This window comes from Arthrobacter sp. ISL-28 (assembly GCF_018613875.1).
Taxonomy (GTDB): domain Bacteria; phylum Actinomycetota; class Actinomycetes; order Actinomycetales; family Micrococcaceae; genus Arthrobacter.
This window is the reverse complement of sequence record NZ_JAGGPJ010000001.1, coordinates 102,415-158,043: the sequence shown is the minus strand read 5'-3', so window position 1 is coordinate 158,043 and position 55,629 is coordinate 102,415. Positions and strand designations below refer to the sequence as shown.

Annotated in this window: 57 protein-coding genes and 1 pseudogene (1 of these 58 only partly in view); 33 read left to right on the top strand and 25 right to left on the bottom strand. The window is 64.8% G+C overall.

What is annotated here, in order from left to right; all coding sequences use genetic code 11:
* Positions 1-35: 35 nt before the first annotated feature.
* Together J7E80_RS00765 and ligD are read left to right on the top strand one after the other, a co-directional pair.
* Complete coding sequence (locus J7E80_RS00765) at positions 36-1,409, top strand: 8-oxoguanine deaminase (protein ID WP_215049564.1); 1,374 nt, start codon at positions 36-38, stop codon at positions 1,407-1,409.
* 170 nt (positions 1,410-1,579) lie between these two features.
* Positions 1,580-2,824, top strand: a complete 1,245-nt coding sequence (gene ligD / locus J7E80_RS00760) for a non-homologous end-joining DNA ligase (protein WP_215049563.1) — start codon at positions 1,580-1,582, stop codon at positions 2,822-2,824.
* Positions 2,825-2,967: 143 nt separating this feature from the next.
* On the opposite strand, the gene J7E80_RS00755 is transcribed toward ligD, so the two are convergent.
* The gene (locus tag J7E80_RS00755; protein WP_215049562.1) at positions 2,968-3,156 is read right to left on the bottom strand and encodes a hypothetical protein; all 189 of its coding nucleotides are present in this window, start codon (positions 3,154-3,156) and stop codon (positions 2,968-2,970) included.
* A 374-nt stretch (positions 3,157-3,530) separates the two neighbouring features.
* Between J7E80_RS00755 and pucL the strand changes: the two genes are divergently transcribed.
* Both pucL and J7E80_RS00745 read left to right on the top strand, forming a co-directional pair.
* Complete coding sequence (gene pucL, locus J7E80_RS00750) at positions 3,531-4,439, top strand: factor-independent urate hydroxylase (RefSeq protein ID WP_215049561.1); 909 nt, start codon at positions 3,531-3,533, stop codon at positions 4,437-4,439.
* 168 nt (positions 4,440-4,607) lie between these two features.
* Positions 4,608-6,089 carry a nucleobase:cation symporter-2 family protein gene (locus J7E80_RS00745; RefSeq protein WP_215049560.1) on the top strand — a complete coding sequence of 494 codons (1,482 nt, stop codon included), beginning with the start codon at positions 4,608-4,610 and terminating at the stop codon, positions 6,087-6,089.
* A gap of 126 nt (positions 6,090-6,215) precedes the next feature.
* Here J7E80_RS00745 and J7E80_RS00740 read toward each other — a convergent pair whose 3' ends face one another.
* Entirely contained in the window at positions 6,216-6,971 is a 756-nt protein-coding gene (locus J7E80_RS00740; RefSeq protein WP_215049559.1) for an IclR family transcriptional regulator, read from the bottom strand.
* Between the two features lie 229 nt (positions 6,972-7,200).
* Here J7E80_RS00740 and J7E80_RS00735 point away from each other — a divergent pair, with 229 nt between their 5' ends.
* The 7 genes from J7E80_RS00735 (at position 7,201) to J7E80_RS00705 (ending at position 15,070) form a co-directional block, all read left to right on the top strand.
* Positions 7,201-8,670 carry an NAD-dependent malic enzyme gene (locus J7E80_RS00735; protein WP_251036262.1) on the top strand — a complete coding sequence of 490 codons (1,470 nt, stop codon included), beginning with the start codon at positions 7,201-7,203 and terminating at the stop codon, positions 8,668-8,670.
* Between the two features lie 25 nt (positions 8,671-8,695).
* Positions 8,696-10,294, top strand: coding sequence for a malate synthase A (aceB, locus tag J7E80_RS00730; protein WP_215049558.1), 1,599 nt, complete (start codon positions 8,696-8,698; stop codon positions 10,292-10,294).
* Between the two features lie 3 nt (positions 10,295-10,297).
* Positions 10,298-11,602: a DUF6986 family protein gene (locus tag J7E80_RS00725; protein WP_215049557.1), complete on the top strand. Its 1,305-nt coding sequence runs from the start codon at positions 10,298-10,300 to the stop codon at positions 11,600-11,602.
* Complete coding sequence (locus tag J7E80_RS00720; protein ID WP_215049556.1) at positions 11,599-12,411, top strand: bifunctional allantoicase/(S)-ureidoglycine aminohydrolase; 813 nt, start codon at positions 11,599-11,601, stop codon at positions 12,409-12,411. The genes J7E80_RS00725 and J7E80_RS00720 overlap by 4 nt, the downstream gene beginning before the upstream one ends.
* 303 nt (positions 12,412-12,714) lie before the next feature.
* Positions 12,715-13,842: a serine hydrolase gene (locus J7E80_RS00715; RefSeq protein WP_215049555.1), complete on the top strand. Its 1,128-nt coding sequence runs from the start codon at positions 12,715-12,717 to the stop codon at positions 13,840-13,842.
* Between the two features lie 43 nt (positions 13,843-13,885).
* Positions 13,886-14,242, top strand: coding sequence for a VOC family protein (locus J7E80_RS00710; RefSeq protein ID WP_215049554.1), 357 nt, complete (start codon positions 13,886-13,888; stop codon positions 14,240-14,242).
* Positions 14,243-14,272: 30 nt separating this feature from the next.
* Positions 14,273-15,070, top strand: coding sequence for an SDR family oxidoreductase (locus J7E80_RS00705; RefSeq protein ID WP_215049553.1), 798 nt, complete (start codon positions 14,273-14,275; stop codon positions 15,068-15,070).
* 53 nt (positions 15,071-15,123) lie between these two features.
* Here J7E80_RS00705 and J7E80_RS00700 read toward each other — a convergent pair whose 3' ends face one another.
* Positions 15,124-16,299, bottom strand: coding sequence for a zinc-dependent alcohol dehydrogenase (locus J7E80_RS00700; protein ID WP_215049552.1), 1,176 nt, complete (start codon positions 16,297-16,299; stop codon positions 15,124-15,126).
* 231 nt (positions 16,300-16,530) lie between these two features.
* Between J7E80_RS00700 and J7E80_RS00695 the strand changes: the two genes are divergently transcribed.
* Positions 16,531-16,818: a hypothetical protein gene (locus J7E80_RS00695; protein WP_215049551.1), complete on the top strand. Its 288-nt coding sequence runs from the start codon at positions 16,531-16,533 to the stop codon at positions 16,816-16,818.
* Positions 16,819-16,852: 34 nt separating this feature from the next.
* Here J7E80_RS00695 and J7E80_RS00690 read toward each other — a convergent pair whose 3' ends face one another.
* From J7E80_RS00690 to J7E80_RS00680, 3 genes are all read right to left on the bottom strand, one after another.
* On the bottom strand, positions 16,853-17,551 hold the full coding sequence (locus J7E80_RS00690; protein ID WP_215049550.1) for an HAD family hydrolase: 699 nt from the start codon (positions 17,549-17,551) through the stop codon (positions 16,853-16,855).
* Positions 17,552-17,563: 12 nt separating this feature from the next.
* Positions 17,564-17,860, bottom strand: coding sequence for a DUF1508 domain-containing protein (locus J7E80_RS00685; protein WP_215049549.1), 297 nt, complete (start codon positions 17,858-17,860; stop codon positions 17,564-17,566).
* Positions 17,861-17,956: 96 nt separating this feature from the next.
* A complete protein-coding gene (locus tag J7E80_RS00680) occupies positions 17,957-19,765 on the bottom strand; it encodes a glycoside hydrolase family 15 protein (protein ID WP_215049548.1) in 1,809 nt (602 codons plus the stop codon).
* A 144-nt stretch (positions 19,766-19,909) separates the two neighbouring features.
* Here J7E80_RS00680 and J7E80_RS00675 point away from each other — a divergent pair, with 144 nt between their 5' ends.
* The 3 genes from J7E80_RS00675 to J7E80_RS00665 all read left to right on the top strand — a co-directional run bounded on the left by J7E80_RS00675 (position 19,910) and on the right by J7E80_RS00665 (position 22,628).
* Complete coding sequence (locus tag J7E80_RS00675; RefSeq protein WP_215049585.1) at positions 19,910-20,641, top strand: ANTAR domain-containing response regulator; 732 nt, start codon at positions 19,910-19,912, stop codon at positions 20,639-20,641.
* Between the two features lie 104 nt (positions 20,642-20,745).
* Positions 20,746-21,477 (top strand): DUF72 domain-containing protein, encoded by a 732-nt coding sequence (locus tag J7E80_RS00670; RefSeq protein ID WP_215049547.1) that lies wholly within the window; start codon positions 20,746-20,748, stop codon positions 21,475-21,477.
* Between the two features lie 89 nt (positions 21,478-21,566).
* Positions 21,567-22,628, top strand: coding sequence for a phosphatase domain-containing protein (locus J7E80_RS00665; protein ID WP_215049546.1), 1,062 nt, complete (start codon positions 21,567-21,569; stop codon positions 22,626-22,628).
* 137 nt (positions 22,629-22,765) lie between these two features.
* Here J7E80_RS00665 and J7E80_RS00660 read toward each other — a convergent pair whose 3' ends face one another.
* Complete coding sequence (locus J7E80_RS00660) at positions 22,766-24,427, bottom strand: GH1 family beta-glucosidase (RefSeq protein WP_251036261.1); 1,662 nt, start codon at positions 24,425-24,427, stop codon at positions 22,766-22,768.
* A gap of 75 nt (positions 24,428-24,502) precedes the next feature.
* On the bottom strand, positions 24,503-24,895 hold the full coding sequence (locus tag J7E80_RS00655; protein ID WP_215049545.1) for a VOC family protein: 393 nt from the start codon (positions 24,893-24,895) through the stop codon (positions 24,503-24,505).
* A gap of 194 nt (positions 24,896-25,089) precedes the next feature.
* On the opposite strand from J7E80_RS00655, the gene J7E80_RS00650 reads away from it, so the two are divergent.
* Positions 25,090-26,568, top strand: a complete 1,479-nt coding sequence (locus J7E80_RS00650; RefSeq protein WP_215049544.1) for an ATP-binding protein — start codon at positions 25,090-25,092, stop codon at positions 26,566-26,568.
* A gap of 103 nt (positions 26,569-26,671) precedes the next feature.
* Here J7E80_RS00650 and J7E80_RS00645 read toward each other — a convergent pair whose 3' ends face one another.
* From J7E80_RS00645 to J7E80_RS00635, 3 genes are all read right to left on the bottom strand, one after another.
* Positions 26,672-27,061 carry a hypothetical protein gene (locus J7E80_RS00645; protein WP_215049543.1) on the bottom strand — a complete coding sequence of 130 codons (390 nt, stop codon included), beginning with the start codon at positions 27,059-27,061 and terminating at the stop codon, positions 26,672-26,674.
* Positions 27,058-27,531, bottom strand: a complete 474-nt coding sequence (locus tag J7E80_RS23535; protein WP_251036260.1) for a J domain-containing protein — start codon at positions 27,529-27,531, stop codon at positions 27,058-27,060. Before J7E80_RS23535 ends, J7E80_RS00645 begins: the two co-directional genes overlap by 4 nt.
* Before the next feature lie 136 nt (positions 27,532-27,667).
* Positions 27,668-28,090, bottom strand: a complete 423-nt coding sequence (locus J7E80_RS00635; protein WP_215049584.1) for an Hsp20/alpha crystallin family protein — start codon at positions 28,088-28,090, stop codon at positions 27,668-27,670.
* 139 nt (positions 28,091-28,229) lie between these two features.
* On the opposite strand from J7E80_RS00635, the gene J7E80_RS00630 reads away from it, so the two are divergent.
* Positions 28,230-28,541 (top strand): MerR family transcriptional regulator, encoded by a 312-nt coding sequence (locus J7E80_RS00630; protein WP_215049542.1) that lies wholly within the window; start codon positions 28,230-28,232, stop codon positions 28,539-28,541.
* A 29-nt stretch (positions 28,542-28,570) separates the two neighbouring features.
* On the opposite strand, the gene J7E80_RS00625 is transcribed toward J7E80_RS00630, so the two are convergent.
* Complete coding sequence (locus tag J7E80_RS00625; protein ID WP_215049541.1) at positions 28,571-28,876, bottom strand: MmcQ/YjbR family DNA-binding protein; 306 nt, start codon at positions 28,874-28,876, stop codon at positions 28,571-28,573.
* 203 nt (positions 28,877-29,079) lie between these two features.
* Between J7E80_RS00625 and J7E80_RS00620 the strand changes: the two genes are divergently transcribed.
* The 6 genes from J7E80_RS00620 (at position 29,080) to J7E80_RS00595 (ending at position 34,360) form a co-directional block, all read left to right on the top strand.
* On the top strand, positions 29,080-29,340 hold the full coding sequence (locus J7E80_RS00620) for a hypothetical protein (protein WP_215049540.1): 261 nt from the start codon (positions 29,080-29,082) through the stop codon (positions 29,338-29,340).
* A 252-nt stretch (positions 29,341-29,592) separates the two neighbouring features.
* Positions 29,593-29,790, top strand: a complete 198-nt coding sequence (locus tag J7E80_RS00615) for a hypothetical protein (protein WP_215049539.1) — start codon at positions 29,593-29,595, stop codon at positions 29,788-29,790.
* 267 nt (positions 29,791-30,057) lie between these two features.
* A complete protein-coding gene (chvE, locus tag J7E80_RS00610) occupies positions 30,058-31,182 on the top strand; it encodes a multiple monosaccharide ABC transporter substrate-binding protein (RefSeq protein ID WP_396020709.1) in 1,125 nt (374 codons plus the stop codon).
* A 99-nt stretch (positions 31,183-31,281) separates the two neighbouring features.
* A complete protein-coding gene (gene mmsA / locus J7E80_RS00605) occupies positions 31,282-32,811 on the top strand; it encodes a multiple monosaccharide ABC transporter ATP-binding protein (protein ID WP_215049538.1) in 1,530 nt (509 codons plus the stop codon).
* 5 nt (positions 32,812-32,816) lie between these two features.
* Positions 32,817-34,127, top strand: coding sequence for a multiple monosaccharide ABC transporter permease (gene mmsB, locus J7E80_RS00600; protein WP_215049537.1), 1,311 nt, complete (start codon positions 32,817-32,819; stop codon positions 34,125-34,127).
* 23 nt (positions 34,128-34,150) lie between these two features.
* Positions 34,151-34,360 (top strand): hypothetical protein, encoded by a 210-nt coding sequence (locus tag J7E80_RS00595; RefSeq protein WP_215049536.1) that lies wholly within the window; start codon positions 34,151-34,153, stop codon positions 34,358-34,360.
* Positions 34,361-34,467: 107 nt separating this feature from the next.
* On the opposite strand, the gene manD is transcribed toward J7E80_RS00595, so the two are convergent.
* The 7 genes from manD to J7E80_RS00560 form a co-directional block, all read right to left on the bottom strand.
* Positions 34,468-35,697: a D-mannonate dehydratase ManD gene (manD, locus tag J7E80_RS00590; RefSeq protein ID WP_215049535.1), complete on the bottom strand. Its 1,230-nt coding sequence runs from the start codon at positions 35,695-35,697 to the stop codon at positions 34,468-34,470.
* Between the two features lie 62 nt (positions 35,698-35,759).
* On the bottom strand, positions 35,760-36,773 hold the full coding sequence (locus J7E80_RS00585; protein ID WP_311380726.1) for a sugar kinase: 1,014 nt from the start codon (positions 36,771-36,773) through the stop codon (positions 35,760-35,762).
* A complete protein-coding gene (locus J7E80_RS00580; protein WP_251036258.1) occupies positions 36,770-37,468 on the bottom strand; it encodes a bifunctional 4-hydroxy-2-oxoglutarate aldolase/2-dehydro-3-deoxy-phosphogluconate aldolase in 699 nt (232 codons plus the stop codon). Before J7E80_RS00580 ends, J7E80_RS00585 begins: the two co-directional genes overlap by 4 nt.
* A 56-nt stretch (positions 37,469-37,524) precedes the next feature.
* Entirely contained in the window at positions 37,525-38,673 is a 1,149-nt protein-coding gene (gene dgoD / locus J7E80_RS00575) for a galactonate dehydratase (protein ID WP_215049534.1), read from the bottom strand.
* Between the two features lie 9 nt (positions 38,674-38,682).
* Positions 38,683-39,564, bottom strand: a complete 882-nt coding sequence (locus tag J7E80_RS00570; RefSeq protein ID WP_215049533.1) for a carbohydrate ABC transporter permease — start codon at positions 39,562-39,564, stop codon at positions 38,683-38,685.
* Positions 39,561-40,499 carry a carbohydrate ABC transporter permease gene (locus J7E80_RS00565; protein WP_251036257.1) on the bottom strand — a complete coding sequence of 313 codons (939 nt, stop codon included), beginning with the start codon at positions 40,497-40,499 and terminating at the stop codon, positions 39,561-39,563. The genes J7E80_RS00570 and J7E80_RS00565 overlap by 4 nt, the downstream gene beginning before the upstream one ends.
* 88 nt (positions 40,500-40,587) lie before the next feature.
* Positions 40,588-41,868: an ABC transporter substrate-binding protein gene (locus tag J7E80_RS00560; protein WP_215049532.1), complete on the bottom strand. Its 1,281-nt coding sequence runs from the start codon at positions 41,866-41,868 to the stop codon at positions 40,588-40,590.
* A gap of 133 nt (positions 41,869-42,001) precedes the next feature.
* Between J7E80_RS00560 and J7E80_RS00555 the strand changes: the two genes are divergently transcribed.
* The gene (locus J7E80_RS00555; protein ID WP_215049531.1) at positions 42,002-42,802 is read left to right on the top strand and encodes a FadR/GntR family transcriptional regulator; all 801 of its coding nucleotides are present in this window, start codon (positions 42,002-42,004) and stop codon (positions 42,800-42,802) included.
* Positions 42,803-42,839: 37 nt separating this feature from the next.
* Here the strand turns inward: J7E80_RS00555 and J7E80_RS00550 are convergent, their stop codons facing one another.
* Positions 42,840-43,712: an NAD(P)-dependent oxidoreductase gene (locus J7E80_RS00550; RefSeq protein ID WP_215049530.1), complete on the bottom strand. Its 873-nt coding sequence runs from the start codon at positions 43,710-43,712 to the stop codon at positions 42,840-42,842.
* 370 nt (positions 43,713-44,082) lie between these two features.
* Here J7E80_RS00550 and J7E80_RS00545 point away from each other — a divergent pair, with 370 nt between their 5' ends.
* Positions 44,083-44,826, top strand: a complete 744-nt coding sequence (locus tag J7E80_RS00545; protein WP_215049529.1) for a GAF and ANTAR domain-containing protein — start codon at positions 44,083-44,085, stop codon at positions 44,824-44,826.
* On the opposite strand, the pseudogene J7E80_RS24530 reads toward J7E80_RS00545, so the two are convergent.
* The 3 genes and pseudogenes from J7E80_RS24530 to J7E80_RS00530 form a co-directional block, all read right to left on the bottom strand.
* Positions 44,750-45,822, bottom strand: a pseudogene (locus tag J7E80_RS24530) (cation diffusion facilitator family transporter). The gene J7E80_RS00545 and the pseudogene J7E80_RS24530 sit on opposite strands and share 77 nt — an antisense overlap.
* On the bottom strand, positions 45,819-46,289 hold the full coding sequence (locus tag J7E80_RS00535; protein WP_215049528.1) for a transporter substrate-binding domain-containing protein: 471 nt from the start codon (positions 46,287-46,289) through the stop codon (positions 45,819-45,821). Before J7E80_RS00535 ends, J7E80_RS24530 begins: the two are co-directional and overlap by 4 nt.
* 160 nt (positions 46,290-46,449) lie before the next feature.
* On the bottom strand, positions 46,450-46,887 hold the full coding sequence (locus J7E80_RS00530; RefSeq protein ID WP_215049527.1) for an Hsp20/alpha crystallin family protein: 438 nt from the start codon (positions 46,885-46,887) through the stop codon (positions 46,450-46,452).
* Between the two features lie 394 nt (positions 46,888-47,281).
* On the opposite strand from J7E80_RS00530, the gene J7E80_RS00525 reads away from it, so the two are divergent.
* Positions 47,282-47,437, top strand: a complete 156-nt coding sequence (locus tag J7E80_RS00525) for a hypothetical protein (protein WP_215049526.1) — start codon at positions 47,282-47,284, stop codon at positions 47,435-47,437.
* 406 nt (positions 47,438-47,843) lie between these two features.
* The gene (locus tag J7E80_RS00520) at positions 47,844-48,398 is read left to right on the top strand and encodes a mucin-associated surface protein (RefSeq protein ID WP_215049525.1); all 555 of its coding nucleotides are present in this window, start codon (positions 47,844-47,846) and stop codon (positions 48,396-48,398) included.
* Between the two features lie 47 nt (positions 48,399-48,445).
* On the opposite strand, the gene J7E80_RS00515 is transcribed toward J7E80_RS00520, so the two are convergent.
* Positions 48,446-49,060 (bottom strand): TetR/AcrR family transcriptional regulator, encoded by a 615-nt coding sequence (locus J7E80_RS00515; RefSeq protein ID WP_215049579.1) that lies wholly within the window; start codon positions 49,058-49,060, stop codon positions 48,446-48,448.
* Between the two features lie 150 nt (positions 49,061-49,210).
* On the opposite strand from J7E80_RS00515, the gene J7E80_RS00510 reads away from it, so the two are divergent.
* From J7E80_RS00510 to J7E80_RS00490, 5 genes are all read left to right on the top strand, one after another.
* The gene (locus J7E80_RS00510; RefSeq protein ID WP_215049524.1) at positions 49,211-49,450 is read left to right on the top strand and encodes a hypothetical protein; all 240 of its coding nucleotides are present in this window, start codon (positions 49,211-49,213) and stop codon (positions 49,448-49,450) included.
* Between the two features lie 220 nt (positions 49,451-49,670).
* Complete coding sequence (locus J7E80_RS00505) at positions 49,671-50,174, top strand: sensor histidine kinase (protein ID WP_215049523.1); 504 nt, start codon at positions 49,671-49,673, stop codon at positions 50,172-50,174.
* Between the two features lie 87 nt (positions 50,175-50,261).
* Complete coding sequence (locus J7E80_RS00500; RefSeq protein WP_215049522.1) at positions 50,262-50,927, top strand: nucleoside/nucleotide kinase family protein; 666 nt, start codon at positions 50,262-50,264, stop codon at positions 50,925-50,927.
* Positions 50,928-51,041: 114 nt separating this feature from the next.
* Positions 51,042-52,247: a polysaccharide pyruvyl transferase family protein gene (locus J7E80_RS00495; RefSeq protein WP_215049521.1), complete on the top strand. Its 1,206-nt coding sequence runs from the start codon at positions 51,042-51,044 to the stop codon at positions 52,245-52,247.
* A gap of 6 nt (positions 52,248-52,253) precedes the next feature.
* Positions 52,254-54,308: a DUF6541 family protein gene (locus J7E80_RS00490; protein ID WP_215049520.1), complete on the top strand. Its 2,055-nt coding sequence runs from the start codon at positions 52,254-52,256 to the stop codon at positions 54,306-54,308.
* Here the strand turns inward: J7E80_RS00490 and J7E80_RS00485 are convergent.
* Positions 54,292-55,350 carry an LLM class flavin-dependent oxidoreductase gene (locus tag J7E80_RS00485; protein ID WP_215049519.1) on the bottom strand — a complete coding sequence of 353 codons (1,059 nt, stop codon included), beginning with the start codon at positions 55,348-55,350 and terminating at the stop codon, positions 54,292-54,294. The genes J7E80_RS00490 and J7E80_RS00485 overlap by 17 nt on opposite strands.
* A 165-nt stretch (positions 55,351-55,515) precedes the next feature.
* On the opposite strand from J7E80_RS00485, the gene J7E80_RS00480 reads away from it, so the two are divergent.
* Positions 55,516-55,629, top strand: the 5' portion of a protein-coding gene (locus tag J7E80_RS00480; RefSeq protein ID WP_215049518.1) for an alpha/beta fold hydrolase. It continues 723 nt past the right edge of the window; the window shows 114 of its 837 coding nt (coding positions 1-114); its start codon is at positions 55,516-55,518; its stop codon lies beyond the right edge, outside the window.

Below are 55,629 nucleotides of genomic sequence, written 5' to 3'. Positions count from 1 at the left end.
AATGCAATGGAACGCTCAGACAAAGGATCCCGCAAATGACCCAGACAGCCCCGCACTCCTCCGAATCCCGACTCTGGATCCGGAACCCGCTCGCTGCTTTCTCCGCCAACAGCCTTGACGCCTCCGGCGGCGTGGTTGTCAGCGCCGGCAGGATCGTGGAGGTACTCGCCGCCGGCCAGCAGCCCTCCGTACCTTGCCGGGAGATCTTCGATGCCGGCAACCACGTACTCCTGCCGGGCCTGATCAACACCCACCACCACTTCTATCAAACGCTCACCCGCGCCTGGGGGCCGACGGCGAACGCGCCGCTGTTCCCGTGGCTGCAGAACCTCTACCCCGTGTGGGCCGGCCTGACGCCGCGGGACCTCGAGCTGGCTGCCACGGTAGCCCTCGCCGAGCTCCTTCTCTCGGGCTGCACGACCGCAGCCGACCACCACTACCTCTTTCCGGCGGGCCTGGAGGATGCCGTCGACATCGAAGTCCAGGGCGTCCGCCGGATGGGCATGCGGGCCGTCCTGACGCGGGGCTCCATGACATTGGGCGAGAAGGACGGCGGGCTGCCACCGCAGGCGACGGTTCAGGCGCCCGAGACCATCCTTGCGGACAGCGAACGGCTGATCGAGCGGTATCACGAGCGAGGTGACGGCGCCATGATCCAGATTGCCCTGGCACCGTGTTCGCCCTTTTCGGTAACCAAGGAGATCATGGCCGAGAGTGCGCTGATGGCGGAGCGACTGGACGTTCGGCTACACACGCACCTCGCCGAGACCATCGACGAGGAAGACTTCTGCCGTGAAACATTTGGCTTGCGCACCGTCGACTACCTCGAGAGCGTGGGCTGGCTTGGTAACCGCACCTGGCTCGGACACGGCATCCACTTCACCAGCGAGGAGATCGCCCGGCTGGGCGCCGCGGGCACCGCCGTCGCGCATTGCCCCACCTCCAACATGCGGCTCGCGTCCGGCACCGCGCGCGTCCTGGAACTTGAGGACGCGGGAGTACCCGTGGGGCTGGGCGTTGACGGATCGGCGTCGAACGATGCGTCCAACATGATCCTCGAAGCGAGGCAGGCGCTGTACCTGCAGCGGCTCCGGTACGGGGCGCAAGTTCCCGTGGAGCGCGCACTCGGCTGGGCCACGCGGGGGTCGGCGGCGGTGCTGGGACGGCCCGACCTCGGCCAGCTGGCCCCCGGCATGCAGGCGGACCTGGCCCTGTTCAGGCTCGACGACCTGCGGTTTTCCGGCAGCCACGATCCCGTGGCCGCACTTCTGCTGTGCGCCGCGGACCGCGCCGACCGCGTGATGGTGGCCGGGCAGTGGCGGGTGGTGGACGGACAGATTCCCGGGCTGGACATCGCCGGGCTGATCGCGGCGCACTCAGCTGCCGCGCGGAGGCTCGTCGCGGGGTAGGCGTTCTTCCCACAGCCAGTCAGCATGCCCCATTTCGACGGTTCCCTGCGCACTCGACGTTCGGCGACGGCGAACCTGCAGGGAACCGTCGAAACGGCGCACCGCTTGCCGCCTTCGGATTCAGCGCAGCCGCTCTGGCTGGGACATGCGATCGTTGCTAGCGTGGCGGCATGAACCCGTCGAAGACCCCGGCCGAGATCCTCACCATTGCGGGCACTGAGGTCCGCATCTCGAGTCCGGACAAGGTGGTGTTCCCAGAGCCCGGGCTGACGAAGCTCGACCTTGTCCGCTACTACCTCGCGGTCGCGGAGGGTGCGCTGCGCGGCGCCGGCGGTAGACCCATGGTGCTCAAGCGCTTCCCGAAGGGAATCGACTCTGAGCCGTTCTTTCAGAAGCGCGTGCCCGAAAACCACCCCGACTTCATCGACACGACGACGCTGCACTACGCGTCGGGGACGTCGGCGGAGGAGGCCGTCATCCGGGATGCCGCAGGGCTGGCATGGGTGGTGAATCTTGGCTGCCTCGACCTCAACCCGCATCCCGTTCGGGCCGAGGACCTCGAGCACCCAGACGAGCTGCGGGTCGACCTCGATCCGATGCCGGGAGTGGACTGGTCCCAGATCGTCGACGTCGCGTATGTCGCGAGTGAAGTGCTCGACGACGTCGGGCTGGTGGGATGGCCGAAAACGAGCGGATCGCGGGGACTCCACATCCTGGTGCGCATCACCCCGCAGTGGACGTACCGCGACGTGCGGCTAGCCGCGGAGACCCTCGCCCGCGAGGTCGAGAACCGCGCTCCGGGCCTCGCCACGGCACGGTGGTGGAAGGAGGAGCGCGGCGAGAGTGTGTTCGTCGACTTCAACCAGAACGCAAAGGACCGCACGGTGGCATCAGCATATTCAGTCCGGCCCCTGCCCGATGCCCGGGTCTCTACGCCGCTCGCATGGGACGAGGTCCGCTCCACCCGGCCAGAACAGTTCACGGTGCGCACGGTGCCCGAGCGGTTCGCCGATCTGGGAGATCCTCACTCCGGGATCGACGACGCGGTCGGCACACTCGACGGACTCCTCGCCTTGGCTGCCGAGCTCGGCCCGGCCGAGAAACCGCCGCGCCGGGGAGACGGTTCGGGCCGCCGGCAGTCGGTGATGCCGCTCATCGAGGTGGCCCGCACAAGGACCAAGCCCGAGTCGCTCGCGGCCCTCGACGAGTGGAAGACCCGGCATTCGGACCTCGTCCCCGTCCTGCACCCAGCCGATGTGCTCGTCGACGGAATGCGCGGATCGAGCTCGCTCTGGTACAGGGTGCGCGTGAACTTGCAGCACGTCCCCGAGGCGGAGCGTCCGCCGCAGGAAGAGCTCATCGCTGATTACGACCCATGGGCCGGCAAGGAGTGGCCGGGGCGCCCGGGGTCCTGACACCGGTGCCACCCATGTGCAGGACACGTAAACGGCGTGGGGACACGGGAATTTCCGCGTCCCCACGCCGTGGCGTGTCATGACGAAAGTTGCGCGTCGCGGTCGCCGCCTAGTCGCGGGCGCCGCCTAGTCGCGGGCGCCGCCTAAGGGCGCCGGCGACCGAACACCGGAAGGCGGTGAATCCAGCGCGAGATGGGCCCCGGTGCATGGATCCGGTCCGCGGGAAGGTAGAAATCCGGATCCGCTCCGCCCCCGCTGGGGAGGTAGAACTCCGGGACTGAGGGGGCGGCTGTCTGGGCCGGTGCAACAGGGAACTGGTCCTTCGGGTACATCTGATCCTCCTTTTCGGAACGTCAACGTGTGCGGGCTTCCGCTGGTCTACTTTTCGTATAGCGGAATTGAATTATTGCTACGTGAAAAGCGTAGGGCATTGACACCAGGGCCGTCAATGGCCTGAGGGCACCCCGGTCACAATCGGGATTTTCAGAAAGTGATGTACACCACCGGCGGTCCTGGGCTACGCTTTTAACTAATTCGTGGCGCAAGTCACGTAACCTGGGAGCAGCAGGCAGGGTCGTAATGAGCTGGCATCAATGGATGCCGGCTCTTTTTTGTTGGGTCGGCTCCACCGGAAATGCGCACGAAATACGCGCTTAATTTCAATGATGGAACCTCGGTTCCAGACACCGGAAGTTGGGAACAGACCATGAACAACAAGATCGTCCTCGGCCACAACCAGTACGGCAAAGCCGAAGTCCGCGTCGTCAAGATCACCAGGGACACTGCCCGCCACGAGATCGAGGACCTGAACGTCACCTCGCAGCTGCGCGGAGACTTTGCCGCTGCCCACCTCGAAGGCGACAACAGCCACGTGGTGGCCACGGACACCCAGAAGAACACCATCTACGCCTTTGCCCGTGAAGGAGTCGGCTCGCCGGAGGCTTTCCTGCTGCGCCTCGCTGAACACTTCACGTCCAGCTTCGAGTGGGTCACTGGCGGCCGCTGGGAAGCCGAGTCCTACAGCTGGGACCGCATCCAGGCCCACGGCAGCGCGCATGACCACTCCTTCGTGCGCAATGGCCAGGAGGTCCGCACCGCGGTCCTGGTCCGCGACGGTGCCGCCACCCACCTCATCTCTGGCCTCAAGGACCTGACCGTCCTCAAGTCCACGCAGTCCGGTTTCGTGGGCTATCCCAAAGACAAATACACCACGCTGCCGGAGACCACTGACCGGATCCTCGCCACCGACGTTTCCGCCCGCTGGCGGTTCAAGGCAGGAACCGACTTCAACTCCCTCGACTTCAACAAGAATTACGAGGACGTCAAGGCACTCCTGCTCGAAGGCTTCACCGAGAAGTACTCGCACGCCCTGCAGCAGACGCTCTTCGACATGGGCGCCAAGGTCCTTGAGGCGCACGGCGAGATCGAGGAGATCAAGTTCTCCATGCCCAACAAGCACCACTTCCTCGTGGACCTCTCGCCGTTCGGCCTCGACAACCCCAACGAGGTCTTCTACGCCGCCGACCGGCCCTACGGCCTGATCGAGGCCACTGTCCAGCGCGACGACGCCGCCTCAGCCGAAATCGCTTGGGCAGGCATCGCCGGCTTCTGCTAAGCCATAACCACCCACAGCGGTTGAGCCTGCCGATATCTCAGAGGTCTCGACAGGCTCAATCACCGGTGATTGAGCCTGTCGAAATCACACCCAAAACGTTTGCCACACCTGTTAGCCAGACATTGTTAGCCAGACGAAGGCGTCTGCCATGAACCAAGAAAGTCTGCAATGAACATCAAGAAAAAATCCCGCCCTGCGGGAGTCCGCCCCGAAGACCAGAGGCTGCCCATCGGCAGTACCTTCGCTTACGGGTTCCAGCACGTCCTCACGATGTACGGCGGCATTATCGCCCCGCCGCTGATTATTGGCGCCGCCGCGGGCATGTCTTCGCAGGACATCGGCCTGCTGATAGCGGCCTGCCTCTTCGTCGGCGGCCTTGCCACGATTCTTCAGACTGTCGGCATCCGCTTCTTCGGATCCCAGCTGCCGCTGGTCCAGGGAGTGTCCTTTGCAGGCGTCTCCACCATGGTGGCGATTGTCCACGGCGGCGGTGGCATCCAGGCCGTCTTCGGCTCGGTAATCGTCGCCTCGCTGATTGGCCTACTCATCACCCCTCTGTTTTCCAAGATCATCCGCTTCTTTCCGCCCGTTGTGACGGGAACGGTCATCACGACCATCGGACTCACGCTGATGCCTGTGGCGGCCAACTGGGCGATGGGCGGCAACAGCAAGGCGCCGAACTACGGCAGCGTGGCCAACATCGGCCTGGCTGCGGCCACCATGGCGATCGTCCTGCTGCTGAGCAAGGTGGGCAACGCCGCCATCTCCCGGCTTTCTATCCTGCTGGCAATGGTCCTGGGCACGGTCATCGCCTTCATCTTTGGCATGGCTGACTTCTCCAAGGTGGGCCAGGGCGACGTCGTCGCGTTCCCCACCCCGTTTGCCTTCGGGCCGCCCACGTTCGAAATCGCTGCGATCATCTCCATGCTGATCGTCATCCTCGTGACCCTGACCGAGACCTCGGCGGACATCATCGCGGTCGGTGAGATCGTGGGCACCAAGGTGGACTCCAAGCGGATCGGCGACGGCCTGCGCGCCGACATGCTCTCCAGCGCCATCTCCCCGCTGTTCAACTCCTTTACGCAGAGCGCCTTTGCCCAGAACGTGGGACTCGTTGCAATCACGGGCGTCAAGAGCCGCTTCGTGGTCAGCGCCGGAGGCCTGATGCTGGTGATCCTCGGCCTGCTGCCGGTTCTTGGCCGCGTGGTCGCAGCGGTGCCGACTCCCGTCCTGGGCGGGGCCGGCGTCGTCCTCTTTGGAACTGTTGCCGCCAGCGGCATCCGCACGCTGTCCAAGGTGGAATACCGGAACAACATGAACCTGATCATCGTGGCGGCGTCCATCGGCTTCGGCATGATCCCGATTGCTGCCCCGGCGTTCTACGACGAGTTCCCGTCCTGGTTCGGCACCATCTTCCACTCGGGCATCAGCTCGGCCGCGGTCATGGCCATCCTGCTGAACCTGCTCTTCAACCACCTTAAGGCAGGCAACTCGGAGAACCAGTCCGTCTTTGTTGCCGGCACCGAGCGGGTGGTCCGGGAGGAGGACCTGCAGTGCCTGGCCGACGGCGACCGCTTCGAAGGCGGGAAGCTGATCGACTGCGACGGCAAGGAAGTCCCGGTCCGGGCGTCAACAACCTCCGAGCACTGACCCCCCGCCCGGCGCGAACAAGCAGGTAATTGCCCTCAAATCCGAGATTTGGGGGCATTACCTGCTTGTTCGCGCTGGAGTGAAGCGCCGTCGTGGAAGCGCTGGAGTGAAGAACGACGCCGGCCGCTAGTTTTGGTTGAACTCGTCCGAGATCGCCTGGGCTGCTTCGCGCAACAGCGGCACGGCGCGGTCGGCGAAGGACTGGTCCACGCGCGAGACCGGCCCGGAGACGGAAATGGCCGTGGGCGTAGGGGCATTCGGCACGGCCATTGCGAAGCAGCGGACGCCGAGCTCCTGCTCCTCCTCGTCGATGGAGTAGCCGCGCTCACGGATCCGGTTGAGGTCGGCGAGCAGGGAATCGATGTCGCCGATGCTCTTGGGTGTGGGGGTCGGCATGCCGGTCCGGTTCACGATCCCGCGGACCACCTCGTCGTCCAGCTGAGCCAGGATCGCCTTGCCCACGCCGGTGTCGTGGGTGTGCGCGCGGCGGCCCACTTCGGTGAACATGCGCATGGAGTGAAGGGACGGGACCTGGGCCACATAGATCACCATGTCCGAATCGAGCACGGCCATGTTGGACGTTTCCCCGAGCCGGTCCACGAGGGACTTCAGCTGTGGCCGCGCCAGGGCGCCAAGCTGCTTGTTGGCGCCCTCGCCCAGCCGGATCAGGCGTGGCCCCAGAGCGTAACGGCGGTTCGGCAGCTGGCGGATGTAGCCGAGCGTGACCAGGGTGCGGAGGAGGCGATGGATCGTGGGCAGGGGCAAGTCGGTGGAGGACGAGAGCTCGCTGAGCGTGACGTCTCCCCCGGCATCCGTGATGAGTTCCAAAAGTTCGAAGACGCGCTCAACGGACTGCACGCCTCCCGCGGCTTTTTCGGCCATTCCGTCGTCTCCTGCAGGGGGTAGATTCCGACAACTCTTATCCGCATTGTGAAAAAAACTGCTTAGAAAGCCTAAGTTACAGCACTGCGGGGGTCCGCGTCGATGCGCCCACGCCACATCCCCGCAGGGGCTTGTGTGTTTCCATGTAGTAGATAATAATATCCATAATACGAAAACAATCAGCGGCGCAAGCCATGCCCAGCGATGGGCGCAACCAGGAGGACATTCAATGGCGAACCCGAGCCCCGGAAATTCGATCACCCTGCGCGTGGAAGCGCCGTCCAGCTTCACGGCCACCAGCGAACTCGCCGCCGCAGTCGGCGCCGCGGGTGCAGCCATCACGGCGCTGGACGTCACCGAGTCCCACCACGAGACGCTGGTTGTGGACGTCACCTGCAACACCACGGACGACGACCACGCCAACCGCGTGAAGGATGCCCTGAACGCGCTCGACGGCTTCACGGTCCGGAATGTCTCGGACCGCACCTTCCTGATGCATCTGGGCGGCAAGCTCGAGGTCGTCCCCAAAGTAGCCTTGCGCAACCGCGACGATCTCTCCCGCGCCTACACCCCCGGCGTCGCGCGCGTCTGCCTCGCCATCGCCGAAAACCCCGACGCCGCCCGGAACCTCACGGTCAAGCGGAACACCATCGCCGTGGTCACCGACGGGTCCGCCGTCCTGGGGCTGGGCAACATTGGCCCGGCCGCCGCGCTTCCGGTCATGGAAGGCAAGGCCGCACTGTTCAAGCAGTTCGCCAATGTGGACGCCTGGCCGGTCTGCCTGGACACTCAGGACACCGAAGAAATTATCAAGATCGTCAAGGCCATCGCCCCGGTGTACGGCGGCGTGAACCTCGAGGATATCGCTGCCCCCCGCTGCTTCGAGATCGAGAACCGCCTGCGCGAGGAACTCGACATCCCGGTCTTCCACGATGACCAGCACGGCACCGCCATCGTCACCCTGGCGGCCCTGGTCAATGCCCTGCGCGTGGTGGGCAAGAAGCTGGAAGAGGTCCGGATCGTCGTCTCGGGCGTCGGCGCCGCGGGCTCGGCCATCATCCAGCTGCTCAAGGCCCAGGGCGCCCGGCACATCGTGGCCGCCGGCCGCTCCGGCGCCATCCACTCGGGCGAGCAGTACAACGATGAGCACCGCAGCTGGATTGCCGCCAACACCAACGAAGAAGCCTTCTCCGGAACCCTGCACGAAGCACTCCAGGGCGCAGACGTGTTCATTGGCGTGAGCGCCCCGCACGTGATCGGCGAGGAGCAGGTTGCTTCGATGGCCGAGGACGCGATTGTCTTCGCCATGGCCAACCCCACGCCGGAGATCGATCCCGTCATCGCGTCCAGGCATGCCGCCGTCGTGGCCACGGGACGCAGTGACTTCCCGAACCAGATCAACAATGTCCTGGCGTTCCCCGGCTTCTTCCGCGGGCTCCTGGATGCCGGGGCATCGGACATCACGCCCGAGATGCTGGTGGCCGCCGCCGAGGCGATCGCCAACCGCGTGGCTGACGATGAGCTCAATGCCAGCTACATTATCCCCAGCGTCTTCGACCCCCATGTGGCCGCAGACGTTGCGGCAGCTGTCGCCGCCGCGGCCCACGCTGCCGGTGGCCGCATGCCGGCGCCGGCGAGGGACACAATGGAAGCAGCAGCACCCGCTGCCGGCACCACAGCAGCCTTAGCCACCGCCTGATTCGCAGCCCTGGAAAGGACCAACAATGGCTATCACAGTCACAGACCCCCGGCCGATCGAGCGTGCGGAGGAGATTCTCACCCCCAAGGCGCTGGCTTTCGTGGAGGAACTCCACAAGCGCTTTGCCGGCACCCGCGCCGACCTCCTCAAGGCCCGGGCCGCCAAGCGCGAGCACGTGGCCAGGACCGGCAGCCTCGACTTCCTGCCGGACACCCAGGACGTGCGCGACGGCGACTGGAAGGTTGCGCCGGCACCGGCGGCCCTGCAGGACCGCCGGGTTGAAATGACGGGCCCAGCGTCCCCCGCCAAGATGGCCATCAACGCCCTGAACTCGGGTGCCAAGGTGTGGCTTGCGGACCTCGAGGACGCCAGCACCCCCACGTGGGCCAACGTCATCGACGCCATCCTGAACCTCCGCGATGCCGCCACGGGGACACTGAGCTACACGTCGCCGGAGGGCAAGGAATACCGGCTCCGCACCGACGCCCCGCTGGCCGTGGTGGTGGCCCGCCCCCGCGGCTGGCACATGGAGGAACGGCACCTGCTGATCGACGGCGAACCCGCCGTGGGTGCCCTCGTGGACTTCGGCCTGCACTTCTTCCACATCGCCAAGCAGCTGGTGCTCAACGGCCACGGTCCGTACTACTACCTGCCCAAGATGGAGAGCCACCTCGAGGCACGCCTGTGGAACGACGTCTTCGTGTTCGCCCAGGACTTCCTGGGCATCGGCCAGGGCACCATCCGCGCCACCGTGCTGATCGAGACCATTCCGGCAGCCTTCGAGATGGACGAGATCCTTTACGAGCTCCGCGACCACGCCTCCGGACTGAATGCCGGCCGGTGGGACTACCTGTTCAGCATCATCAAGTACTTCCGCGATGCCGGCGCCAGCTTTGTGCTGCCGGATCGCGCCACGGTGGCCATGACGGCACCCTTCATGCGCGCCTACACGGAACTGCTGGTCAAGACCTGCCACCACCGCGGCGCCTTCGCGATGGGCGGGATGGCCGCGGTCATCCCGAACCGGCGGGAACCCGAAGTCACGGCCCAGGCCTTCGAGAAGGTCCGCGCCGACAAGACCCGCGAGGCCAACGATGGCTTCGACGGCTCCTGGGTGGCCCACCCGGATCTCGTCCCGGTCTGCCGGGAAGTGTTCGATTCCGTCCTCGGCGACAAGCCGAACCAGCTGGACAAGCAGCGGCCGGAAGTCTCCGTGACCGCCCGGCAGCTGCTGGACATCGCCTCCGCCGACGGGCAGGTCACGGAGGCCGGCCTGCGCCTGAACCTGTACGTCGCCGTGGCCTACACGGCCGTGTGGATCTCGGGCAACGGTGCTGTGGCCATCCACAACCTCATGGAGGATGCCGCCACCGCGGAAATCTCCCGCTCGCAGGTGTGGCAGCAGATCCGCAACGAGGTGGTCCTCGCGGACACCGGCAACACCGTGACGCGTGAACTGGTGACCAGGATCCTGGCCGAGGAGACCGAGAAACTGCGCGGCGAGGTGGGTGAGGAAGCATTCCAGCGCTACTACCAGCCGGCCAGTGCCCTGATCGCTGACATCTGCCTTTCCGAGGACTACACCGATTTCCTCACCACCCCGGCCTACGAACTGGTGGGCTGAGTCATGGCGGTACCCGAACCATCACTCAGCGCGGCCGATCTCTCCCGGATCGACTCGCAGCTCGCGGCTACCGACCATTTGCTGGAACGGAACTACCCGGGCGACGACGGCTCCCGCCAGCCCGTCCACACGGTCTACGTCCCCGCGGACCGGTTCACGCCGTCGTTCGCGGCGGACTGGGGAGCCCAGGCGCTCGCGCTGGCTGAGGCCCATGGCGGACTCGTCCGCCTTGGGCATCTCCTGGGCCAGGAGCGTGCCCTGGCAGCCGCCGTCGCAGCCCGCGTTGAAGCCAAACTCACCACCGAGCCCATAGAGGATCTCCGGCTGGACTTTGAGGACGGCTACGGGGACAGGGGCGACGACGCCGAGGACGCCGCCGCTGTCGCTGCGGCTTCCGCCGTGGCCGCCGCGGTTTCGGCAGGCACGGCTCCGCCGTTCATCGGGATCCGCTTCAAGTGCTTCGAAGCGCCCACCCGCGCCCGCGGCCTGCGCACCCTGGACCTGTTTGTTTCCGGTTTGGCGGCCGCCGGCGAGCTGCCGGACGGACTGATCCTGACGCTGCCCAAGGTCACCACCGTTGCCCAGGTGCAGGCGATGGATTACGCCGTCTCACGGCTGGAGGAAGTGCATTCGCTCCCCGCCGGACGGCTCCGCTTTGAGGTGCAGGTGGAAACACCGCAGCTCATCCTCGGCCCGGAGGGCACCTCCCCGGTGGCACAGCTCCCGCACGCAGTTCCCGGCAGGATCAGCGCACTCCACTACGGCACGTATGACTACTCGGCGTCGCTGCAGATCTCGGCCGAGTACCAGTCCATGGAGCACCCCGTCGCGGACTTCGCCAAGGAGGTCATGCAGCTGGCCGTGGCAGGCACGGGCATCCGCCTCTCGGACGGTTCCACCAACATCATCCCCGTGGGTGACAATGTGGAAAACGCCTGGCAGCTCCACGGCCGCCTCGTCCGGCGTTCGCTCGAACGCGGCTACTACCAGGGCTGGGACCTGCATCCGGCCCAGCTGCCCAGCAGGTTCGCTGCAACGTACGCGTTCTACCGGCAGGGCCTCCCGGCCGCCGCGGCCCGTCTCCGCAACTACGTCGAGCAGACGGAGGGCGGCGTGATGGACGAACCGGCCACAGCCCGCGCCCTGGCCGCCTTCGTGCTGCGGGGCGTCCAGTGCGGAGCCGTAGGTGCCGAAGAAGTACTGGCGCTTGCCGGCGTCGGGCTCCCCCGACTCAGGGGCCTGGCCCACCCGCGGCTGGCCGCAAACACGTCCCATCTTTCTGCAACCCCGCAAGGAGCGAACTCATGAGCAACTACTTCTCCCCCGAAGGCGGCCTGCCGCCGCAGACCCAGCTCCTCACGGACCGGGCCGTGGTCAAGGAGGCCTACACGGTCATTCCCAAGGGCGTGCTGCGCGACATCGTCACCAGCAACCTGCCCGGCTGGGAGAAGACCCGGTCCTGGATCATCGCCCGTCCCATCGCAGGCTTCGCCACCACATTCAGTCAGCTCATCGTCGAAGTGGCCCCCGGCGGCGGCAGCGAGAAGCCCGAGGTGGAGGCCGGCGTCGAGGGCGTCATCTTCCTCACCACCGGCTCGCTCACGCTGACGCTCGACGGCGAGATCCACCACCTTGAAGCCGGCGGCTACGCCTACCTCGCGGCCGGTTCGGACTGGAAGGTACGCAACGACGGCACCGACGCAGCGTCCTTCCACTGGGTCCGCAAGGCCTACGAGCCGCTCGAGGGTTACACCGCCAAGTCCTTCGTCACCCGTGACCAGGACGTTGAGCCGCGCCCCATGCCGGGGACCAACGGCGCCTGGGCCACCACGCGCTTCGTGGATCCGGACGACCTCGCGCACGACATGCACGTGAACATCGTGACGTTCCAGCCGGGGGCCTCCATCCCGTTCGCCGAAACCCACGTGATGGAGCACGGCCTGTTCGTCCTCGAGGGCAAGGCCGTTTACCGGCTCAACGACGATTGGGTGGAGGTGGAGGCCGGGGACTTCATGTGGCTCCGCGCCTTCTGCCCGCAGGCCTGCTACGCCGGCGGGCCGGGCAACTTCCGCTACCTCCTTTACAAGGACGTCAACCGGCAGATCCGGCTGACGTAGTTCGCCTTTTCGACGCCGACGACGGGGTCGCCGGAGGCCCGCGGGTTGGCCGCAGGCTTCCGGCGATCCCGCATTTCCGGCGCCGTCCGCGCGTTTCCGGGGCCGCCGCTGCTGTTGACCGGCCGGGAGCGTGCGAGGAACATGTGTGGTGCCGGCGGCGACCACCCTGGTGCACCTGCCGGTCGGCACTAAGGACTTAATGGCATGTCCGCGACCTGGCACCGCACCGCTGTCTGGAACTATTCCGCAATCCGGCACTGCTCCCTAATCCGGCACTCTTCCCCAATCCGGCACTCTTCCGCAGTGCGGCGCCTTCTGGCGTTCGTGGCGGCTGCAGCGCTCGCGGCCGCCACCGCAGGCTGCACCCCGGCACCAAAGCTGCCGGATGACGCCTCGTCCGCCGCCGTCTTTGCCCGGCTCCAGGAGTTCAGCCAGGACATGATGGATGAGGGCGCCCCGGCCCTGCTGATCCAGGCCCGGAACCGCCGCACAGAATGGACACGCTCCCTGGGCGTTCGGAACCTGGACAGCAGGCAGCCGGCGCAGCTCTCGGATGCCACCCACGTGGCCCAACTGACGACGTCCATGCTGGCAGTTTCAGTGCTGAAGCTCGCCGAGGAGGGTCGCATTCAGATCGATGAGCCGGTCAGCAAGTACCTGGCCAGGTTCAACGGCATCATGCATCCGCCGGAGCCCGTGACTGTGCGCCAACTCCTGGACCACGAATCGGGAATGCCGGATTACTCCAGGACGCTGTGGAGTTCCAAACCCCTCAAAGACGTGTTCGCCTCGAGGCTGGCCCCCGAAGACCGCCTTGCCCTGGCCGCGAAAACACCCTGGAAACGGAAGCTCGCGCAGGGCTTCGAGTGGTCCAACAGCAACAACGCGGCCCTGGTGCTGCTGCTTGAGGAAGTCCGGGGCCGTCCTCTCGCCGAAGTGCTCCGGGACGACATTATCCGGCCGCTGGGTTTGACGGGCACCTTCATGAGCAGGCCGGGGAACCCTCCCGAAGAGCTGCTTCACGGCTACATCACCATCGAGGATGAGCGGTTCGATGCGGCGTACCCGCCCGTCTATGCCGGTTCCTCCGTCGGCATGATCTCGACCGTGGCCGACGTCAACACCTTCTACACCGCGCTGGTGCAGGGGAAACTCCTGAAAGCTGAAACCTTCGACCAGTTGAAGGGTCCCGTGTTCACCGGCTTCAGGCTCGGCGTGTGGAGCTGGAACGACACGTGCACCAATGACTTCTATTACGGGGGCATCGGGGATGTGCAAGGCTACGGCACCGTGGCCCTCACGAGCGCCGACGGCACCCGCCAGATCGCCATGGCCCCGACATATCCGCCGGCCCCGTTCGTCGCCGACATCCATCCCTTGGTGTTGGAAATGGCGGAAGCTGCCGAACAGACGTTGAACAGGTGGTGCTGAACGAGCCCTTGCATCAGGGCTGGCCCCGGGGAAGCATGTAAGCATGCTGAGGATCGGAACGACTGTCCTGGGGGTCAACGACGTCACTCGCGCCACGGCCTTCTGGTGTGATGCGCTGGGCTATGTGACCCGGGAAGACGGCGACGAAACCTGGGTGGTGCTGGTCCCGCACAAAGGCGAGGGCGCCCATCTTGCCCTCATGCTCAGCGAGACGCCAGTCCAAGAGCACCCGCGCATCCACCTGGACCTCTACGCGGACGACCAGCCGGGTGAAGTGGCGCGGCTATTGGAACTGGGCGCTTCGAAGGTGGACTGGGATCTTTACCCCGAGAACGCCGATTTCATCGTTTTGGAAGACCCGGACGGAAACCGCTTCTGCGTCGTGGACGTGGGGGCATAAACAGGCAGGACCAGCGAAAGGACCCTCCCCATGGAATTCTCCCCCCGCACCGCCATCGTCACCGGAAGCGACTCGGGAATCGGCAGGGCCACCGCGGTGGCACTGGCGGAGGCCGGCCTGGACGTCGGCATCACCTGGCACTCGGACAAGGACGGGGCCGAAAAGACCGCCGAGGAGGTCCGCGCCACGGGCCGCAACGCCGTGGTCCGGCAGCTCGACACCACCGATCTCCTGGGCTGCGCGGGAGTCATCGACAGACTGGCCGAGGAACTGGGCGGGGTGGACGTTTTCGTCAACAATTCGGGGACCGGCGACGGCAAAAAATTCCTAGACCTGAGTTACGACACGTGGGCCAACACCATGGACACCAACCTCAACGGGGCCTTCCTCTGCATCCAGGCGGCCGCCCGACGGATGGTCGCCGCCGGACGCGGCGGCCGCATCATTGCCGTGACCAGCGTCCACGAAACCCAACCCCGGGTGGGCGCCTCAGCCTACGATGCCTCCAAGCACGGCCTTGGCGGCCTGATCAAGACCATCGCGCTGGAACTGGCACCTCACGGCATCACCGCAAACTCAGTCGCGCCAGGCGAAATCGCCACGCCCATGACGGGCCAGACGGACGAGGATCCAACTACCAAGGACAGGCCCGGAGTCCCGCTGGGCCGGCCGGGTGATGCCAGGGAGGTGGCCGCCGTGATCGCGTTCCTGGCCTCCGCCGCTTCGAGCTACGTCACGGGAGCTTCCTGGGCTGTCGACGGCGGCATGCTCCAGATGGGCCCGCAGGCAGGATCCCACATCGCAACAGACGACTGGCGGGAGAACTAGCCCCCGCCGGCCGCGCTTCCGGGCCCCCTGCTGAAGCCCGGAAAACTTCCGCCCTAGGGCTGAAGGACAACCTTGATGCAGCCGTCCTCTTTCTTCTGGAACTTTTCGTACAGGGCAGGCGCCTCAGCCAGCCCCGCGCGATGGGTGACCAGGTCCGTGACACCCAGCGGATCGGCGTCGTCCTCCACCAGCGGAAGCAGCTCATCCGTCCAGCGGCGGACATTGCACTGGCCCATCCGGAGCTGGATCTGCTTGTCAAACATCGTCAGCAGCGGCATGGGGCTGGCCATTCCGCCATAGACGCCGCTCAGGGAGAGGGTTCCGCCGCGGCGGACGGAGTCGATGGCTGCGTGCAGGGCCGCGAGCCGGTCCACACCGGCGGTTTCCATGGCCTTCTGTGCCAGCTTGTCCGGCAGTAGAGCCAATGCCTGGTGCGCGAACCCTGTCACGGGGGAACCGTGGGCTTCCATGCCGACGGCATCCACCACTGCATCGGGCCCGCGGCCGCCGGTCCGTTCCCGCAGCTCATCGGCGACGCCCTTGGAGTAGTCCAGAACGTCAATGCCATGGCGGGCCGCCATGGCCCGGCGCTCGGGCACAGGTTCCACCCCGATGACGCGCAGGCCGAAGTGCTTCCCGATCCTCGCCGAGAACTGTCCGACTGGCCCCAACCCGAACACGGCGAGGGTCCCGCCGTCCGGCGCATCCGCATATTTCACGGCCTGCCAGGCTGTGGGCAGAATGTCGGACAGGAATAGGTAGCGTTCGTCCGGCAGTTCCTTATCCACCTTGATGGGACCATAGTCGGCATGCGGAACGCGGAGGTACTCTGCTTGGCCGCCCGCAACGGAGCCATACATTTCCGAATAGCCGAACAACGCGGCCCCTGAACCCTTTTCCCTTACCTGGGTCGTCTCGCATTGGGACTGCAGGCCACGCTGGCACATGAAGCACTGTCCGCAGGCGATATTGAATGGCACCACCACCCTGTCGCCCTTGGCCAGGTTGGTGACGCCGGCGCCCACCTCTTCCACGATGCCCATCGGCTCATGGCCGATCACGTCGCCCTTGTGCATGTACGGGCCCAGCACCTCATAGAGATGGAGATCCGAACCGCAGATGGCAGTGGACGTGATCCTGATAATCGCGTCCGAAGGCTCTTGGATCACAGGGTCCGGAACTTCTTCCACCCTCACCGAGCGCTTGCCTTGCCAGGTCAGTGCCTTCACGACGCCCCTCCTCTAGCTGCACAACTTCTCTAGCTGCACAGCGGGTCGTTTCGACCGTAGCGCCGATCAGAACCGATGTGAAGATCAGCATGCTTAGCAATTTCCCGGATAGTCACACCGGTCCCTGGATACCCAGTCGCGAAAGGCAGCGCGGCTTGGTTTCTCTCTTGTTTCGGCCAGGGAAGGCTCCTAGCGTAGGAACTGTCCCGGCCCCGAAGGAAAGGCATCATCATGACGCTGTACCAGCCCGAACCCGTGGAGATTTCTACCCGGATGCGCCCCGGAGAGTGGACGGAGTCGAGCCTCGAGGAGCTGGTCACGACGTATCGTGCGAGGATCCTGGCGATGGGGGCAGCGGTTTCGGAGGTCGTCACCGAGGTCGTAAGGAACGACGACGGATCGGTTGCGGTTTCGGTGGCATGGAACAAAGGCGCCTACGCCGATGAGGCCGAGGCCGGCGCCCCGGCATCCGGCGAAACCACTCCCGGCCAGGCCAAAACCGGCTCAGGCGCCGTCTAGGCAATCAGCAGGTCGTCCTAGCTACCAGGTCGTCCTAGCCGGCAAGGAGCCGGCCAATCGCACTGTCCCTGAGGCCATTCAGCAACTCCAGGGGACCTGGGTACACTTCGATCGCGCCAGCCTCCCGCAATTCGGCCTCGCTGGTGCCGCCGCACGTCACCCCAATGGTGGGGATGTCGAGCCTGGCCGCCGCGTAAACGTCCCAGACGGCGTCCCCCACAAAAACAGCATCGGAGGCGTCGAGACCCACGGCATGCAGGGCCGCGATCAGGATGTCCGGCTCCGGCTTGCTTTCCTTGGCGTCATTGGCGCTTGTGGCCGCGTGAATGAAGGAATCGGCGGACAGACTGGAGCGCAGGGCCTTGAGGTCCTGGTCCCGGGCGGACGACGCAAGCGCGACCGCCAGACCACTCTCGCAGCACTGGGCCACCAAGTCCCGCGCCCCCTCAAAGGGCCGCAGGGAGGGCCAGTACGTTCCGAATATACCGGCATGGGCGGACAGGATATTTTCGTCGCCGTCCTTGTCCCGCTCCTCCGGCAGTAGGTGGTCCACAAGGCGCGCACCGCCCATTCCCACGCAGCGGTGGATGCGTGCCATCGGAACATCGAAGTCAGACTGGCGGAAGGCCTGCCACCAGGCGAGCGTATGGATGTAGTTGGAGTCGATCAACGTTCCGTCAACGTCGAACAGGACCCCCTTGCGGCGCAGGCCCGCGGCGTGATGGTTCGGCATCCCCGCAGCGCCTCAGCGCTCTGCCTGTGAGCGGGCGGGCGCACGTCGGGCAGGGGTGCCGATGGATCCGGACGCCGATGATTTACGGGCGGACTTGGTGCGCCGGTCGGCAGGCCGCATCACCGCGTCGCTGCAATTGTCACGGATGAGGCCGGTTCCGGCGATTTCGCGCGCCCGGGCTACTCCGGCGACGGCAGCGCGCTTCGTGGGGAAGGTGACAGACACTGCCATCAGCGCGCCCGTGCCGTCCAGCAGTCGGATCCGGTAGCCGCCGTCAGGGGCGTCGACAAGCTCGAAATATCCAGACATTGCACCGCTCCTCCTTCTTTCGCCGTCGGCGAGGTATTAGTAAGTATACTTACGGAAGTTGCCGAGTTACGAGGAAATCAGTAAAAAAACCGGTAGCTATGAACCAGTTCCAGCCTTGGAGGGCAGGGGCTTGTCGCTCTGCCGGGTGTCTTGCTGATGCAGTTCCAAGGCGCTGGTCACGAGGGCGAAGTGGCTGAACGCCTGGGGCGTGTTTCCCAGGTGTCGGGCGCTCTGGACTCCCCACTCCTCGCTCAGGAGGCCCACGTCGTTGCGGAGCGCCAGGACGCGCTCGAACAGTTCGGTGGCCTGCCGCTTCCGTCCGGCGCCGAGCAGCGCCTCGACCAGCCAGAAGGAGCAGGCGAGGAAGACGCCTTCTCCCCCTGGCAGGCCGTCATCGCTGTCCTGTGGATGATAGCGGAGCACAAAACCGTCCTCAGTCAGCTCCCGTTGGATGGCATCGATGGTCCCGATCACCCGGCGGTCATCCGGGGGCAGGAACCCCACGCGCGGGATGAGGAGCAGGCTGGCATCCAGCTCAGGACGGTCATAGGACTGGGTGAAGGTGTTCCGGTCCGCGTCATAGCCGTTGGCCATGACATCGGCACGAATGGTGTCCCGCAGCGCCTCCCAGCGGTCGGCAGGTCCAGGGAGCCCGGATTCCCGGACGCCCTTGACCATCCGATCCGCGGCAACCCAGGCCATCACCTTCGAATGGGTGAAGTGACGGCGCGGCCCGCGCATTTCCCACAGCCCGTTGTCTGGCTGGTCCCACGCACCTTCGAGATACTCCATCAGGGCCACCTGGACGTCCCAGGCCTCGTCTGTGTGCTTGAGGAGGGAATGGCGGGTCAGTGACAGGCAGTCCAGCACTTCGCCCCAGACGTCCAGCTGCAGCTGCCCCGCAGCGCCGTTGCCAATCCTCACAGGCGATGAGTTCTCGTAGCCGGCAAGCCAGGGAAGCTCCATTTCGGGCAGCCTGCGTTCTCCATGGATGCCGTACATGATCTGCAGGTCCGCGGGGTCCCCCGCAACCGCGCGAAGCAGCCAATCACGCCAGGCCGCGGCCTCTGCGGTGTAACCAGCGGCCAGCAGTGCCTGCAGTGTCAGCGTGGCGTCGCGGAGCCAGCAGAAGCGGTAGTCCCAGTTCCGCGGCCCTCCAATCTGTTCGGGAAGTGACGTGGTCACGGCGGCAACGATGCCGCCGGTAGGGGCATAGGTCAGCGCCTTAAGGGTAATAAGCGAGCGTTCGACCGCCTCCTTGTACGGACCGGTCACCTTGCAATGGCCGGCCCATTCCCGCCAGAACATTTCGGTGGAATCCAGGACCTGCTCCGCATCCACGGAGCGCGGCCTGTGGACGTGGCTCGGAGCCCAGGTCAGCACGAAGGGCACACGCTCCCCGGCTTTGACGGTGAAGTCGCTCACGGTGTGCATTCGCTCGCCCCGAAGCGGAGCCGAGGTCACCAGATAGGCGGAATCCGGGCCCGCAATGGCGTGGAGTCCGTGGCTGTCGCGCCGTACCCACGGCATGATGTGGCCGTAATCGAAGCGCAGGGCAAGCTCGCCCTTCATCCTGACCTGACCGCGAAGGCCCACCACGATCCGGACGATGTCCGCCACCTCGTCGCGCGGAGGCATGAAGTCGATGACCCGTACGGCGCCTTTCTCTGTTTCCCATTCTGTTTCCAGGATCAGAGTGTGGCGGCGATAGCGACGGCGCGTACATTCTGATGCCCCGGCCGGCGCCAGCCGCCAGCGCCCGGACTCGGGCGTGTCCAGCAGCGCGTTGAAGCAGGCCGGCGAGTCAAAGCGCGGAAGGCAGAGCCAGTCGATGGAGCCTTCGGTGCTGATCAGGGCCGCGGTGTGCAGATCACCCACTACGGCATAATCCTCGATGCGTACCATGCCCTTACAGTGCCACAGCTGACACGTCCGCACGAGAGCGGGCGGGGTGTAGCCTGATCTTAGGTGAGCAGTTGCCCCTGGAACCTGACCTTTGAACCTGTCATTCCGGCGTCGCCGAACGACAGGGCAGAACTGGAGCCTCCTTTGGAAAGTCGCCTGAACGAGACCGACGTGGTGGGGTACGTCCAGGATCTCTTGCTGGACACCCAGGACGTTGAAAATTTCCTGAATGAACTGGCCCGTTACTCGGCCGAGAAATTGTCCGGGCCGCACCAGGTACATTGCGGGATTACGCTCCTGAGGCATCGGACGGCGGGTACCGTGGCCAGCAGCAGCGAGCGGGCCCAGGCGGTCGACGAGATCCAGTACCAGTTTGGCGACGGTCCCTGCCTTCGCTCGTGCCGGGAAGGAGTCCTGGTTCACGTTCCGGACTTTGAACTGGATACGGAGTTCCCTGAATACAACGAGACCGTGCTCAAGAACGGCATCCGTTCAGTCCTGGCAGTCCCGTTCGACCTCCCGGGCGACACTGCCCGTGCCGGCCTCAACCTCTACTCTGATAAGCCGAATGTGTTTGATGCCGCCGCCGTGGAGAACGCCGTGAGCTACGTCCGCCAGGCCTCGAAGGGTCTCCAACTCGCCGTCCTGCTGGCCCAGCACAGCGACAACGCCTCGAACCTGAAGGCGGCAATGGAGTCGCGGACCATCATCGACACCGCAGTCGGCATCATCATCGCGCAGAACCGCTGCAGCCAGGACGAGGCAGTCAGGCTTATCAAATCCGCGTCGAGCAACCGCAACATGAAGCTCCGCGATGTGGCCGCCGCGATCGTCGAGTCTGCGGGCGGCGGAAAACTGACAACGCACTTCGAGTGATGACCTCCGTCCGGCGTCAGCGGATAGGCGGCTGGCTCGAACGCCGGAGATGCGAACAGGCCGTCGCCCCGCACACCTCGGAGCGGGCCGGCGAGGCCTAGGCGATGGCGGTGCATATCGGAACCTCCGGCTGGAGCTACGACCACTGGGAAAACGTGCTCTATCCGCCTGGGCTTCCTGCGCGGGACAGGCTGCAGCATTACGTGGCACGGTTCAGCACCGTGGAGCTGAACGCCAGCTTCTACCGCTGGCCGCGGGATACCTCCTTCGCCAGCTGGCGGCGGCGCCTTCCCGACGGCTTCGCCCTGTCTGTCAAGGCTCCCCGCGGCCTGACCCACGGCAAGAAGCTCTTCGGCCCGGAGGTCTGGATCGAGCGGATTTCCCGGTGCTGGCACGAACTTGGCGACAAGCGCGCCGTGCTGCTGGTCCAGCTCCCGCCGGACCTGGCACGCGACGACGCCCGGCTGGATCACTTCCTGACCGCGTTGCCGGACTGGATCCGCGTGTCTGTGGAGTTCCGCCATCCCAGCTGGGACCACGCTGACGTCTACGGACTGCTGGAGCGGCATAATGCAGCTTACTGCGTCATGAGCGGCGCCAACCTGCCGTGCATCCTGAGAGCCACCGCACCCTTCGTCTACATCAGGCTGCATGGTCCGGACCACCAGCACCTGTACGGCGGCTCGTACTCCGACGACGACCTGCGCTGGTGGGCCGACAGGATTCGAGAGTGGCGGGGCGCCGGCAAGGACGTGTACGCCTATTTCAATAACGACGGCGGCGGCAACGCGGTGCGGAACGCTGACACTTTGCGGGGGCTGCTGGGGGACGGCTGACGGCCCCGGCGGGCTCCCCGTCGGCCGCCCGCAGGTAACAAGAGGGGACTATCCGGCCCGCTGGCCCCGGCCTGTGGCAGAGTGAGGGAATGGACACCGCGTCAGAGGAGAAAACTTCCGTGTCAGGTACACACGTCTTCCGCCTGGCCCACCGGCTCTCGGACACGATCAACAACGCACGGCTGAAGCTTGCCCGGCGATGGAAGTTCCAGCCCAAGACCATTGCCTACCAGGGCTACGGTTCCACCGACTGGGTTCGGATACTTGGCAGGGTGGTGCTCGCCAGCAAGCCTGTTCCGGGAAGCCGGGCCGATCATGCCGCGAAAAACGGAACCCAGAACGTCCGCGGCTGGCGCGCCTTCACCAGCGTTCCCATCCCGGGATCCACGGTGGAGATTCAAGTCGGCGGCACCGTGACGAAGGTCCGGACCGACAGGGGCGGACTCGTTGACATTGATATCCAGGTGTCCCTCTCCCCCGGCTGGCATACGGCCGTACTGCGGGCGGAGGGCACGGAGCCCGCGGAAGCCAGCATCTTCGTCATTGGTCCGGAGACAAAATTCGGCATCGTCTCTGACATCGACGACACTGTCATGGTGACGGCGCTGCCCCGGCCGTTCCTTGCCCTCTGGAACACCTTCGTCCTGAACGAGCGCGCCCGAATGGCAACCCCGGGCATGGCGGTATTGCTGGACCGGCTGACCATGGAGCACCCCGACGCCCCGGTGATCTACCTGTCCACCGGACCCTGGAATGCGGCGCCCACCCTCGCCCGGTTCCTCACGCGCAACATGTACCCCTCCGGCGCGCTGGTGCTCACGGACTGGGGACTCACCCAGGACCGCTGGTTCCGCAGCGGGCAGGAGCACAAACGCCAGAACCTGGAGCGCCTGGCCGCCGAATTCCCCAACATGCGCTGGCTGCTGATCGGCGACAACGGCCAGCACGACGAGCAGATCTATTCAGCCTTCTCGCAGAAGCATGCCGACAAGGTGGCCGCCATCGCCATCCGGCAGTTGTCGGTCAGCGAGTCGGTCTTCGCCGGTGGACATTCGGAAACCGGAGACCACAGCGCCTCTTCGGTGACATGGATCTACTCGCCCGACGGCGCAGGCATTGCCAAGCGGCTCAAGCAGCTGGAACTGATCTGAGCAGTTTGAACTGATCTGGGCAGTTTGAACTGATCTAAGCAGTTTGCAGTGATCTGAGACTGATCTGAGCAGCTTGAACTGATCTGAGCAGTTTGAACTGATCTGGACTGTTTGCAGTGATCCAGGCAGCGGCGACGTCAGAGCCCTGGCGGCTGCGCACCGCCGTCGGACATTCCTCGTTCCCCGACCGTCGGAAGCTCCGGTTCAGCAGCCGCGCCGGCAGCCGACGGGACGGCGTCTGCAACGGCACCAGCGGGAACGGCACCTTCGAGGACGGCGCCTTCGAGAACAGCATCGTCGAGAACAGCAGCTTCGGGAACAGTTGCCGCCGCGACGGCGGCGCCTGCCGCGGCTGCCAGGTTCCGTTCTTCGAGAAGCTCCTGGAACCAGAAGAAGGACGCCTTAGGGGTCCGCTCCATCGTCTCGAAGTTCACATGCACCAGCCCGAACGGCTGTTTGTAGCCGCCGGACCACTCGAAATTGTCCATCAGGGACCACACGTAGTAGCCACGAAGGTCGACGGCCTCGGCCTCACCGCCGGGAGCCGTGGCGCGGAGCGCGGTACCGAGGTGGTCGGAAAGGTACCGCAGGCGCCGCTCGTCGGGAATGAATGAACGGTTCGTGGATTTGTCCCTCACGATGATGTCCTCGAAGCTCGCCCCGCCCTCGGTAATGATGACCGGCGGGAGGTTCGGATAGCGCTCGACCATTTCCTTAAGCGCAACGGCTATGTATTCGGGCTTGACGGGCCAGCCGTAGGCGGTGGTTTCGGTGTCCGGCCATGGCGCTATGTGCAGCGGAGCGCCATTCGTGGCTCCGGTCAGGTCATCCCCCATCGCCTCCGCCATGGCTGCCGGAACGGGGCTTTCCCCGCCCCCGGTGGCCACGCGAGTCGGCATGTAATAGTTGAGCCCGTAAAAATCCAGCGGCTGGGAAATGATGGCCATGTCCTCATCCGGATGCTCAAAGGACGAAAAGAACTTTCCGACGCGGACGAGGTCCGGGTACTTTCCTGTGAGGACCGGGTCCGCGTACAGGCGGTTTTGGGCCACATCCATTGCCCCGGCGCTCATCCAATCCAACGGGTTTCCGGAATTCGGCACCATGGGCGAGTACACGTTGGTCATGCCGATTTCACCCGGCACCTTGGCGGCCCGCAGCGCCTGGAGTGCAAGCCCATGGCCCAGCAGCTGGTGGTGGACGCTCGGCAACCCGTTGGCGAAGTCCGCCAATCCCGGTGAATGCAGGCCCAGGGCATAGCCATTAGTGGTCACCGTTGCCGGTTCATTAATGGTCACCCAGCGGGCCACGCGGTCCCCATAGGCGGCCGCGGCAATGGAGGCGAACTCCCCCAAACGGTATGCGGTATCCCTGTTGAGCCACCCGCCTGCCTCATCCAATGGCAGCGGCGTGTCCCAGTGGTAGAGGGTCACCATCGGCGAGATACCGTGGGCCAGGAGTTCGTCCAGCAGCCGGTCATAGAAATCCAGCCCGGGCCGGTTCACGGGCCCGCGGCCGCCGGGCTGGATCCGGGGCCAGGAGAGCGAGAACCGGTAGGAATCGATGCCCAGCTCCTTCATGAGAGCCACGTCCTGGGGCATGCGGTGGTAGTGGTCGCAGGCCACCGCGGGGCTATGGCCATCCACAATGTTGCCCGGCTTGGCGGCGAAAACATCCCACCCGGCTTTACCCCGGCCGTCCTCGTCGAGTGCGCCTTCGATCTGGAACGCGGCCGTGGCCACCCCGAGGATGAAACCCGGCGGGATCCTGGCGGCCAATTCTTTGGCTGAAGTATGCATCGGCTGGACCTCTAAGCTGGCTCGAAAATGTTGTCCCGAAAGGGGCAGAAGGACAGTTTGCCCCAATCTGCATGTTCAGGACAGCAGCCCGTCCGACTTGATGACCGAGATAACGTTTCCTGCCGGATCCTTGAACCATGCAATGTCCGGTCCCATGCCGCGGGCGATCCCCTTTTCATCGGTGGGAAGGTTCGGGTCGTCATAGATCTTGGTCCGGACGCCGGCCGCGTTGAGCGCCTCAACGGCGGCGTCGACGTCGTCAACCACGAGGTTCAGCACAGTGAACGTGGCCGCTTCGTGGTTGTCCTTGGGATAGACCACGATCTTGTGGCCCTCGGGCATGGTCACCTCCAGCGTGCCCATTTCGCCTTCGGATACCGTCAGGCCAAGCTTCCGCCCATAGAACTCTTTGGCCTGCGCCACGTCATTGACGCTGAAGCTGGAAAATGAACCCTTTGGCGTGAACATGGCCTTCTCCTTTGATGGCGCCGGTCCCTTCGGCTGAACCGTCCCCCTCGATGGACCGGCCCCCGGCTACGGGATTGCGGTATCTCCCAGAATGACACACCCCGCCCTGCCTGACGAGGGCATGATGAGACTGGACAGGCCAGCAGCCGGTCGCGTCCGCCAGCGTTAGCGAGCGCCACTGGTAGGGTCTGCGCATGGATGAAAACCTGGGGAAGTTCATCGACGATTTTGCCCGCCTCGTGCAGCTTGCGCAGTCGGGCCAGCACCGGGTGCAGGCAGGGACGCAGCTGCTGACCACGCTCACGGAGCATTTGGCGGTTCCCGCCGAATCATTGTCCGTGGTGGTGGAGGAGATACCGCCGCACCGGTTCGTGGATGCCGACATTCTGATGGCCGAGATGGCGAGCGAGAACAGGGACTGCCGTCTTGTCGGCATCGGCGGCGGCGACCAGCGCCATCACCATTCCTTGAGCGACATGCTGCAACAGTCCCAGTTCTTCCAGCAGTTCCCGTTGTCGCAGCCCGATTACACCAACGTCGCCGTGGGGCCCGATGAACAACGGCAGGCGGTAGCCCTGGGCCTGTGGCTGTTCAGCCACGGGGGCAGCCCGGTGGCCGTGCTCCAGCGCGACGCCCTCCCGCGGTACGGGCGGCAGTCAGCTTCCCTCGAAGTCCTGGCCGGTGGGACGGGCAGCGCAGCGGAATTCCTCGCGGAGTTCCGCCGGCGGATGCAGCACCGCAGCGTCCTGAAAGGCCAGGTCATTTCACTGGTCATGGGCGAGTACGGTCCCAGCGCTGCCGGCGTCACGTTCCATGCCAGGCCGGCCCTCGCGGCATCCGAGGTCATCCTGCCCGAGGGACTGCTGCAAAAGGTGTCGGACCATGCGCTCGGCATCGCCGAACACCGGGAGTCGCTCAGCGAATACGGGCAGCATCTCAAACGGGGCATTCTGCTTTACGGCAAGCCAGGGACGGGCAAAACCCACACTGTGCGGTACCTGCTCAGCCAAAGTTCGGGAACCACCGCCATCCTTCTGTCCGGCGGCTCCTTGGCCAGAATCTCCGAGGCCGCCACCATGGCGCGGGCACTTCAGCCCTCGATCGTGGTTCTTGAAGACTGCGACCTGATCGCTGAGGACCGGAGCTTCGGGCATGGACCGCAGCCACTGCTGTTCGAGGTGCTGGACGCCATGGACGGCCTGGACAGCGACGCTGACGTTGCCTTCGTCCTCACCACGAACCGGGTAGACATGCTGGAACGTGCCTTGGCGCAGCGTCCAGGCCGGGTGGATTTGGCAGTGGAGATTCCGCTCCCGGCACCCGCGGAGCGCGTCAACCTCGTGAAACTGTACGCCCGCGGGATTCCCTTCAGCCCAGACGCCGTCCGGGATGCCGCCGCCCGCGCGGAAGGGACCACGGCATCCTTTGCCCGCGAACTGGTCCGGCGGGCTGTGGTTGCTGCTGCGTTGGAAGGCGTCCCTGTTGCAGACGGGCACCTCGCCACGGCGGTGGAAGGACTGATGGCCGACGGCGAGGCCCTCACCCGGAGCCTCCTGGGCAGCGGCCAGGGCGGCGGGTTCGACGCCCCCGGCTTCGGCGGACCCGGCTTCCCGCCCGGCTTCCCTGGGCCGGGCGTCCCGGGGCCTGATTCCTTCCGTCGTGGGCCAGATTGACATGGACACGCCGTCTGTAGCGGCCGCAGCCGGGTTTTTGGCCGCCAATGTGCCCCTTACGGCGGGGTCCCAGGCCGGGGAGATGTCCGGGACGCTTGTGGACCTAGTGCGTCACTACGGGCGGGCCGAACAGAAAATCCTTGGCGTGGGCCACGGCCTTCTTGAAGGCGTCGTTCCTCAGGGCCACGAGGTGCTCGGTGGCGTCCTCGCCTGGCTCCAGGTAGCCGGTGAAGCCAGGCCGGAGCATCCAGATGTCCCCGGACGGCGGCAGGTAGAAGACGCCGAACGATCGATGCTGTTGGTCGTCATCCGTCCAGATGGGCACGACTGCCAGTGCGGCGCCGGTTGCGGGATTGATCCACTGCGCCCGGGGAAGCGGCTCCTCGTGGGCTTCCGGATCCAGGAAGGGTGCGGTGCCCTTTCCCCAGCGCTCTTCAAACCGTTCATGAAAGGCAGGAATCAGGTGGGAGTCGTATCGGCGCCAATCACTCATCGTCTTCGTTCTCCTCGGGGGTCATAACGGATAGTGGCCCAGGGCCCGCTTTCCCATCGGACAGGCGTTGCCCGCAGGGGCGGATCCTCGTGCCGGATGTGTCGGACAGGTACCTCCTGCGAACTGTTTTGACGGCGGCCCGGCACTGTCCGGCCTCCCGCGTCAGCATCATTGGTCCGTTGCCCGGTGTTGCTCCTAGCCTGTGCAGGAGGGCCTGCCCTGGCGGGCGGCTCTGCGGCCCGGCGTTCTTCCCGGACGGATTCGCGGTCGTAGGCCTGGCGCCGTTTCGGATCGCGCAGGACCTCGAAAGCCTTCATGATGAGCTGAAGCTCAGCCGGCACAGCGGTGGGATTGTCCAGGTCCGGGTGGTGCATTCGCATCAGGGACCGGTAGGCGCGCGAAATTTCCCGCTGCGTAGCTGTCCGCGGCACGTGCAGTACCGCGTAGTGGTCCGGGACATTCCTGGCCATTTTCTTAACTGCTCCTACGTTTCGCAGTCATCCCACGGCTGCCGCCTCGCAGGTGAGGCCGGTTGAGGGCGGCCCCGGCTTCCCGGAAGCCGCCCTCAGCAGAACCGGACAACCGGCCCTGTCCGAAGGAACGGACTTACTTTTCGATCTGGTGCAGCTGGCTCTGGCTCTCGATTTCGATCTTGCGCGGCTTGGCCTGCTCGGCCACGGGGATCCGGAGCGTCAGAACACCGGCATCGTAACTGGCCTTGATCTTCTCTGTGTCGAGGGTTTCGCCGAGGATCAGCTGGCGGCTAAAAACTCCGCGCGGCCGCTCGGCCACGACGAGCTCAACGTTGGGCTGCGTGGGGTCCTGGCGTTCTGCCCTGACGGTAAGCACGTTTCGCTCCACGTTCAGGTCCACCTTGTCAGGCATGACGCCGGGAAGGTCAAAGGCAACAACAAACTCGCCGTCTTCCTGCCATGCGTCCATCGGCATGGCGGCCGGACGGGCGGCGGTTCCGAAGACCTGCTGGGTGAGCCGGTCAAGCTCACGGAACGGGTCGGTACGGATTAGCATCATTTCCCACTCCTTCAGCACATAGATTACTCAGGGTGACCCACCCCATGATCTATGGTGGTGGATATAGATTTTTTATAGCACTGGTGGCAAACTGGTGCAAGAGGTAGTTCAAAAATTGTCGACCTAGGGAACAACAGTGGCAGATCAAGACGGCGACCGGGGACTGTACGCCATCTCAGTCGTGGCGGACCTGCTGGGAACCGGCCAACAAAACATCCGGCTGTACGAACGCCGGGGACTGCTGACGCCGGAGCGGACCGCCGGGGGCACGCGGCAATACAGCGAATCAGACCTGGCAATCCTGCGCCGGATCGGGGAACTTTTAGATGAAGGACTGAACCTGGCAGGCGTAGCGAAAGTGCTTGAACTCGAACTGGACAACGCCAGGCTCCGCCGCGAGCTGGAGCGAGCCCGTTCCCGCAGCACACGGCAAGGCAGCAGCGCATGAAGTGCAGCACCGGCACGCCTCCGCGCGCGTCAGGTCCGTCCGCCGGCAAGGAGGAATGACTCTTCCAGCAGCTCGGCGAGTTCATCGCCGTCGAGCCTTGAAAGCCGGACCAGGACCAACAGGGGCGAACGCTCATGGTGCGGCGACCAGAAGTAAGTTTCCGGGTCCGTTCCGGCCAGCGCCTCCCGCTCCGCTGTCTTGACCGTCAGCACACCCTCTTCCCAGATCCGGGCCATCAGGGTTTTCGCGAACCAGGCGGGCTGGTTCCAACTGGAGCGTTCGGTGACTCCTGGCATGGCAAGGCAGATCCGACGGACATCAGCTTCAGTGGCCATGCCCCACTGTGGCACCGGCCAGACTCGCGAGCAACCTGCTTTGTTGCAACGCACTTCGGCCCCCGGGGCGCTGGCCTCAGACAAATTGCCGCGACGAAAATCATCGCTCCAGCTTGCCGCACGGGCACCGGGCGCCCCTTACCAAGCAAAGCCGCCGCTGTTACCGTGAATTACCCACGTCCGACAAGGTCTCAGGAGATGACATGAGCACTGAAGAAACCGGCACCGGCCAGACCGATCGCTCCAGCGGTACAAGGAAGGAACCCGGCGCGATCCCGGACTCTGCCTCGGGAGACGGCGTAGGACTCGGAGCGGGGGAGGCCAACACCTTCGAGCCGGAAGAAGGAACCGACACCCAGGGCTTGGCAGGATCAGAGGCAGCATCCGGAGGGACCTCCGTAGGCAAGGCCGAGGACATGCCTGACGTGGACCAGACGCCGGTGGACACCACCGAGCCCAGCTGATGCTGCCCCGCTGCTTCGCGTAAGCCCTCGAGGAGTGAGATCCCGCCACCTTGGTTCAGCGGCCATGCGCCCGGATCTCGCTTCTCATTGCTGTTCGGAATTGCTGCCCCGAGTCTGTGCCCGACGACGCGCAGCGGCGCAGCAAACCATGCCGGATTACGGGCCCGGCTGCTATTCGGGAGCTATGTCCTGAAAGCCACACCCGGTGGATAATTGAGGCACTGGAGTGGCGACGGGGCTACGGAGGCTGTCATGAAGATCGTCGGAACATTGTTCGTCATCTGGCTCCTCATCGGCGTCTTCGCCGCTTTTCAGCGCGGGTATTTCGGCGGTTCACCGGATTCCTGCACCGAGGCGGGCACCGTGGCCGTGACCATCTTCGCCGGACCTCTGAACTACATGGGCGCTAATCCCAAGATCGCTTGCGAAGTTCCGCAGCCATCCAAGTAGCTTTGGCGCATCTGTGACTTGACCCACAAAACCCACGTGGGCTATTCTCGTATTTGTTAGCGCTCACATATGTGAGCATAAATTGCAGCACCGGGGAATTCCGAACCGCAGCTTGACTGTGCCGGGATCGCCAAAAGCCTTCTGGCGCGGACCGCAAAATCCGCACCAGGTGACCGGAACCCAGCTGCCGGTCCCCGTTGGCAGGCGCAGATGCCTTCCGACTCAGCACCAATTCGCGGCCCCAATCAGCCGCGGAAGGAGAACAACGTGCGTATCAAGAAACTCCTGGGCGCCGTAGCCGTCGCCCTGGCCGTTACGGTGGGGGCCACCGGTTGTGGCAGCCGGCCCGGCACCGCCGCCCCCGCAGCCAGCACCGATGCTGCCGGGTCACTGGTAGGTATTTCAATGCCGACGCAGACGTCGGAGCGGTGGATTGCCGACGGAAGCAATGTAGAAAAGTCCCTGAAAGACCTCGGATACAAGACGGATCTGCAGTTCGCCAATGACGACATTCCCACCCAGGTCTCGCAGATTGAGAACATGCTGACCAAGGGTGCGAAGGCCCTGATCATCGCGGCAATCGACGGCACCACGCTGACAGACGTCCTGGCCAAGGCCAAGGAGCAGAACGTCAAGGTCATCGCCTATGACCGGCTGATCAACGGAACGCCGAACGTGGACTACTACACGACCTTTGACAACTACACGGTGGGTGTCCAGCAGGCTACGTCCCTGCTGACCGGCCTGGGTCTTCTCGATGCCAGCGGCAAAAAGGTGGACGGCAAGGGCCCGTTCAATGTGGAACTGTTCGCCGGCAGCCCGGATGACAACAACGCCAACTTCTTCTGGACGGGGGCTATGGACACGCTGAAGCCGTTCATGGAGTCCGGCACCATCAAGGTTCCCAGCGGTCAGACCAAGTTCGAGCAGGCCGCCATCCTCCGCTGGCAGGCGCCCGTGGCGCAAAAACGCATGGAGGACATCCTCACGTCGGCCTACAGTTCCGGCAAAAAGCTCGACGGCGTGCTGTCGCCGTACGATGGCCTGTCCATTGGCATCATCTCCGCGCTGACCAGCACCGGCGGCTACTCCAAGGGCAGCCTTCCGATCGTCACCGGGCAGGATGCTGAAAAGGGATCGGTCAAGTCCATCATCGCCGGGGAGCAGTACTCCACGATCTTCAAGGACACCCGCAAGCTCGGTGGACAGGCTGTGAAGATGGTCGACGCCGTCCTGAAGGGCCAGGAGCCCGAGACGAACGACACCAAGACGTACAACAACAAGGTCAAGGTGGTCCCGGCCTACCTGCTGGAGTCCGTGATTATCACCAAGGACAACTACAAGCAGGAACTCATCGACTCCGGCTACTACACAGAGGCCGACGTCAAGTAGGCGCCGCGAAGGGTGCGGCCCGGCATCCCGCCAGGCCGCACCCTCCTCGGGGCCCTGCACCCGCAGGAGCCCGGCACCAACCAGTCAGCGGGAATGACCATGAACGTACCCATCCTTCAAATGCGGGGAATCACCAAGACCTTCCCCGGCGTAAAAGCCCTCCAGGACGTCACCCTGGACGTGAACCGCGGCGAGGTCCACGCCATCTGCGGTGAAAACGGAGCCGGTAAATCGACCCTCATGAAAGTGCTGTCCGGGGTCTACCCGCACAACACCTTCGACGGCGAGATCCTCTTCGAAAACGAACCGTGCGATTTCTCCAGCATCAACGACAGCGAAAAGCGCGGGATCGTCATCATCCACCAGGAGCTGGCGCTGAGCCCGTACCTGTCCATCGCGGAGAACATCTTCCTCGGCAACGAGATCGCCTCACGCGGCTGGGTGAACTGGCGCCAGACCAACCTTGAAGCGGCCAAGCTGCTCGCCCGGGTGGGCCTCAGCGAAAACCCGGTGACACCGATCCAGCACATCAGCGTCGGAAAGCAGCAGCTGGTCGAGATCGCCAAGGCCCTCTCGAAGGAAGTCAAGCTGCTCATCCTGGACGAACCGACGGCGGCGCTGAACGACGAGGACTCTGACCATTTGCTGGATCTCATCCTGCACCTGAAGGGCCAAGGCGTCACGAGCATCATCATCAGCCACAAGCTCAACGAAATCCGCAAGGTGGCGGACGCCGTCACGATCATCCGCGACGGCAAGAGCATCGAAACCCTGCGACTGGACCAAGGGCAGATAACGCAGGAACGGATCATCCGTGGCATGGTGGGGCGCGATCTGGAAAGCCTCTACCCGGAACGTACTCCCCGCATCGGCGAGGAAGTCCTCCGCATCGAGGACTGGTCGGTCCAGCATCCCCAGGACCACAGCCGCATCGTGGTCCACAACGCCAGCCTCAATGTCCGCAAGGGGGAAGTCGTCGGGCTGGCCGGCCTCATGGGTGCCGGCCGGACCGAACTCGCCATGAGCGTCTTCGGACGCACTTACGGACGTGCTGTCTCCGGGAAGGTGTTCAAGTACGGCGAGGAAATCGACACTTCCTCGGTGCCGGAGGCCATCCGCCATGGAATTGCCTACGCTACCGAAGACCGCAAGCACTACGGCCTGAACCTCATTGAGGACATCAAGCGCAACATCTCGATGGCTGCCCTGGGCAAGCTGGCCAAGCACGGCTGGGTGGACAAGAACGAAGAGACCACCGTGGCCAACCGCTACCGGAAGAGCATGAACATCAAGGCGCCTTCTGTCGCCGCCATCACGGGAAAGCTCTCCGGCGGCAACCAGCAAAAAGTGGTGCTGAGCAAGTGGATGTTCTCCGACCCCGACGTGCTGATCCTGGATGAGCCCACCCGCGGCATCGACGTCGGTGCCAAGTTCGAGATCTATACGATCATCGCCGGACTCGCCGCCGAGGGGAAAGCCGTCATCGTGATCTCTTCCGAACTCCCCGAGCTCCTGGGCATCTGCGACCGGATCTACACCCTTTCCGCAGGCCACATCACCGGTGAAGTCCCCATCGCCGAGGCCTCCCAGGAAACACTCATGCACTACATGACCCAAGAGAAGGAATAAGGACCATGTCCGCCCTACGAGACTCCCTCGGCTTCCTGGCAAGCCGCCTCCGCCAGGTCGGCATCTTCGTCGCCCTGATCCTGATCGTCCTGCTGTTCCAGGTCCTGACCGACGGCATTCTGCTGCAGCCACAGAACGTTACCAACCTCGTGGTCCAGAACAGCTACATCCTGATCCTGGCCATCGGCATGGTCATGGTCATCATCGCCGGCCACATCGACCTCTCCGTCGGCTCCATCGCAGGCTTCATCGGTGCCGTATCCGGCGTGATGATCGTCCACTGGGGCTGGGCTTGGTGGATCGCGATCCCCGCCTGCCTGCTCGTCGGAGCGCTCGTCGGCGCCTGGCAGGGATACTGGATCGCCTACGTCGGCATCCCCGCCTTCATCGTCACCCTCGCGGGCATGCTCATCTTCCGCGGCCTGACCCTGATCACCCTGAAGAACCAGCAGATCACCCCGTTTCCGGACGAGCTCCGGGCCCTGGGCGGCGGCTTCCTCCCGGACATCTCGGGCGGCACATCGGTGCTGGAATGGCTCACGGTGATCCTCGGCGTCGGCGGCACCGCAGCAATCCTTTTCCAGTCCATCAAGGAACGCCGGATCCGCCGGAAGTTCAATCTCGAAAACGAACCCATGGCCTGGTTCGCCATCAAGACAGCCTTCATTGCGCTGCTGATGCTCTCCATCACCTTCCTGCTCGCAAGCTACCGCGGCACCCCGATCGTGCTGATCGTCCTGGCCGTTCTCGTCATCGTCTACTCCGCACTGATGAACAACAGCATTTTCGGACGGCACACCTACGCGATCGGCGGCAACCTCCACGCGGCCGAGCTGTCAGGCATCAAGACCAAGGCCGTCACGTTCCGGCTCTTCGTCAACATGGGGGTGCTGGCAGCCCTGGCCGGCCTCGTGTTCACCGCCCGGCTGAACTCGGCCCAGCCAGCCGGCGGCACGGGCTTCGAACTGGACTCCATCGCCGCCGCGTTCATCGGCGGGGCGGCAGTCCAAGGCGGCATCGGCACCGTGGCAGGAGCAATGGTCGGCGGCCTCATCATGGGCGTCCTCAACAACGGCATGTCCATCCTGGGCCTGGGCACCGACTACCAGCAGCTCATCAAGGGCCTGGTGCTCCTGCTCGCGGTGGGCTTCGACATCTTCAACAAGAACCGCAGCAACGGCGGCGGATCCACCATCGGCAAGCGCTTCAAGTGGAAGACAACCCCGCCCGCCGACGTCGAGAAGCCCCAGCCAGCAGCCAAAACACCCGTTACCGTGGCATCGGTTCCGCACCCGGTGAACGCAGAGAACCACTGATCCCACCGGGAAGGAAAGGCACCATGACTTATCTCATTGACCGCATCGATATCCAGGTCACGAGCCGGCCAGCCCTTGACCAGCAGCTCGACGACGCCGTGCGGACCCTTCAGGAATTGGCCATGCAATCCGGGACGCACGGGATACTGATCACGCGCCTGGCACCCGGCCATTACACGGCTGCGCTTTCCGACCAGGTGCCTTTCGGAACGACGCGGGAACTCAACCGCTGACGCCACTCGCGTCCCACCACATCCCCACCAGGAAGCAGCTCGCGCCGTTCTGATGCTCAGGACGGCCCGAACCTGGGTGAGACCCCACTCTGCTCAGCCCCTGCTCATCACCAGTCGTGGACTGTTCCGTCGACGAGGCGGTTGTAGGGCAGGTAGGCCTGCTGGTACGGATACGCGGCGGCGGCTTCCTCGTTGAACCCGACGCCGATCCCCGGCTTGTCGCCCGGATGGAGGTAGCCGTCGGTGAAGGTCATGGACTGCTCAAACACCGTGTTGGTGGCGGCGGAGTGCTGCATGTATTCCTGGATGCCGTAGTTGTGGATCGCCAGGCCCACGTGCAGCTGTGCGGCGAACCCGACCGGGGAAATGTCTGTGGGCCCGTGGAAGCCGGACTTGATCTGGTACTGCGCGGCGAAGTCCATGACCTTCTTCAGCGGCGAAATCCCGCCAAAGTGCGTGGACGCAGCCCGCACGTAGTCGATGAGCTGTTCCTTGATGATCGTCTGGTAGTCGTAGACGGTGTTGAAGATCTCCCCGATGGCCAGCGGCGTGGTGGTGTGCGAACGGACCAGGCGCAGCGCCTCCTGGTTTTCGGCCGGGGTGCAGTCCTCCAGCCAGAACAGGTCATACGGCTCCAGCGCCTTGCCCAGCTTCGCGGCCTGGATCGGCGTCATCCGGTGGTGCCCGTCATGCAGCAGCGGCAGCTCCGGGCCGAACTCGTTCCGCACCGCCTCGAACACCCCGGGCAGGTGGCGCAGGTAAGCCCGCGTGTCCCAGTCCTCCTCCACCGGGAACGCGCCCCGCCCCGCCGGCTCGTAGTCGTAGCGCTCCCCCGACGCCTGCGCCTGCGCGGCCACCCCGTACACCGCCTTGATCCCCGGCACGGCGGTCTGGATCCGCACCGACTTGTACCCCAGCTCCAGATGCTCCCGGACCGAATCAAACAACGACGGGATGTCCGAACCCGAAGCGTGGCCGTAGGCCCGCAGCCCGTTCCTCGACGCACCGCCCAGGAGCTGGTACACCGGCATGCCCGCCATCTTGCCCTTGATGTCCCACAACGCCATGTCCACCGCCGCGATCGCGGCCATTGTCACCGGCCCCCGCCGCCAGTACGAGGACCGGTACAGGAACTGCCAGGTGTCCTCGATCCGGTGCGGATCCTTCCCGACCAGCAACTGCGCGACATGCTCCTTCAAGTACGCCGCGACGGCGAGCTCGCGCCCGTTCAGCGTGGCGTCACCGATACCGGTCACACCATCCTCGGTAGTGACACGAAGAGTCACGAAATTACGGGAGGGGCTCGTCACAAAGACTTCCGCGGCAATGATTTTCACAACAGGTCCAGGCTTTCTTTCAGGTCAGTCGATGTACGGTTTCCGGCCTTCCGGCCGGGCGTCTAGCGTTGGGTGCTGCCGGCAATGTGGTTGCCCAACAGCGCGAGCTCCCCGGTGCTCGGGAGGCCTTCCCAGTCACCGGCCGTGCTGACGGCGAAGGCTCCCGCGACGGCGCCGCGCTGCAGCCGCCCGGCCACGTCTTCGCCGTCGAGGAGCGCAGAGAGGTAGCCGGCGGTGAAGGCATCCCCGGCGCCGACGGTATCGATGCTGGTCACCGGCACGGCGGGCACCTCCCACCGCCCGTCGGCGGTGTAGGCGGCAGCACCGGCGGCACCCCGCTTGACCACCACCTCCCGCACGCCCTGTTCCAGCAGCCGCTTCGCGAGGAGAAACTCGTCGGCGTCGGAAAGGCCCGCTGCCGGGCCGGAATCCGGATCGGAATCGGGATCCTGACCCGGATCCGCACCCGGCGCCACAAGGTCCAGTTCATCCTCCGAGGCGATCACGATCGCTGCGTGCCGGGCGATCGGGGCGAGGGCGGCGCGCGCCTCATCCCGTGACCAGAGCTTGGCCCGGTAGTTGACGTCCAGCGAAACCAGGATGCCCTCGCCGGTGGCGCGTTCGGCGGCGTACTCCACTGCGCGCCGCGCCTCAGGGCTGAGGGCGGCCGTGATTCCGGTCAGGTGGACCGCTCTGGCGCCGTCCCGGAGCGCTGCGTGTACGTCGGGGATGCTGAGCGTGGACCCGGCCGATCCGGCCCGGTAGTAGAAGGCACGGCTGACGTCCGCAGTCCGCTGCTCCAGGAACATCACCCCCGTGTTGCGAGCGGCCTCTTTCCGGTGGTAGACCTCGACACCCTCGGAGCGCAGTTGGCGCAGAATGAACTCACCGTGCGGATCGGCGCCCACCACGCCGGCCCACCGCACACGGTGCCCCAGCCGTGCCGCCCCGACGGCCACGTTCGATTCGGCACCGGCCACGTGCATCGACAGGCTGCCTCCCGCCGACAGCGGACCGTCGGATCGCAGCGACACCATGGATTCACCCATAGTCAGGAGGTCGACGGCGGCCGTCACCGCAGCGCTGCCGTCCGGCTGCCGAAGTCGGCGGCCAGATTGACGAAGCCGCGGGCGCGCTCACGCACCGGAGCCAGGTCCCCGCCGGAGCCGGCGTCACCGAACAGCGGTCCGCCGAGTCCAACGCCGATTGCGCCGGCTTCCCAGTAGCTGGCCGCTTCCTCCAGCCCCACGCCGCCCACGGCGATGAAGGGAATGTCCGGAAAGGGGTCGCGCAGCGCCTTGAGGTAGCGCGGCCCGCCGATGGATGCAGGGAAGAGTTTGACCGCCGTGGCACCGCAGTTCATCGCCTCCAAGGCCTCGCTCGGGGTCAGTGCACCGGCCAGCACGGGGATCCCCCGCCGTGCTGATTCCACAATCGACTCCGTGAGGGCCGGCGTCACTGTGAACTGGGCTCCAGCCTCGGCGACGTCGTCAACATCCCGCGCCGTCAAAACCGTCCCCGCCCCGACAAAGCAGCCCGCGGGTGCCGCTGCGCGCACATCCCGGATGGCCCCAAGGGCGCCGGGCGTGGTCAGTGCAATTTCAACGAAGCGGAACCCTTCCTCCATCGCGGCGAGGGCAGCTTGTCCGGCGGCGGGGCCGTCGGTGCCGCGCACGATCGCGACGAGCCGCGTTTCCCTGATTCCAACCAGCAGGGACTTAGGGGTCAAGGTGTTCTCCATTGCGGGCCTCTCCACGTCTTGCTTGATCATCAGCGCTCTCCTTCCGGGTTCATCAGTCGGGGTTCATCACTCGGGGCTCCACCCGCTCACCACTCGGCGAACGACCCGTCCGGGTGCCGCCACACCGGGCCACGCCAGGCATGGCCCTGTTTGTCGGCCGCGCGGACAATCGCTTCGTCAATCTCAATGCCCAGGCCAGGTCCCGTGAGCCGTTCAATGTGCCCGTCCACGAACTTCAACGGCGTCTTGTCCACCACATAGTCCAGGACTTCCGCGCCCTGGTTGTAGTGGATGCCGATGCTCTGCTCCTGGATCAGGAAGTTATGCGTCGCGAAGCCCACCTGAAGGCAGGCTGCCAGGGCCAGCGGACCCAGGGGGCAATGCGGCGCCAGTTGCACCTCATACACCTCGGCGAGGGAGGCGATCTTGCGGACTTCGGTGATGCCGCCCGCATGGGAGAGGTCGGGCTGGGCCACCGCGATGCCGGCCTGCAGCGCGGGCAGGAACTCCTGCCGGCTGTACAGCCGCTCACCGGTGGACACCGGCGTCGTGGTGGACGATGTGAATTCGCGGAGCAGGTGGGTGTTCTCCGGCACCACCGGTTCCTCAAGAAAGAACGGCCGGTACGGCTCCAGCAGCGGCGCCACGCGGCGGGCGTTGGCAAGGCTGAAGCGGCCATGGAAATCAACGGCCACGTCCCGGTGGTCCCCCAGGACTTCCCGGGCGGCGGCCACCCGGCGGACCACGCCGTCGAGCTCTGCGACGGAGGCGACCGGGCTCATCCGGCCGCTAGCGTTCATTTTGACGGCGGTCAGGCCCACTTCCAGCTGGGCGCTGATCTGGTCGGCCACCTCGTTGGGTTCGTCCCCGCCCACCCAGCCGTACATCCGGATGCGGTCGCGGACCGGGCCGCCGAGCAGCTGGTGGACCGGGGCGTTGAAGTGCTTGCCGGCGATGTCCCACAGCGCCTGGTCCAGCCCGGACACGGCGCTGGCCAGGATGGGTCCGCCTCGGTAGAAGGAGCCCTTGGTCATGACCTGCCAGTGGTCCTCGATCCGGAGGGCGTCCTGGCCGATCAGGAGTTCGGAGAGCTGCCCGACGGCGGTGCGGACGGTTTCGCTGCGGCCCTCGCAGCTTGCCTCTCCCCAGCCCACGATCCCGCTGTCCGTCTCGACGCGGACGAACAGCCAGCGCGGCGGGACGAGGAAGGTTTCTACTCTGCTGATGCGCGTCACGGTGTACCCCTAGCCCTTGGTGGCGCCGGCGGTCATGCCGGACACGATGTATTTCTGCGTGAAGAGCGCAATGATCATGATCGGGATGGTCACCACGGTGGCGGCGGCCATCAGTCCGCCCCAGTCGATGCTGGCGTAGGAGACGAAGTCGAAGATGGCCACGGGCAGAGTCTTCGTCTTCGAGCCGGACAGGACCAGCGCGAACATGAAGTTGTTCCACGAGAAGATGAAGGACAGGATCCCCGCGGTGGCCATGCCGGCCACGGACAGCGGCAGGGTGATGCGGCGGAACGCGCCGATCGGCGTAAGTCCGTCCACCTGCGCCGACTCCTCGAGTTCCAGCGGCAGCGAATCGAAGTAGCTCATCATGATGTACACGATCAGCGGCAGGGCGACGAACATGTGGCTGAGGATCAGCACCTCAAACCCGCCCACCATCTTCAGGTTGGAGAAGACGTAGTACCAGGGCACCAGCAGGGAGACGCCGGGGATGACGCGGGCCATCAGGACCACCAGCGCCGAGCGGTGCATGGTGAACCGGCTCATGGCGTAGGCGGCCGGGACGCCCAGGACCAGCGACAGGGCCGTGGAAACGAAGGCCACCCAGAAGCTGTTGAGGATGAAGACGAAGTAGTTGTTGCGCTGCAGCACGTTGGCGTAGTTCTCGCCGGTGGGCGTGAATAGGAAGGACTTGCCGGCGTCGTAGATGTCCACGTTGGTCTTGAAGGAGGCCAGCAGCATCCAGAACAGCGGCGCGATCAGGAACAGCACCACCGCGATCAGGGCCACCACGCGGAAGGTCTTGTAGGCGCGGCTGCGCAGCGGCTTCCTGCGGCGTGCCATCTGTGGCCGTTGCCGCGCCGGTGCCTGGGGTTCAGTCAGGAGGGTCATTTGCTTACCGCTTTCTTGCGCATGGTCAGCAGCCACATGGAGCCAATGATGATCATGAAGAACAGGATCAGCACGGCCGAGGACAGCCCGTACTGGTTGTAGTCGAAGCTCAGTCCGTAGGCGTAGACGTTCAGGGTCTCTACCTCGTGGAAGGAACCGCCGCCCTTGCCCTTGGTGGCGTAGAGGATGTCGAAGGTCTTCAGGGCGTCGATGCCGCGAAGCAGGATGGCCGCGATGACCGTGGGCATCATGAGCGGCAGGGTGACGTAGAAGAAGCGCTGGAATGCGTTGGCGCCGTCCATGCGGGCGGCCTCGTCCGGCTCGTCGGAGAGGGCTGTCAGTCCGGCCAGGAGAATGAGGACCACCATGGGGGTCCACTGCCAGACGTCCATGAAAATGGTGGTGGGCAGCGCGGAATCCTGCCCGGAGAGCCACGGCTGCGGCGGAATGCCCACGAGGCCCAGCAGCTGGTTGGCGAAGCCGATGTTCGGATCGAAGATCAGGCGCCACATCATGCCGACCGCCACGGGAGTGGCCACGAGCGGCAGCAAAATGGCCACGCGGACCCACTTTTCACCGCGGAACGGACGCCACAGGAGCAGGGCAATGCCCATGCCGAGAATGATTTCGCAGCCGAGCGCCACGAGGGTGAAGGACAGCGTGCGGCCCACGGCCGGCCAGAACCGTTCGGTGTCGGTGAGGACCGTGGCATAGTTTTCGAAACCCACGAAGTCCGATGCCGCGCGCACCGACCCCTGGGAATCGGTCAGGCTCAGGTACAGGGTCCAGGCGAGCGGAAAGATGATGAGGACGCCCACGAAGATCATGGCGGGCGCTGCGAACAGCCATTTCCGGTGGCGGTTGGCCCAGGCGGAGAAATTCTCCTGGGCGCTAACCGTTCGTCCGGAGGTCCGTGCAGGGGTCAGTACAGACATGGTTCACCTAAGGAGTTGGGGGTGAAATCTTCAGCGGACGACGGCGGGACAACAGCCAGGCGGTAGTCCCGCCGTCGCGCTTAGTTACTTACTTTTCGTCGTCCAGGAACTTCTGGAACGCGGTGTTGGCCGTGTCGGCGGCTGCAGCCGCGTCGGCGCCGGTGATGGAGGCGACGATGGGGCCGCCGACGATTTCACGGGCCTTGCCCACGGTGAGGACCTGCGGGCGGTCGTGGCCAACGCCGTTTTCAGCGCTCACGGCGATGGCAGCTGCGAGGTCTTTCGGGTAGGTGGCGGTGCCGGCGGGATCGGCCCAGACGGACGCGCGGGGGCCGGGGACGCCGGCCTTCTGTGCCGCAAAGGTGCGCTCCTTGCTCGTGGCCCACTTGATGAACTTCCAGGCGTTGTCCTGGTTGGCCGAAGCCTCGTTGACGGCGAGGCCCCAGGACGGGATGTTGTACGGCTTGGAACCGGCCGGCCCGGCCGGCAGCGGCGCGAAGCCAACGGTGTCAGCGACCTTGGACTTGGCCGGATCCGTGGCGTTCTTGTAGAGGGAATCCGCCTCGGTGTAGAAGGCGGCCTTGCCCTGGGTGAAGATGGCCATTGCCTCGGGCCAGCTCATGTCCGTGCTGACGTTCTTGGGGCCGTAGTTCTTGATGAGGCCGCCGTAGAAGGCGTAGGCCTTTTTGGCTTCTTCGGTTCCGACGGCGGACTTGCCGCTTTCATCCATGAAGTCACCGCCGAAGCTGTACAGGAAGCTGGAGAACTGGGTGACGGCTGCGGACTTGCCGGTCCGGGCCACGAAGCCTGCCGTGTCTGCCGAGGAGATCTTCTTTGCCGCAGCCTCGAGCTCCTCCATGGTCTTGGGAACGTCGAGGCCGGCGGCCTTCAGCAGGTCCTTGCGGTAGTAGAGGACCTCACGTTCGGTGATGATGGGGACGCCCGTCACCTTGTCCTCGTAAGTGCTGGCCTGCACGGGCCCGTCTTGGTAGTCCTTCCAGTCCCACTCCGCGTCTTCGGCAACCTTGCTGGTCAGGTCGGCGAGGTAGCCGTTGCGGGCAAACGCCTTGCCTTCCTGCAGCGGGCGGTACATCATGACGTCGATTTCGTCGCTGCCCGCGTTGAGCTTGACGTTGTACTGGTCGGAGAGCTGGTCTTCACCGAGTTGGGTGAGTTCGACCTTGAGTCCGGAGGATTTCTCAAACTCGGGTATCGCTGCCTTGATTCCCTCGCTCCAGACGTGATTAGCGAGGGTGACCCGGACAGTGTCCGAGCCTTTGGACTCGCTGCTTCCGCCTCCGCAGGCGGTCAGCCCCAGCGAGAGGGCCGCGGCGACGGCCGCATACTTCATTACTGAACGTCGCTTCATTACGACTCCCTAAATCAGGGCCAGCTTGTCGCTGGCCGCCTGCAAACGCATCCTTGCATCTGCTCTGGAAGCGAGCATAGGTAAATAAAGCGGACTTAAACAACCCCTTGCGCCACACCAGTATGATTTATTTATGAAATCTCCAAAGGCGGAGCACTCCCACTACATGCCGAGTTCGTTTCTGGAGCGGCTGGGTCTCGCTATTGCAGACGGCACGCTTCCGCCGCACGCCGTCCTCCGGATCGACGAGCTGGAAGCCGAGCACAAGGTCGCCCGGTCGGTTGTCCGGGAAGCGACGAAGGTGCTCTGCTCCATGGGCATGCTGGAGTCCCGGCGTCGCCTCGGGACAGTGGTCCAGGAGGAGGCATGCTGGAACCTCTACGATCCCCAGGTCATCCGCTGGCGGCTGGCGTCATCAGCACGGCTAGACCAGCTACGGGCACTGAACGAACTCCGCGGTGCGATTGAGCCGCAGGCGGCCCGGCTCGCCGCGGGCCGCATTTCGCTGGAGGACGGAAGCGACCTCGTCTCCCTGGCAGCGAAGCTGTGGGCAGCAGGCCAGGGAGACAACCAGGAGCAATTCCTTCTGCTGGACATCGACTTCCACGCCGCTGTACTCAAGGCGTCGGGGAACCCTATGTTCTCCCAGCTCCATAACCTGGTCCGTGAGGTCCTCACCGGCCGCACCGAGCACGGCCTCATGCCGCACCTCCCGCACCACGAGGCACTGCAACTGCACGTTGAGGTGGCGAGCGCAATCCAACGCGGTGAAGCAGAACGGGCCCACGCCGCAATGAGCAGGATCGTGGAGCAGTCCACCGAGGAGATGGGCGATATCTGGTTCCGGCAGGAAGGCGATGCCAGGGAAGGGGCTGTTCCTGAAACCGCTGTTACAGAGCCTGCAGCTGAGGGCGGGCGGCGAACGGACAATTAAGTCCTAACAGTCCGGCACTCCAAACCAGGGTGCATCTTCAGTCTTCGGTTGGGGTGGTGCGGTTCGAATGGTAAGTCCGCCAGCTGTGCTCGGGCGCGAATCCGAGGAGCCGCTTTGCCTTGTCGATGGAAAGCATCGTTTCGTGTTCCCCCAACTCCTTGGTCACTTTGACGTTGGGAAATACTTCGGCTGCCAGGCTCGCGCTGGAACGGCTCATCACCGTGTCTTCATTGGCGATAATGAAGGCCTCGAACCCGGGCTTGGCGTTCTCCAAGGCGCGCGCCACCGCCTGGGCACCGTCGCGGCCGTCGATGTAGCCCCAGAGGTTCCATTTGCGCAGGGTCGCGTCAGCGTCGAAGGACGGGAAGGCCTCATAGTCCTCGGGATCCATCACGTTGGAGAACCGCAGGCCCGTGATGCTGAGCTCCGGGTCCCACCTCGTCATTTCGATTGCCATCCGCTCCTCCAGGTGCTTCACCAGCGAGTAGGTGCTTTCCGGCCGCGCCGGATATTCCTCATCCACCGGGATATAGGGAGGGTCGACGTCGAACGGCAGTCCCAGCAGCGTCTCACTGGAAGCGTAAACGACTTTCTTGATACCGGCCCTGCGGGCCGCCTGGAACACGTTGTACGTGGACAGCATGTTGTTTTCGAAGGTGGCGGCGTCCGGCACAAGTCCCGGAGCCGGGATGGCGGCAAGGTGGACAATCGCATCAAATCCCCGGTGCCGGTCATCCAGGCCAAGGATGACGTCCACAACCTGGCCATAGTCCCGCAGGTCCACCACGGCGAGCGCCGCACTCCTCTCCCCCGCCCGGTCCAGGTTCAGGATGGCGTGGCCGTCTTCGGTGAGCCTGCGGACTACGCTGCGCCCAAGCTTTCCGCTTCCGCCGGTTACAGCAATTCTCATGATGGTCTCCTCTGCCTGGTTCGCTGGCTGGCCCAGGTGCCAATGAGCCGCCTGTTTGAAGATTGCCGGAGCGGATTCCGCCGGTCACCTTCCTCCCCAGCCTAGGTGTGCCGGCGGACCGGCGCAGCCCTTTGGCAGGCCCTGTTAGTTCTAGGAAAAACAGAGCCGCATGGCGGACCTGCCGTTTTCATCCTCCGGACTTGCCGTCCTGATGACCTTCGAACTGGTGTATATAATTTCCCGGTACGGTTTAGCAGAAGGCCGTTGGATAGTTGTTCGATCCGGCTCTTTTGCTGCCGCTGCCCTCCTCTTCCGTGGAATGCGCTGCCCGCCGGCTCGTCTTGACCTGAGCGAAACGGTACTGGGAATCGTGGCCCGCGAGTCGACCGCAAAAACTGAAACATCAATCACAGAGCACCTGAATAAAATGGTGCTCGCCAGCTCGGATGTGGAGGATTTCCTCCATGAGCTCGCACGGGTTTCCGCCCGAAGCCTGTCCGTTCCCGGTGACGAAGTCCTGTGCGGCATCACCCTGTTGCGGCATCGCAAAGCCGCCACTGTGGCCAGCAGCAGTCCCGAAGCGCAGGCCATGGACGAAATACAGTACGACTTCGGCGACGGACCCTGCATGACAGCTTCGCGCGAGCAGGTGACCGTCCATATCACCGATCTTGAAGACCATGAACGGTGGCCGCAGTACGCGCGCACAGTGCTGGGCCACGGGGTGCGCTCCATTTTGGCGATCCCCTTCCGGCTCGAAGGCGAGACGCGCGCTGCCTTGAACCTCTACTCCCACCGTCGGGATCGGTTCGAGGGCAAAGTCCTGGAGCTGGCGGAAGACTTTGTTAGCCAGACCTCCATGGCGCTGCGGCTTGCCGTGCGGTTCGCCCACTACAGTGATACGGCAGCGAACCTCAAGGCCACACTGGAAACACGGACGGTGATTGATGTTGCCGTCGGGGTGATCATGGCGCAGAACCGGTGCAGCCAGGAGGAGGCGTTCGAGCTTTTGAAGGCAGCCTCAAGCACCCGGAACATCAAACTCCACAGCGTCGCGACGGCGATCGTCGATTCACTCGGGCAGGGCTCTGCAAAGACACACTACGAGGGGTGACGGCTAAGTACTCGGCCCCCGGCGCCCGGAGTCCAGGCAGGAACTCTTCCGGCAACTCCGCAACCGGGACGATGACGATGTCCTGCACCTTCCAGTCGAGCCCGGCACAGGCTTTACGTGCTTCCTCCATGATTTTCAGGGTTGGAAGCCTGCCCCCGGCCGGCACCACAAGGATTCGATATGGAAGACATGCCCCTCATCCCGGTTGCGTGAGGCCGCCTCGCTCACCAGGGAAGACCCTTCAGGTAGATGTCGATCCGCCGGTTGAGTGGATCGGGTGCGGAGTCATCCACCGTGTGCGCCTGGGTATCGATCAGGGCTCCCACAGCACCGCGGAAATTTCTCACCCCGTCCCGAAGAATGCTTATGGAAATCAGTATCGCCGCGGCATAGTCAGCCCACCAAAGGCCCGCGCCAATGCCGAGAACACCGATGGCGGCAGCTCCGGTTGTCATCCAATCTGCCTTGTTCATATCGGCGTCGGCATAGAGCACTTTGTCGTGGAGCGCCTGGGCCAGATTGAATTTGACCCGTCCAAGATAGACCGGAGGGGCCGCCGTCAGCAGCATCGCCCCGACCATGAGCCAGCCAAGCCAGATGGTATGCCCGAACAGCTCAATACCCCGATCGTCGGATGCTCCGCACTGAACAAACCGGCGGCGGAGTCTACGATCAGGAACGCGCCCATGGCCACCAGGGCCATTGCGGCAACCAGGTGTGCGATTCCCACCGAGCGGTGATAGCCGTACGGGTGTTTCTTTGTAGGAGGGCGCCGGATCAGCCGGACGGCCAGCAGGAATGCGATCGGCGGAAGGACCGAGAGGAGGTCCTCGATCCATCCTGCGAATTGCCCAGGACCAGGAAGACGAGCGTCGCGGAAACTGTCAGAAGGGCGAATGTTATCCACTCGAATTTGATTGCCTTCTGCAGGGCGTCTTTTTGCTTCTGGGGCAACTCGGTGTTCCCGAACCTGCCGACTGCATCCGTGCGGCTCATCCCTGCACGTCCTGTTCCAGAAGAAAGCGATCCAGTGCCAGCAGAAAGGCGTTTTCGCCCAGCCGCACCAGAAGTACATGCTCCACCGTCTTGCCAAAGGCGTCCTTCGATTCCGTATACGGCCGCGTAGTTCCCGCATGCGTAATCCACGGCGTCTCGGCGGCAAAGCCGCCGACCACCAGATCCAGCTCGCCCTCCTTGAGTGCCTTGGTCAGCTCCTGCTCACTTCCGGTCACCCACTCAGGGGTGGCACCGATGGTGGCGGCGAAGGAGCGTACCAGCGAGGGCTCGATTCCGCGAGGTTCCTGTCCCTGCCCGAGGCTGACCCACTTGCCGTTGGCTGTGGCGCCGACGCGCAGGGTCCCGCCAGAGACCCGCTCCAAGGTGCCATTCGGGTCCGCTGGCATTGAGACGCCGCAACCAACCATCCCTCCGGCCAAGGTGAAAACGGCAAGCATCACCGCCATACGCCGGGCGAGCGTATGTCTGATCCAACACACTGCGTCCCTTTCGCCGACCGGGCAGCCGCGCTTCCAGCGTGCGCGGCCGCGTCACGTGTAGGTCGACTCTATCCAACGCAGACTCAAGAGTGCGGAGACGCCTCACCGGCCCGCCAGCCGTTTGCTCCTAGACTGCGGAACCAGGCGTCGCCCCGGAACCTCGGGAGACAGGGATCTTCCGTGCCCCAGCGGCAGGTTCTTCGGGTACCGGGATCCGGACTTCCAGGATCCCGTCCGTGTAAGAGGCGCGGACGTCCTCCTGATTCACGGGAGCGGGCAGAGTGACCGTTCGAGCAAACGTGCCGTAGCGGAATTCCGTGCGGTACCCCTCTTTGCCCCTGTGCTCGCTTTTTTCCTCATGCCTGACTGAAATCTGCAACTGGTTGCCCACCAAGGTGATATCGACGTCGTTGTCCGGGTCGATCCCCGGGACCTCGGCCTTGACTACCAGAGTCCCGGCCTCGCGGAATTCCTCCACGCGAAGCCAGGAGTCGAGGTCTCCTTCAAGGAACCGACGGAAGGGCTCCGGAAAGTCCACACCGGCGCGGCGGAGAATGTTGGCCATCGCTGATACCTCCTGTCTGCTTCCGGCCCGGTTTCGGCTGACGAGGGAAGGGGCCGGAATGGGTCCCGACACCAATAAACTACGCCCGGGCCATCCGGATGTTAAGGGCGCAACTGTTAGGAGCACGGCGGTTGGGGCACGGCGGTTAAGGGCACGGCGGTTAAGGGAACAGCGCGGTCGCCAAACAACCTGCTTCCCCGGTTGCTTGTGAAAACCCCGGGATTTCCTGATGGAAATCCTGATACTCCCGCATATGGGGATGATGGCCCACCCCAGACCCCCCATTTCCCCGCTCGGCGACCGAAATGCGGGGGATTGGGCGACGAGGTTTTCACAGGAGGTCCGCGCGATATTGAGTCTGTCCGGCAGTGCGGCCATTGAAAGGGGAGCCCTGATGAAGAAGCTGTTACTCCTATGTCTGCCCTTGACCGCCGTTGCCGGGCTTCAGGCATGGAGCCAGGCGCTGGCAGCCGAGCCGGCGCCCGTCCAGGCACCAGGCATAGTGGTTCCTTATCTGGCCGGGGACCAGGGAGGCCCGAATGGCCGCTAACGTCCCGGCCCCGCAGGAGCGTGAACCGCGGGCGGGCTCTGGAGTCAGTGAACTCCAACCATCCGGCCGCCCTGTACAAAGTGATGCCTGTCCGGGCCATCCGGACCGGACATTGATGCGCCAGCAGGTCATCGACCTCATCCTGGACATCATCTCGGCCACGGATCCCCAGTCGGAGATACGGCAGAGATTGTTGCGCCATCTCTCCGCCCACCCAGGCTGCCCCGAACAGGCCCTGCTGTGCCACCTGCTCGAGAACTCAGGGCGGCCGATGGCCTCGGCCGAGTCAACAATAGAAGCTAAGTAGGCTTATGATTTATTCGGTTGCCGCTACAAGAACGGCGCCGCTTCGGCACCGAGGCAGGAACCCCTCAGCGGCGGAATCGACTGGCAAAGGCAAGGAACCATGGTGGATTGGCTGGACCGCAGACTTAGGCGGCTGCGCGTTGCCGTCAGGCTGTTGGCCGCCGCTCTCATCATTGCGATTGCCGGCTGCGCCCCACCCCCGGATCTGGAAGCAAAGACCGGCAGGGAGCTGCAATCCCGTGTCCTGGCTGTCACAACGGCGGCGGCTACAGGGGACCCGGCAACAGGACTGCGGACGCTTGACGAACTGGTCGAGCACCTGACGCGGGCTGCGGCAAACGGTGACGTGTCATTCAAGCGCCACCAAAGCATCATGAAAGCCGTCGAGGCAGTCCGGGCAAGCCTTCGGGCAGCCGCTGCCGCAGAGGCCGCCGCCAGCAAGGCTGCGGCAGAGAAGGCTGCGGCAGCAACGGCGGCTGCGGAAAAGGCCACGGCGGCCAAAGAGTCGGAAGCTGCTGCAGAAGGGTCCGACCAGAACCTGGCCACCAATCAGCCCACGGTTACCCTGGCACCCCAACCCGCCCAGACACCCCAGTCTGCCAAGGAAGCTCCGGCCAGGGGGTCGGACAAAGGCAAAGGCAAGAAGGATGGCTAACGTGCACATGAGCCGTCGGCGGAAGTACTGCCAGCGCCGTGCCCGCGTCAGCTCTGGTGGTGGGCGATCAGCCAGCCCGCCATCTGCTGGGCGCGCTTGGAGGCCAGGAAGTCACCCTCGGTGGCGGAGATGATGGAACCCTTCATGAGAATGTGCCACGAGCGGGCGAACTCTTCTGTGTCGCGCAGGCCTGCTTCCTCGGCGAGCGCCTGCAGGTGGCCGCGGATCCGGGCGAGGTAGCCGATGCTGGCCTCCCCCAGCGGATGGTCGGGGCCCATTTCCAGGAGAACGTTAATGAAGGTGCAGGCTTCGAAATCATCACGCTGGAACCAGTCACCAAAAACATCAAAGATGGCCAGCAGCCGTTCCTCGGGCGAGTTACCCCGGCGCCTGGCCTCGGAGATGATGAGATCCACGGTCCACACCTGATCGCGGAGTGAGAGGAAGGCAAGAACCAGGGCGTCCTTCGATGGGAAATGCCGATAGAAGGTGGATTTGGCCACGCCGGAACGCTCGATCAGCTCGTTAATGCCGACGTCGCGGATGCCTCGCCGCGAGAACAGCTCATAGGCAGCGGACAGTATCCGGTGCAGGGGTTCGTTCTGACCGGCACGAATCCCTTGGGGCAGCAGCGTGCTCCCTGTTGAATCAGGTGCGTTCATCAAACGGATACTCTACCTTGGGAACTTTGGGACTGGCAGAGACAGACCTGTCTGTCTTATGGTTTTATCAGCGTGAAGCAGCATTTCCGAGGAACCATCCCTCTGGTGCTGCCGGCGGTACTGCAATGGAGCAGAGACAGGAGCACACCGATGGACGATGACGACATCCGGGCAGTGGAAGAAGCCGTGGCCACGCTGGAATCAGCGACCACAGAGCACGAGCCTGCCGCAATAACCCTGCAGACAGCCGTGGCAGCAGCGGTGACGCATGGCAAGCCCATCAGGGAAGTGGCCGCCGCAGCCCATATGACAGCACTGGAAGTGCTTGACGCCGCTGACGCAGTCACCTTTCCGCAGCAGGCGCTCCAGCCCTCGTCGTTGGCTCAGTAGCAGGGCCGAAACTCAGCGGAGGCGGCAGTTCCAGAGGGGCGTTGCCTACCCCTGTAAACGATAGGCCCAGGAAATCCAGCGGCTCAGGGAAACCTGATCGGATCCTGAGGAAATCCCGCGCTAAGCCTGATCCGTCGACGCCACCCTAAATACATCGGCCTCTGGGGAGCGATCCTCTGGGGGACAGATGCATTAGGACCGCTAGGAGGCGGACGGCGCCATGAACGCAGCGACTCTCGAAGAAGCCACTGAGATCGGGGGTGTAATCACGGATCCGCAGCCCGTGGACTTCCACCGGCTCGGACTCGCTGGCTGCATTGACAGGCTGACGGCACCGCTGCGCCGGCAGGGCGCGTGCGTCCACTGGGAGACACCGCATCATGGCCTTGAAATCTCGGCCAGTTGCGCCACCCTGCTCTACAAGTCAGCGCAGATTGCGTTGAGCAACACGTTCAAGCATGCACACGCCACTGACGTAACGGTGCGGCTTTCACCCGTCTTCCACGGAATCCGGTTGACGGTAGCGGACAACGGCACTGGATTCGGCTCCCAGTCGGGAAACCCCTCCGGCCAAGGCGAGGCGTTGGGGCCGGCAAACGCCGACGGCGGGCGGCCCGGACTCGGGATAATATCCGCGGCAGTCCAGGAAGCCGGCGGGACGGTGGCCATAGATTCCGATCCCGGATCGGGCACGGCAGTCACCATTACGATCCCGCTCGACTGAGCGGCTCCTCCCGACGCAGCTCCTCTCGGTGGAGCCGCGACTGGACCGGCAAACATCAGGCGCCGCACCTCGCCTAGGATTCTTTCCATGACTATGCCCAACGTGCAGCCGCAGGCAGTCCGGGCCTTCGACTCCCCGGCCATCCGGCAGGCCGTTATGGAGCTACGCCTACGGCTGACCGGCGGAATCCGGGTCCTGCTCGGAGTGGCCGGCGCGCCCGGCTCTGGAAAGTCCACTTTCGCCGCCTGCCTGGCGGAATCTTTCGGTCCCGGGTCGGCGCTCGTTGTTCCCATGGACGGCTTCCACCTCGGGAACGCCATCATTGACGGCACCCCGCTCAAGCAGCGCAAGGGCGCTCCGGACACCTTCGACGTCGGCGGCTACTTCTCGCTGCTGCAGCGGCTTGCGCGGCGGGACGAGGACATTGTTTATGCCCCCGACTTCCGGCGCGCGATCGATGAGCCTGTGGCAGCGTCCATCGCCGTTCCGGCGTCCGTGCCGCTGATTATCACCGAAGGCAACTACCTGCTGTCCGACGACCCGAAATGGCAGCAGGTGCGCTCCCAGCTGGACGAAGTGTGGTTCATCGACACTCCCCCGGGACTTCGCCTTTCGCGTCTCGTCGAGCGGCACATGCTCTTCGGAATGGACCGGCCGGCGGCCGAGGCCTGGGCCGCCGGATCCGACGAGGCCAATGCGCGCCTCATCGAAGCCACCCGGCACCGCGCCGACCGGGTCATCCCCTGGTTCTGACCGCAGAACCCTGATGCCCGCGCCGTTGGTGAGGCATCACTTCTGCCGCCGCCATCCTTTCTGCCCGGGGGTAGTGGAGAGGTCCAGATCCCCAAGGGCGATATAGTTTTCACCATGCAGTCGGGTCTCATTTATCTGGTCGGCCCTTCGGGCAATCCCAATTTCGGCGACGAGTTCATCGCTGCCGCCTGGCTCAAGTATCTGGCCCTCGAGCGTCCCGACGCCGAGGTCTGGTTGGATTGCCCGCAGCCAGGCCTTGCGCAAGTCCTCTTCGACGGGCTGCATCCGCGCCTCCGGGTCACGAACACGCTGTGGCGGCTGGTTCACGAAAACGCCGACTTTCCGTTCGAAGCCGCCGCGGATACGATCCGGGCTCGTGTTACCGGGCTCGGTTCCCCTACCTACGACCTTGGCCTCCTCAAATTGCGGGAGGCGGAATCGCTCCATCTCATCGGCGGAGGCTACATCAACGAGAACTGGTCGCAGCATGCCGGACTCGTCGTGGGAATGCGCGCGGTCCGCGACATGACGGGTGCCCGCCTGATCGCAACCGGGCAGGGGCTGATGCCCCTGCTGACTTCCGCTCCTGCCGAAATGCCCCTGTTCCAGGGATTCAGCCATGTCACGGCGAGGGATGAAGCCGGGGCCGAGGCCTATGGAATCGACCGCGGGCTGGACGATGCGTTCCTGGGCGTGAACGCGGAAATCGCCCGTACCGAGGCAGAACCCGGGCTCTATGTCTGCATCCAGAGCGACACGGCAGATGCGGAACGGTTCGAAACTGCCGCCAAGCTGGCCCGGACGGCCGTGGAGAAGGCTGCCGGCGAGGGCGTCAAAGCCTTTTACGTTGAGGCCATTCCTGGCGGCGACCGCGCTGCCTACGAACTCATGGCCGACCTCATTCCCGAAGAACGGTTCCTCCCGTTCTCACATATCTGGACCCATGGCCTTCCCCTCTCCGACAGCCAGACCTGGGTCACGAGCCGCTTCCACTTCCATCTCCTCGCCGCCGCGGCGGGCGCCCGCGGCATCGCCGTCGGCATGAAAAAGGGCTACTACGACGTCAAACACGAGTCGGTCGCAGCACTGGGAAGCGGGTGGGCGCTCGCGATGGACGGTGACGAACCTCAGATGCCGCAGCATAGCGGTTCCCTCAAGGCGGACCTGGCCTCGTTCGTGGCCCAGAAGCGGGCAGAGGCCGCGAAAATCTACCCTCGGCTGGAAGCCCAGCCAGGCCAGCGGTCTTCCAACGCCACAAAACTCCTGGGCATGGCCTTGGGCACGACCCGGAGGAACAAGGTCCGGCACGGAGCAAGTTGACCGACCATGCATTTATGGCTTCCCGGGCTGGCATCTCCGGCTCTCACCACTGTGCTTCTCCTCGCCGCGTTTTTCCTTCCGGGAACCTTGGCGCTCCTCCCCCTGAAGCCCGGTTGGCCGGCTGCCATCGCGCTGGGCCCGGCCGTCACCTTGCTGCTCTACATGGCGGGAACGTTGGCCGCCGATGCACTTAACCTCCCCTGGAACCCGGCAACCGCCGTCGGGGTTGTTGCGCCGCTGATTCTGATCCCGTGGTTAATCGGCCGGAGATTCAGGCTCCGCAGCACGCTGGTTCCTTCCGGCCTGACGACAGCAACGAAGATTGCCGTGGCCGCCGGGGTGACCATCGGCTCCGCTGTCACCTGCCGGGCCCTGCTCCGCGGCATCGGGAATCCATCGACCGCCTCGCAGGGATGGGACCCGGTCTTCCACCTCAACGCCTTGCGATGGATCCAGGAATCGGGCAATGCAACACCATGGGGCATCGCCCCCATCTTCGGCGCCGGCCGGCCCACCTATTACCCCTCCGGCTGGCACAGCGCGGTGGCCCTCTTTCCCGACGTGACAGAGGCCGCAAACCTGTCGTCGGTCATCATCGGCGGCATCATCTGGCCGGTCGGACTCGCTTTCCTGGCCGCGATGATCCTGCCGCGGCATCCTGCGGCCTGGGCCGTGACGCCGTTGCTGGCCGCCTCTTTCATCAGTTTCCCTTCCGCCCAACTGCTGCGGAGCGGGCAGTGGCCCAATGGCCTCGCCACTGCCCTCGTTCCTGCCACCGTTGCTGTGGCCATACTGCTTCTGCGGCGACTTGCCGGTGGAGAACGCGGGCAGTCCCCGCGCACGGAATTCGTCCTCCTCGGGGCCGTCTGCGCGGCGGCTCTGGCAGGCTGCGTTGCTGCCCATCCAAGCAGCGTCTTTGCCGTGGCGGTCATTGTCCTTCCCTTCGCGGTGGCTGTTGGTGTTCCCTTCTTCCTGCGGGGACTTCGCCGCCGGCCCTGGATCACCGGGGCGGCCACCGGCGTCGCCGTTATCGCAGCCGTGCTTGCGTATTCTTCGCTGGCCGGCTCAAAACTCCTGGCGGGCGTCATGGCCTACCGTCGCCAGGTGCGGGCGGAAATTCCCGACTCCTTGAATCTTGCCCTGTTCGATCTTCCGCAGTTCCCCGCCGTCCATGCTCCGTCACCGGACGACTTCAACCTTCTGGTGGGTCTGCTGGCGATACTCGGCGCAGCCGTTGCTGTCTTCGTCAAGGACGCGCGGCCGCTTGCAGTCGCCTGGCTGGCCTTTGTGGCCCTGTATGTTCTTGCGGCCGGACCTGAGAACGGGCTGAGGTGGCTGACTGGCTTTTGGTACAAAGACACGCAAAGGATCGCGCCCTTCATCGCCATGGCCGGGAGCATTCTGGCGACGCTGGCCATCATTGTGCTCATTAAAGCCCTCACCCGCGCCGCGTCCGGCATGCTGCCGTCCCGCATGCTGCCGCCCAGCACGCTGCCGTCCGGCCCGGCGCCGCGCCGTTGGGACACGCAGTCGGTCCTCTTCGCCGGCTGCGTCATGGCCGTCATCGCTGCGATCTACCTCGGTTCGGCCGGCTACAGGTCTGCTGACCGGGTTGCCGTTGCCGGGCACAACTACATCACCTCCGGGCGGCCCGGACACGGCGTCCTGTCCGCCGGCGAACAGCACTTCATTCAGCAGGCCGGAGCCATGCTGCCTGCCGATGCCGTGGTGATCGGGGACCCCTTCAACGGGGAAACGTACTTTTATGCGCTCACGGGAAGGCATGTCGTCTACACCCAACTGGGGTCGCCGACGTCGTCGAGCGCAGCCAAAGAGCTGCTGCGCACCGGCTTCAGCCGGCTGCACACGGACACCTCAATCTGCGCCGCTGTGCGCAAGGTCGGGGCCACCCACTTCTACCAGGACGTCGCAGGGGGATCACACGGGAGCGCCAGCCTGAAAACGTGGCCGGGTTTCTACAACGTCTCCACGGAACGGGGCTTCGAGCAGATAGCCGCCGCCGACGGACGGGCGCTGTACAGGATCACCGCCTGCCGGTAGACCGCCCGCCTTCCACCTTCGGCTGCCAGCCAAGGGCTGGCGCGACGTTCGTGGCGATCGTCGCGAGCATTTTGGCGTTGTACTCCACGCCCAGCTGGTTCGGAACGGTGATCAGCAGGGTGTCGGCGGCCTGCACGGCTGCGTCCGTGGCCAGCTCCGCGGCGATGACGTCAGGCTCACCGATGTAACTCCGGCCGAACCGTGCCAGGGCCCCGTCCAGGGCTCCTACCTGGTCCCGGGCCTCGCGCAGGGCGCTGAGTCCGAAGTACTGGCGGTCCTCGTCGTCGGCAAGGGGCACGATGCTCCGGCTGACCGAGACGCGCGGTTCGCGGCTTTGGCCGGCCGCCGTCCAAGCCTCCCGGAAGAGCGCGATCTGTTCTGCCTGCAGCTCGTCAAACGGCACCCCGGTGTCCTCCGTCAGCAGCGTGGAGCTCATCAGGTTCATCCCGAGTTCGGCCGCCCAGACAGCCGTCTTGCGGGTTCCGGCGCCCCACCAGATCCTGTCGCCCAGTCCCTCCGAGCGCGGCTGGATGGGCAGCAGGCCGGTGACTCCACCGGCGTACCGCGGATCTGCCTCCACCACTCCAGCCCCTGCCACGGCCCTCCGGAACTCCGCCGTATGCCGGCGCGCCATGTCCGCGTCGCTCTCCCCCTCGCGGGGGACATGGCCGAAGGCAGCCGCACCATTCCTTGCCGGCTCGGGTGAACCGCGGCTGATACCGAGCTGCAGCCGGCCGCCGCTAATGAGGTCGGTGGCGGCAGCCTCCTCCGCCATGTACAGCGGATTCTCGTACCGCATGTCCACGACGGCGGTGCCCAGTTCGATCCGGTTGGTCCGGGCGGCGATGGCCGCGAGCAAGGGGAACGGAGATGCCTGCTGCCGGGCAAAGTGGTGCACCCGGAAAAAGGCGCCGTCGATGCCCAGTTCCTCCGCTGCGACGGCCAGGTCGATCCCCTGCAGCAGGGCCTCACCTGCCGTCCGGGTGCGCGAACCCTTAACCGGGCCCCAGTGGCCGAAAGACAGGAAGCCGATGCGTTTCATGCCCTCTCCAACGCTCCGGCAGGTGCTCCCATTCCTGCGCGAGGAGTTCCGCGCCGGCCGTTCCATTCCGGTTGTCACCGCCGGATCCCCGCCCGCCGGTCACTCCGGATAGGTTGGTAGCACCAGTAGAGGACGACCGTTCTCACCATACCGAAGGGACTGCTGATGGCTTACATCACTGTTGGACAGGAAAACAGCACCGACATCGAGCTCTACTACGAAGACCACGGCACAGGCCAGCCGGTGGTCCTCATCCACGGCTACCCCCTGGACGGCTCG

Coding starts and splice junctions, on each gene's coding strand:
- J7E80_RS00550 (WP_215049530.1), bottom strand. CDS start 43,712: ATGAGAATTGCTGTAACCGGCGGAAGCGGAAAGCTTGGGCGCAGCGTA.
- aceB (WP_215049558.1), top strand. CDS start 8,696: ATGGCTATCACAGTCACAGACCCCCGGCCGATCGAGCGTGCGGAGGAG.
- J7E80_RS00665 (WP_215049546.1), top strand. CDS start 21,567: ATGGACACCGCGTCAGAGGAGAAAACTTCCGTGTCAGGTACACACGTC.
- J7E80_RS00505 (WP_215049523.1), top strand. CDS start 49,671: ATGAACGCAGCGACTCTCGAAGAAGCCACTGAGATCGGGGGTGTAATC.
- pucL (WP_215049561.1), top strand. CDS start 3,531: ATGAACAACAAGATCGTCCTCGGCCACAACCAGTACGGCAAAGCCGAA.
- J7E80_RS00580 (WP_251036258.1), bottom strand. CDS start 37,468: ATGATCAAGCAAGACGTGGAGAGGCCCGCAATGGAGAACACCTTGACC.
- J7E80_RS00635 (WP_215049584.1), bottom strand. CDS start 28,090: ATGCTAATCCGTACCGACCCGTTCCGTGAGCTTGACCGGCTCACCCAG.
- J7E80_RS00490 (WP_215049520.1), top strand. CDS start 52,254: ATGCATTTATGGCTTCCCGGGCTGGCATCTCCGGCTCTCACCACTGTG.
- J7E80_RS00755 (WP_215049562.1), bottom strand. CDS start 3,156: ATGTACCCGAAGGACCAGTTCCCTGTTGCACCGGCCCAGACAGCCGCC.
- J7E80_RS00595 (WP_215049536.1), top strand. CDS start 34,151: ATGACTTATCTCATTGACCGCATCGATATCCAGGTCACGAGCCGGCCA.
- J7E80_RS00565 (WP_251036257.1), bottom strand. CDS start 40,499: ATGTCTGTACTGACCCCTGCACGGACCTCCGGACGAACGGTTAGCGCC.
- J7E80_RS00485 (WP_215049519.1), bottom strand. CDS start 55,350: ATGAAACGCATCGGCTTCCTGTCTTTCGGCCACTGGGGCCCGGTTAAG.
- J7E80_RS00725 (WP_215049557.1), top strand. CDS start 10,298: ATGGCGGTACCCGAACCATCACTCAGCGCGGCCGATCTCTCCCGGATC.
- J7E80_RS00495 (WP_215049521.1), top strand. CDS start 51,042: ATGCAGTCGGGTCTCATTTATCTGGTCGGCCCTTCGGGCAATCCCAAT.
- J7E80_RS00525 (WP_215049526.1), top strand. CDS start 47,282: ATGAAGAAGCTGTTACTCCTATGTCTGCCCTTGACCGCCGTTGCCGGG.
- J7E80_RS23535 (WP_251036260.1), bottom strand. CDS start 27,531: ATGGCCAGGAATGTCCCGGACCACTACGCGGTACTGCACGTGCCGCGG.
- J7E80_RS00515 (WP_215049579.1), bottom strand. CDS start 49,060: ATGAACGCACCTGATTCAACAGGGAGCACGCTGCTGCCCCAAGGGATT.
- J7E80_RS00660 (WP_251036261.1), bottom strand. CDS start 24,427: ATGCATACTTCAGCCAAAGAATTGGCCGCCAGGATCCCGCCGGGTTTC.
- J7E80_RS00570 (WP_215049533.1), bottom strand. CDS start 39,564: ATGACCCTCCTGACTGAACCCCAGGCACCGGCGCGGCAACGGCCACAG.
- J7E80_RS00710 (WP_215049554.1), top strand. CDS start 13,886: ATGCTGAGGATCGGAACGACTGTCCTGGGGGTCAACGACGTCACTCGC.
- J7E80_RS00735 (WP_251036262.1), top strand. CDS start 7,201: ATGGCGAACCCGAGCCCCGGAAATTCGATCACCCTGCGCGTGGAAGCG.
- J7E80_RS00720 (WP_215049556.1), top strand. CDS start 11,599: ATGAGCAACTACTTCTCCCCCGAAGGCGGCCTGCCGCCGCAGACCCAG.
- J7E80_RS00765 (WP_215049564.1), top strand. CDS start 36: ATGACCCAGACAGCCCCGCACTCCTCCGAATCCCGACTCTGGATCCGG.
- J7E80_RS00615 (WP_215049539.1), top strand. CDS start 29,593: ATGAAGATCGTCGGAACATTGTTCGTCATCTGGCTCCTCATCGGCGTC.
- ligD (WP_215049563.1), top strand. CDS start 1,580: ATGAACCCGTCGAAGACCCCGGCCGAGATCCTCACCATTGCGGGCACT.
- J7E80_RS00670 (WP_215049547.1), top strand. CDS start 20,746: ATGGCGGTGCATATCGGAACCTCCGGCTGGAGCTACGACCACTGGGAA.
- J7E80_RS00680 (WP_215049548.1), bottom strand. CDS start 19,765: ATGGTACGCATCGAGGATTATGCCGTAGTGGGTGATCTGCACACCGCG.
- J7E80_RS00745 (WP_215049560.1), top strand. CDS start 4,608: ATGAACATCAAGAAAAAATCCCGCCCTGCGGGAGTCCGCCCCGAAGAC.
- J7E80_RS00685 (WP_215049549.1), bottom strand. CDS start 17,860: ATGTCTGGATATTTCGAGCTTGTCGACGCCCCTGACGGCGGCTACCGG.
- J7E80_RS00705 (WP_215049553.1), top strand. CDS start 14,273: ATGGAATTCTCCCCCCGCACCGCCATCGTCACCGGAAGCGACTCGGGA.
- mmsA (WP_215049538.1), top strand. CDS start 31,282: ATGAACGTACCCATCCTTCAAATGCGGGGAATCACCAAGACCTTCCCC.
- J7E80_RS00510 (WP_215049524.1), top strand. CDS start 49,211: ATGGACGATGACGACATCCGGGCAGTGGAAGAAGCCGTGGCCACGCTG.
- J7E80_RS00655 (WP_215049545.1), bottom strand. CDS start 24,895: ATGTTCACGCCAAAGGGTTCATTTTCCAGCTTCAGCGTCAATGACGTG.
- J7E80_RS00625 (WP_215049541.1), bottom strand. CDS start 28,876: ATGGCCACTGAAGCTGATGTCCGTCGGATCTGCCTTGCCATGCCAGGA.
- J7E80_RS00520 (WP_215049525.1), top strand. CDS start 47,844: ATGGTGGATTGGCTGGACCGCAGACTTAGGCGGCTGCGCGTTGCCGTC.
- J7E80_RS00500 (WP_215049522.1), top strand. CDS start 50,262: ATGACTATGCCCAACGTGCAGCCGCAGGCAGTCCGGGCCTTCGACTCC.
- J7E80_RS00645 (WP_215049543.1), bottom strand. CDS start 27,061: ATGAGTGATTGGCGCCGATACGACTCCCACCTGATTCCTGCCTTTCAT.
- J7E80_RS00695 (WP_215049551.1), top strand. CDS start 16,531: ATGACGCTGTACCAGCCCGAACCCGTGGAGATTTCTACCCGGATGCGC.
- J7E80_RS00555 (WP_215049531.1), top strand. CDS start 42,002: ATGAAATCTCCAAAGGCGGAGCACTCCCACTACATGCCGAGTTCGTTT.
- J7E80_RS00535 (WP_215049528.1), bottom strand. CDS start 46,289: ATGGCGGTGATGCTTGCCGTTTTCACCTTGGCCGGAGGGATGGTTGGT.
- J7E80_RS00530 (WP_215049527.1), bottom strand. CDS start 46,887: ATGGCCAACATTCTCCGCCGCGCCGGTGTGGACTTTCCGGAGCCCTTC.
- mmsB (WP_215049537.1), top strand. CDS start 32,817: ATGTCCGCCCTACGAGACTCCCTCGGCTTCCTGGCAAGCCGCCTCCGC.
- J7E80_RS00740 (WP_215049559.1), bottom strand. CDS start 6,971: ATGGCCGAAAAAGCCGCGGGAGGCGTGCAGTCCGTTGAGCGCGTCTTC.
- J7E80_RS00620 (WP_215049540.1), top strand. CDS start 29,080: ATGAGCACTGAAGAAACCGGCACCGGCCAGACCGATCGCTCCAGCGGT.
- J7E80_RS00650 (WP_215049544.1), top strand. CDS start 25,090: ATGGATGAAAACCTGGGGAAGTTCATCGACGATTTTGCCCGCCTCGTG.
- J7E80_RS00690 (WP_215049550.1), bottom strand. CDS start 17,551: ATGCCGAACCATCACGCCGCGGGCCTGCGCCGCAAGGGGGTCCTGTTC.
- J7E80_RS00560 (WP_215049532.1), bottom strand. CDS start 41,868: ATGAAGCGACGTTCAGTAATGAAGTATGCGGCCGTCGCCGCGGCCCTC.